The organism is Umezawaea sp. (assembly GCF_057122925.1).
On record NZ_DBNGPQ010000100.1, the window covers coordinates 1 to 57,671 of the forward strand.

Genomic DNA, 57,671 nt, shown 5'->3' on the forward strand with positions numbered 1-57,671 from the left:
TGGGAGAAAAGTCCGGTGGTGCGCGGATACCCGTGCCGCGCGTCGCCAAACCACATCGGGCAGGATTCGTGCCATGTCCTTGCGCCTGCACGCCCCGGTGGTCCTGCCCTGCGATCCGACCTGCAGCGTCCTGCGGGACGCGGTGGTCGACCTCTCCGACGAAGGCCGCATCACGCACACCGGTCCGGCCGCCACCGCACCCGCCTTCGACGGCGAGGTCCGGAAGCTGACCGGCATCCTCATGCCCGGCCTGGTCAACACCCACGCCCACAGCCCCATGACCGTGCTCCGCGGCCTCGGCGGCGACCTGCCGCTGCTGCGCTGGCTGCGCGAGGCCATGTGGCCCGCCGAAGCGAAGATGACGCCGCGGGACAGCGGCGCCGGGATGCTCCTCGGCGCGATCGAGATGCTGCGCAACGGCGTCACCACCAGCGCCGAGATGTACTTCCACGGCGAGAACCTGGTCGAGTCCGTGCTGGCCGCGGGTTCCAGGGCCGTGGTGGGCCTCGCCATCCTCGACCTGCCCGGCATGCCGTGGCGCCCGATGGCCGACGCGGTCGACAAGTGGATCGACGCCGACGGCCTCCGCTTCGGCCCCGGTGACCGCGTCGAACTCGGCTACGGCCCCCACTCCGCGTACATGCTGTCCCCGGAGGCGCTGGGCGAGATCGCCGCCGCCGCCCGGTCCCGCGGCGCGCTCACGCAGATCCACGTCGCCGAGGCGCCGAACGAGGACGAGGCCCAGCGCGCCTCGCACGGCTCCGTGCCGCGGCTGCTGGAGCAGGCCGGTGTCCTGCGGGGCCGCGTCCTGTCCGCGCACTCCGTCCACCTCTCGCCGGAGGACATCGCCATCTACGCGGCCAACGGCGTCGGCGTGGCCCACTGCCCCGGCTCGAACACCAAGCTCGCCTCCGGCATCGCGCCCCTGCGGGCGTACCTGGACGCGGGTGTCGCCGTCGGCCTCGGCACCGACGGTCCGGCCAGCAACGACGACCTCGACCTGTTCGAGGAAGCCCGCCTGGCGGCGCTGCTGGCCAGGGTCTCGGCGATGGACGCGTCCGTGGTCCGCGCGGCCGACGCCCTGCTCCTCGCCACCCGCGGCGGCGCGGCGGCGCTCGGCCGCGACGACATCGGCGTGCTCGAAGCGGGCCGCTGGGCCGACGTCGTGCACATCGACGTCGACGACCCGGCGTTCGCCACCGGCGTGGACGCCCCGGACGACCAACTGCTGGCCAACCTCGTGTGGGCGTCCGGTTCGCGGCGGGTGCTGGACGTGTGGGTCGCGGGCGAGCAGGTCGTCGCGGGCGGCGAGAACACGCGGGTGGACCGCTCGGAGGCCCAGGCGGCGGTCGGCGCGGTGTCGGCACGGCTGCGGGCGTAGTCCTTCGTCAACTCCTGTGCGACACCCGCGCCCCGGCCGGACAGGTACCGGTCGCAGGGCGGACGAAGGGGTGCCACGAGCGGTGATGAAGATCCAGAGCGGCGTTCCCGCGCTGCCGCGGGCAGCACGGCGCACTCTGGTAGGTCGGAGGCCCTTCGACGCGCGTCGAAGGGCCTCCGCTCGTCAGTGCGCGCGCGGCCGGACGACGATCTCGGTGAGGTGCGCGTCCGGGCCCGCGAGGACGGCGGCGGCGACCGCGCGGCCCACGGAGTCGGCCTCCAGGTAGAACCGCGGCTCGTACTCGCCGCCCTCCTGGGCGCGGACGTCGCGCTGCATGTCGGTGTCGACCCGGCCGGGGTGGACGGACGTGACGCGGATGCCGTGCTCGCGCTCCTCCTCCGCGCGCAGGGAGTCGCCGAAGGCGCGGAGGGCGTGCTTGCTGGCCGCGTAGGCGCCCCAGTTCGGGTGGGCGTGCAGGCCCGCGCCGGAGTTGATCAGGACCACCTGGCCGCTGGTGGCGCGCAGCGCGGGGAGCAGGAGCCTGGTCAGCTCGGCCACGGCGAAGAGGTTGAGGTCGAACGTGCGGCGCCACAGGTCCGGCGGGGAGTCGACGACGTGCCCCAGCTCGGTGACCCCCGCGCTGTGCACCAGCACGTCGAGGCGCCCGATGGACGGGACGGCCTCGGCCAGCGCGGCGTGGTCGGTGATGTCGACCTGCCACGGGCGGGCGTTGGGGAGCGAGGCCGCCAACGCCCCGAGGGCGTCGGCGTCACGTCCGCCCAGGAGGAGTTCGTGGGTGTCGGACAGGGAGCGGGCGATGGCCGCGCCGATGCCGCGTGAGGCGCCGGTGATCAAAGCGACAGGAGACATCCCTGAACCCTAGGGTCAGGTGGGTGGACACCGAACCGCGCTCCCGCGTCGTGCGGAAGGTCGCGCTGCGACTCGTTCCGTACCTGTGCCTGCTGTACTTCGTGAACTACCTGGACCGGGTGAACATCGGGTTCGCCGGACCGAACGGGATGCGTGAGGAGCTCCAGCTCACGGCGACCGCCTTCGGGTTCGCGTCGGGCATCTTCTTCGTCGGCTACCTGCTGCTGGAGGTGCCGAGCAACCTGGCACTGCACCGGTTCGGGGCGCGGCGGTGGATCGCGCGGATCATGGTCACCTGGGGCGTGCTGGCGACCGCGATGGCGTTCGTGCCGAACGGGTCCGTGCTGATCCTGCTGCGGTTCCTGCTCGGCGTGGCCGAGGCGGGGTTCTTCCCCGGCATCATCCTGTACCTGACGTACTGGTTCCCGGCGTCGGAGCGGGCGCGGGTGGTCGCCCTGTTCATGGCGGCCGTGCCGATCTCGTCGGCGTTGGGCGCGACCACGTCGGGTCTGCTGATCGAGGCGGGCGACGGGTGGCTCGGGCTGTCCGGCTGGCGGGTGATGTTCCTGGTCGAGGGCCTGCCCGCGCTGGTGCTGGCCGTGGTCACGTGGTTCTACCTGACGGACCGGCCGTCGGACGCGAAGTGGCTGACGGCCGACGAGCGGCGGTGGCTGGCCCGTGAACTGCTGGAGGAGCAGCAGCGCACGGAGGCCGAGCACCACTGGCCGTTGCGGAAGGCGCTGACGCACCCGCGGATCCTGGCGCTGGCGTTCGTGTACTTCGGCGTCGTCTACGGCCTGTACACGCTGGGGTTCTTCCTGCCGACGATCATCGCGGGCTTCGAGCAGCAGTTCGGCACGACGATGTCGGTGGTGGAACGCGGGCTGGTGAACGCGATCCCGTACGCGATCGGCGCCGTCGTGATGGTGCTGTGGGCGCGGCACGGCGACCGGACCGGTGAGCGGACGTGGCACGTGGCGCTGCCGGTGCTGGTCGGCGGGGTGGCGATCCCGATCGCGCTCCACCTGGGCAACCCGGTCGCGGCGATGGTCGCGGTGACCGTGTGCGCGGTGGGGGTGTGCGCGGCGCTGCCGACGTTCTGGGCGCTGCCGTCGAGCTTCCTGACCGGCGCGGCCGCGGCGGGCGGGATCGCGCTGATCAACTCGCTGGGCAACGTCAGCGGGTTCGTCGGCCCGTACGTGACGGGCTGGCTGCACGACCTGACCGGCACGCAGCGCGCCGGGCTGTGGGTGGTCGGGGTCTGCATGGTGACGGCCGCGCTGGTCGTCCTGCGGCTCGGTCGAGCCGCGGGACGACCGGCGGATCAGGCCGACTCGTAGAAGGTGCAGAGGGCGGTGTAGGGCACGGACACCTGGGCGTCGGGCTCGCACGTGCCTGCCGGGGCGACGCCGCCCTCGGTGTTCAGCCGCTGCACGTAGGTCGCGCCGCCGAGCAGGCCGTCGCCGCGCACGGCCTTGGCCTTGAGCAGCAGCTCCGGGATCGCGCCCGGCCGGTCTACCTCGGCGCCGTCGACCGCGGCGGCCTCGACCGCACTCCCGTCCACGGTGGACACCCGCACCGGGCCGCGCGAGTGCGGCACGACGGGCTCGGCGTCCTCGTCGGCGACCCTGACGTCCTGCTTCTCCGCAGCCGGGGAGGAGGACGGGGCGCGCTCGTCGCCGCACGCCGACGTCACGCCCGCCAGCGCGAGGGCTCCGAGGGTCGGACCGATGAGCTGGACACGCTTCACCGTGCACTCCTGGGGGATGGCCGTTGGGGGGGAACCGGCTGTCCGCGGTGCAGCCACCCGTGACACGGGCGGTCGTTCGGCGTGGTTCAACCGAGGTGTGTGGCCGCGGGCGCAGGGGTCCGCGGCCACCGTCTCGAACGGACTCAGCCGCAGATGCGGCCGTTGTCCTTCTTCCACGCCACCACGACGGACGGGCGCGGCTGGCTGGTGCCGCCGTCCGGCCAGTGCGACAGCGGGTTGTCGGCGCTGGCGCCGGTGATCTCACCGGGGTGCTGCACCGAGACGAGGATGAACCGGTCGTTGATCACCGGACCGCAGGTCTCCGCCCCCTTGGGCACCGTCAGGAACTGCTTGACCCGCCCGCGGTAGCGCCCCTCGACCGGCACGGCGAACAGGCCGTCGTTGGAGCCCAGCGCGTTGCCGTCGGTGGAGATCCACAGGTTGCCGCTGCTGTCGAACGCCACGTTGTCCGGGCACGAGATGGGGCTGACCTGCGTCTTGTCGTAGCCGCCGAAGTAGGTGTCGGCCGTCGCGGGGTCGCCGCAGACCAGCAGGAGCGTCCAGCGGAACGTGGTCGCGGTCGCGTCGCCGCGGTTCTCCTCCCACTCCAGGACGTGACCGTTGCGGTTGCCGACCCTCGGGTTGATCTCGGTGCCCGCCTCCTTGCCCGGCTTGCCGCGGTCGGTGTTGTTGGTCAGCGCCGCGTACACCTTGCCGGTGCGCGGGCTGGCCTCGATGTCCTCGGGGCGGTCCATCTTGGTGGCGCCGACCTTGTCCGCGGCGAGCCGCGTGAAGACGTACACCTCCTCGGCGGTGAAGCCGTCCACGAACGACCGGTCGCCGCTGACCAGCTTGAGCCACTCGCCGGTGCCGTCGAAGTGGCCGTCGGCGGGGAGCTTGCCGGTGCCGTCGATCTCGGCTGCCGGGCTGTTGCCGCTGAACCGCGCCACGTACAGCGTGCCGTCGGAGAGCAGCTTCTTGTTCTGCTCGCGGGCCCGGCGGCTGTCGCCCTTCACGATCCTGTTCTTCGACACGTACTTGTAGATGTAGTCGAAGCGCTCGTCGTCGCCCATGTACGCCACGACCCGGCCGTCCTTCGCGACCCGGATGGTGCAGCCCTCGTGCTTGAACCGGCCGAGCGCGGTGTGCTTGACCGGCGCGGAGTCCTTCTCGTGCGGGTCGATCTCGACGATCCAGCCGTGCCGGTTGAACTCGTTGGGCTCCTGCGCGAGGTCGAAGCGCTTGTCGAACCGCTCCCACTTGCGCTCGGTCGTCGCGCCGGGCAGGCCGTAGCGGCTGGCGCGGGCCTTGGCGACCGGGTCGGTGATCGCGGCGCCACCGGCGAAGTAGCCGTTGAAGTTCTCCTCGCCGGACAGGATCGTGCCCCACGGCGTCACGCCGCCCGCGCAGTTGCCGAACGTGCCGAGCACGCGCTTGCCGGTCGGGTCGGTCGACGTCCTCAGGTACTCGCTGCCCGCCGCCGGACCATCGACCGCGAACGGCGTGGTGGCGGTGATGCGGCGGTTGTACTTGCGGTCCAGCTTCGGCACGAGCTTGCCGCTGCGGTGGTCCTGCTCGACCACGACGACGGAGAAGCCGTGCCCGGCCCACCCGATCCTGACCTGCGCCTCGGTGGGGTTCTCGGGGTCGTAGCCCTTGTGCAGGAACGGTTCCGTCGTGTACTCGTGGTTGCTGCCCATGAGCCAGCGGTTCCAGCCGTCGAGCGGGACCAGGCCGCAGAAGTCGTTGTTGTAGCCGAACTGCATGGCCTGCGCCTCGGGCGTCTGGTTGTCGAAGTCGAACGCGGGCGCGCCCGGCACGACCGGGTCGCCCCAGCGGATCACGACGGCGGACTCGTAGCCCTCGGGCGTGACGATCCGGTCCTCGGTGTTCGGCGCGACGGCGGTGAAGTTCAGGCCGTCCTTGCGACGGCCGCCGCCCAGGTCGGCGTCGATCGTGACGTCCGGGGCTGCGGCAGCGGCGGTGCCGGTGCCGAGAGCGGTCGCACCGGCGCCCGCCACCGCGAGGACGGCACCCGCCTTGAGCACGCCGCGACGGCTGACGGCCTCGCGGACGACGTCGCCGAAGTAGGTGTTGTCCGAGGTGTTCGGGGCGTCGTGCGCGCAGGCGTTGGCGCAGCGGTAGAGGCAGGTCGTCTCCGACCGCCCCAGCGGGTGGTTGGGCAGCAGCAGGGGGAGCAGGCGACGAGCCCGATCGGCGGGTGCGGACACGCGGACCTCCGTGGTGGATCGGTGGGAACCGGCCGACCGTAGGAGGACAAGCGGATGTCCAGCGGACATCGAGGTGAACGCAGGACGAACACCCGCCGATCAGGGCACGTCAGGACCCGATCTCGTCCGGCTGGCGCCGCCCCTGCTTCCACACCGCGACCACGGACGGCCTCGGCTGGCTCGTGCCGCCGTCCGGCCAGTGCGACGCCGGGTTGTCCGCCGTCGCCCCGTCCACCTCACCGGGGTGCTGCACGCACACCGTCACCACCCGCTCGGTGATGACCGGCCCGCACGTCTCCGCACCGCGCGGCACCGTGAGGAACTGCTTGAGGTGACCGCGATGCGGCCCCGACACCGGGACGCCGAACAGGCCGTCGTTGTTGCCGTTGAGGGCGGCGCCCGAGTCGCTGGAGATCCACAGGTTGCCGTGCGGGTCGAACGCGACGTTGTCCGGGCTGGAGATCGGCGACACCTGGTCCTTCGGGAAGCCCGCGAAGTAGGTGTCCGGCGCGGCCGGGTCGCCGCACACCAGGAACAGGTTCCAGGAGAACGACAGCGCGAGCGCGTCGCCCCGTCGTTCGGTCAGCTCCAGCACCTGGCCGTGCTTGTTGAGCACGCGCGGGTTCGGCTCGGTCGCGCCCTCCTTGCTGTCGGGCTTGCCGCGGTCGACGTTGTTGCTCAGCGCGCAGTAGACGACACCGGTCTTCGGGTGCGCCTGGATGTCCTCTGGCCGGTCCATCTTCGTCGCGCCGACCTCGTCGCCCGCGAGCCTGGTGAACACGTAGACCTCCTCGGCGGTCATGCCGGGGACGAACGACCTGTTCCCCGAGGCCAGGGGGATCCACTCGCCGGAACCGTCGAAGTTCCCGTCGGACGGGAGCGTGCCGGTGCCGTCGATCTCGGCGGGCGGGCTGTCGCCGGTGAAGCGGCCGACGTAGAGCGTGCCGTCGTCGAGCAGCGTCATGTTGTGGCGCCGCGCGGCCCTGCTGTCGCCCTTGCGCATCCTGCCGTTGGAGATGAACTTGTAGATGTACTCGAACCGCTCGTCGTCACCGGAGTACGCGACGACCCGGCCGTCGTCGGCGACGCGGATGTTGGCGCACTCGTGCTTGAAGCGGCCGAGCGCGGTGTGCTTGACCGGTGTGGAGTCCGGGTCGTTCGGGTCGAGTTCGACGACCCAGCCGAACCTGTTGACCTCGTTGGGCTCCTGCGCCAGGTCGAACCGCTTGTCGAACCGCTCCCACTTGCGCGTGGTGGCCGTCCCGGTGACGCCGTAGCGGGTCAGCCTGGGGTCGTTGCGGCCGGCCGCGTTGCCGAAGTACTGGTTGAAGTTCTCCTCGCCGGACAGGATCGTGCCCCACGGGGTCACGCCGCCCGCGCAGTTGTTCAGCGTGCCGAGCACGCGCTTGCCCGTCGGGTCGACCGAGGTCTTGAGCAGGTCGCTGCCCGCGGCCGGCCCGCGCACCTCGAACGGCGTGGTCATGGTGAACCGGCGGTTGTACCGGCTGAACGACGGCGTGAGCTTGCCGGAGAACGGGGTCCGCTTCACCATCACGACGGACAGGCCGTGCGCCGCCCACGCGATGCGGACCTGCTCCTCGGTCGGGTCGTCCGCGCTGTAGCCGCGGAACATCATCGGCTCGGTCGTGTACTCGTGGTTGGTCACCAGCAGGTTGACCAGCCCGAGCGGGTCCTGCGGCAGCAGCGCGGCGAAGTCGCAGTTGAAGCCGAACCGCTTCTCCTGGAGGGCCGCGGTCTGGTTGTCGAAGTCGAACTCCGGCACGCCGGGGAACAGCGGGTCGCCCCACCGGATCACGACGTGCTGCTGGTAGCCCTCGGGCACCACCACCGCGTCGAGCTGGTTCGGCGCGACCGGCGTGAAGTCGAGGCCGCGCGGGGCCTTCCCGCCGCCGCGGGCGGCCTGGGCCTGGTCGGTGGTGGACGGGTCGGCGGGGTCGGCGGCGGCGACGGCCGGCAGGCCCGTCCCGACGCCGAACGCGACGACCGCGCCCGCCCTGATCGCGGTCCGCCTGGAGATGAGCTGCTGGACCACGTCGCCGAGGTAGCTGTTGCCGGACGTGTTCGGCACGTCGTGGAAGCACGCGTCGCCGCACCGGTATTCGCACGTCAACGCGGCGCGGTTGCTCGCGTGGTTGGACAGCAGGGGTAGGTGTCGCACTCGAACGCCTCCTACGATCAGTCCTGAGAACCCACTGACCGTAAGTCGTCGTTCACCTTTTGTTAACCGACTGCTTCGTCCCCGACGAGAACGGCTTCGGCGGGCAGCACGTGGACGTCCGGCCGCGGCCCACCGATCGACAGGAGTCCGGCGGCGACCGCGCACAGCACGGCGGCGGCGACGAACGGCGCGTGCGGCGAGCCGAACCACTCTGCGACGTGGCCGACGAGCGTCGCGGCGGCGGCACCGCCGAGCCAGCGCAGGAAGTTGTAGCCCGCGCTCGCGACCGGGCGCGGAGCAGGGCTGATGCTCATCGCGGTGCCGGTGAACAGGGTGTTGAGCAGGCCGGACACGACACCGCTGAGGATCACGGCGACGACCAGCACGGTCTTGTCGTCCACGCTCATCACGAGCATCAGCGCGGCGAAGCCGATCACCGCCAGCACCGTCGCGCGGCGCTCGCCGAACCGGGCCGCCAGGCGCGGGGCCAGCACGACACCCGCGACGGCGACGCAGAGGCCCCAGCCGAAGAACACGAGTCCGATCTGGACGGCGCCCCAGCGCAGCACGAACGGCGACCAGGCCAGGACCGTGAAGAACGCGGCGGTGTACAGCGCGGCACCGGCCGACGTGCGGAACAGGCCACCGTGCCGCAGCGCCCGCAGCGGGTCGAGCAGGCCGACCCCCGCGCGCTGCTCGGCGGCGTCGGACGGCAGCATCGTCGCGCACAGCACCAGGGCGACGGCCATCAGCGCGGCCGTGCCGAAGAACGGGCCGCGCCACGAGATGCCGCCCAGCAGCGCGCCGAGCAGCGGTCCGACCGACAGGCCGATGCCGAGCGCGGCCTCGTACAGCAGGATCGCGCCCTTCTGCCCGCCCGAGGCGGCGCCGACGATCACCGAGAGCGCGGTCGCGATGAAGAACGCGTTGCCGAGCCCCCAGACCGCCCGCAGGCCGACCAGCTGGCCGATCGACCCGGCCAGCGCGCACGCCAGCGTGGCCACGACGATCAGCACCAGGCCGGTCAGGACGGTGCGCTTGGCGCCGAAGCGGGCGGCCATCGTGCCGGTGAAGAGCATCGCCAGCACCTGCACGCCCAGGTACGACGAGAAGAGGAGGGTCACCTGGGAAGGCGTGGCGTGCAGGCCTTCTGCGATGGACAGCAGGATCGGGTCGACCAGGCCGATGCCCATGAAGGCGATCACCGCGGCGAACGCGGTGATCCACACCGTGCGGGGCTGGCCCTTGACCGCATCGAGGAGTTTCGGGTGTTCGCTCACGTTTAGCCATGCTAACTTATTTCGCTTCGCTAACCTAAGTACATTGGCTCACAGGTACGGTCTGGACCGTGGAAGCAGTGGTTTTCGACCTCGACGGCGTACTCGTGGACTCCGAACGCATGTGGGACGAGGTGCGACAGGCGTTCGCCGCCACCCACGGAGGGACGTGGCTGGCCGACTCGACACGGGCCATGCAGGGCATGAGCACCCCCGAGTGGGCCTCCTACCTGGTGGACGAGGTGGGCGTGCGGCTCTCACCGGAGGCCACCGCCGAGGGCGTCGTCGACGAGATGGCCGCCCGCTACGCCCAGGGCCCACCGGTCATCGAGGGCGCGGTCGACGCCGTGCGCGCCGTCGCGGCCCGCTGCCCCGTGGCCATCGCCAGCTCGTCCCCACCCGTCCTGATCAGGGCGTTCCTCGAAGCGACCGGCCTGTCCAGCCTGGTGCCCGTCGCACTGTCCAGCGAGCAGACCGGCGCGGGCAAACCGGCCCCCGACGTCTACCTGGCCGCCGCCCGCGAGCTGGGCGTGGACGCGACGACGTGCGCCGCCGTGGAGGACTCCACGAACGGCCTGCGCGCCGCCCTCGCCGCGGGCATGACCGTCTACGCCATCCCCAACCCGCACTTCCCACCGGACCCGGCGGTGCTGGCGACCGTGACGGTGGTCGACTCCATCACGGCCCTGCCGGACGCGCTCCGCTGACCGTTGTTCCACGTGGAACCAACACGCGGGTGACCTGACCAGCCCCAACGACCAGCAGACGCGAATTTCGAACGCGCGTTCGATAGGATGCCGCAGTGGTGGACCGACGTGAACACGCAGCCCTGCTGCTGGCGCTCCGCGCGAGCGGCAGGCCGTGGGCCGACGTCACCAGGGTCGTCGAAGAGGCCGGGTCGGCCTTGTCCGTGCTGGAGAACCTGCTGACACCGGATCAACCGGCCCTGGACCAGGCCGAGTGGGATCCGACCGCGGCGCTCGACGCGGCGGAGCAGGAGATCGAGGGCTGGCAGGCGGAAGGCATCCGGCTGACCACCGTGCTGGACGACGACTACCCGTTGCAGTTGCTGATGGTGCACCAGCGGCCGCCGCTGCTCACCTACCGGGGACAGTTGGATCCGATCGACCAGCACGCGGTGGCCGTGGTGGGCAGCCGCGCGGCGACCTCCCGCGGGCTCGCCATCACCAGGGAGGTCGCCACCCTCCTGACCAAACAGGACATCACCGTGCTCAGCGGCCTGGCGGCCGGTGTCGACACGGCTGCGCACCGTGCGGTGCTCGACGCGGGCGGGCGGACCGTGGCGGTCGTGGGCACGGGGTTGCGCCACTGCTACCCGGCCTCGAACGTCGAACTTCAGACCGGGGTGGAACGAACAGGGGCGGTGATCTCGCAGTTCCTGCCCGACGTCGGACCCGCGAAGCGCAACTTCCCGATGCGCAACGCGGTGATGAGCGGGTGCGGTGTCGCCACGGTGGTCGTCGAGGCCGGGGAGCACAGCGGAACCCGGATCCAGGCCCGGCTGGCCCTCGAGCACGGCAGGCACCTGTTCCTGATGCCGGAGGTCGCGACCGGGACGACGTGGGGTCGCGACATGGCCACGCGCCCGAACACCACGGTCCTGACCGGTCCGGACCACCTGGTGGAGGCGGTCGCCGAGCTCACGGCCGACGTGTCCGAACTGGTGCAGTTCTGACAGTGGTGAACACGGTCACGCGGCTGTCCGAGCCGTACGAGAACTTCCTGCTGCGACCACCGAGCGCCGGACCCGGCGTGTGCGCCACGTGCTGGCGCGACGTGGCGTCCGGGACGCACTGCGACCGCTGCCGCGAGCACGTGGCCGCGGCGCCCCACCTGCTCGCCGACGTGGTCGTGCCGATAGCGCTCGCCGTCAGCGGGAAGCAGTTCGCCGACGAACTGGGCCAGTACAAGAACTCCCGGCGCCACGACGTGCGGAGGAGGCTCGGCCTCGGATTGGCCGCGGTCGCCGAGCGGTTCACCGCGACGCACGAGACCTGTCTGGCGGGAGCGGGGCGGTTCGACATCGTCACCACGGTCCCCAGCGCGAGGGGACGTGCTCCCCACCCGCTGGCCACCATCGTCGGCAGGACCATGAGCACCACCAGGGAGCGGTACCGCGCCCTGCTCGAACCCGGTTCGAGGACCGCGGCCGGTCGAACGTTCGCGGTAGACCGGTTCACCTGCTCGGAGCCCCTGTCGGGACGGCGCGTCCTCCTCGTGGACGACACCTGGACCACGGGCGCCAGCGCCCAGTCGGCAGCCGCCGCGCTGAGGCTGGCGGGCGCGAGCACGGTGGCCACCCTCGTGCTCGGCAGGCGGTTCGACGTGGAGTTCCAGCCGGAGCTCTCCGCGCGCTACCTGGCGAGGGCGGGCGCGCGCCGGTTCGACTGGGAGACCTGCTGCCTGTGCCAGGAACCCTCGGGGTGGCCCAACGCCTAACCTCCCCACCATGACTGATCGAGTTGCGGTGGTGACCGGTGCGGCACAGGGCATGGGGCGGCGGATCGCCGAGGTGCTCGGGGCCGAGGGGTACGCGGTGGTCGGGTTCGACCTCCAGGAGACCGACGGCGGGGTGGCGGGCGACGTGGCGTCGGCCGCCGACGTGACGCGGCTGGTGGAGCACGTGCGGGACCGCCACGGCCGGGTCGACGTGCTGGTCAACAACGCGGGCATCGCGGGCATCACCCCCTTCGAGGACACGTCCCCGGAGGTGTGGCAGCGGATCATGGAGGTCAACCTCACCGGCCCGTTCCTGCTCAGCCAGGCGTTCGGCCGGATGATGCTCGCCCGGAACGAGGGGTCCATCGTCAACATCGCCTCGGTCGCGGGGCTGAGCGGCGTGGCCGACCGCGCCGCCTACAACACCAGCAAGCACGGTCTGATCGGCATGACCAGGACCCTCGCCGTGGAGTGGGGCGGCAGGGGGGTGCGGGTCAACGCGGTGTGCCCCGGCTGGGTCAAGACGGAGATGGACGTCGAGTCCCAGGCCGGTGGCCACTACGTCGACCAGGACATCACCGACCACGTCCCCGCGGGCCGGTTCGCGGTGCCGGACGACATCGCCCAGGCCGTCGCGTTCCTCGCCGACCCCACCCGCAGCGGTTTCATCAACGGCGTGGCACTGCCGGTCGACGGCGGCTGGACGGCCGACGGGTCGTGGCAGTCGCTGCGGCTGTCGAAGCGCTAGACGCCCTGCCAGGGCGTGCACACCTCGTACCGGCGCGCGCTCACGAGCGTCCACCCGGCGGCGCACGCGCGCACGGCCCGCGTGTCCGGGCCGATCCGGCCCGTCCCGCTGACCGCGGTCAGCTCGCCGGTGCCGGACGTGGTCTTCTCGGCCATCGTGATCGGCTCCGGCCACTGGTCCCGGCGCTGCTGCACGGACACCGTGAGCCACGCGGTCGCGGTCGGGGTGGCCGAGAGGAACCGGCCGCTGGCGTAGAAGTCCTTGTCGGTCAACGACAGCACCTCGACGCACAGCTCGTTCTTGTCCGACGTCGGCGGCTCCAGGCACGTCGGCGCGGCGGCGGCGGTGGCGGTCGGCGTGAACAGGCCGGTCAGGAACACGGCCACCAGCATTGGCTTCAGCATGAGAAGAACCCCCTGCGCCGCAGGTTAACGACCCGCGGCGCAGGGGGTGTACGGAAGACGTGCGACTAGCGCTCGGCGTCGCCGCGGATGAACGCCTCCACGGCGAGGTGCGCCTCGGAGTCCGAGTACTGCTCCGGCGGCGACTTCATGAAGTACGAGGACGCCGACAGGATCGGGCCGCCGATGCCCCGGTCCAGAGCGATCTTCGCGGCGCGCACGGCGTCGATGATGATGCCCGCCGAGTTCGGCGAGTCCCACACCTCCAGCTTGTACTCCAGGTTCAGCGGCACGTCGCCGAAGGCGCGCCCCTCGAGCCGGACGTAGGCCCACTTGCGGTCGTCGAGCCACGCCACGTAGTCCGACGGACCGATGTGGACGTTGCGCTTGCCGAGGTCGCGGTCCACCTGGGACGTGACGGCCTGCGTCTTGGAGACCTTCTTGGACTCCAGGCGCTCCAGTTCCTTCATGTTGAGGAAGTCCATGTTGCCGCCCACGTTGAGCTGCATGGTGCGGTCCAGCTGGACACCGCGGTCCTCGAAGAGCTTCGCCAGCACGCGGTGCGTGATGGTGGCGCCGACCTGGGACTTGATGTCGTCGCCGACGATCGGCACGCCCGCGGCGCGGAACTTCTCGGCCCACACCGGGTCGGAGGCGATGAACACGGGCAGCGCGTTGACGAACGCCACACCGGCGTCGATCGCGCACTGCGCGTAGAAGCGGTCCGCGTCCTCGGAACCCACGGGCAGGTACGCGACCAGCACGTCCGCCTCGGTGTCGCGCAGCACCTGGACGACGTCGACCGGCGCCTCGTCGGACTCCTCGATGGTCTCGCGGTAGAACCGGCCGAGACCGTCGTAGGTGTGGCCGCGCAGCACGGGTACACCGAGCGGCGGGACGTCGGCGATCTTGATCGTGTTGTTCTCGCTCGCGCCGATCGCCTCGGACAGGTCGCTGCCGACCTTCTTGGCGTCCACGTCGAACGCGGCCACGAACTCGATGTCGCGCACGTGGTAGTCGCCGAACTGGACGTGCATCAGCCCTGGCACCTTGGCGGACGGGTCGGCGTCCCGGTAGTACTGGACCCCCTGCACCAACGAAGCCGCGCAGTTGCCAACCCCGACGATGGCCACCCGAACAGTGCGGCGTTGTGCGCCCATGCCGAGTCCTCCTTTTGGTTCTGCTGTGGTTGTGCCCCTGATGGCGGCGGTCACTCTTCGGTCTTCCGCTGTTCGGCCTGCTCGTGGGCGATGAGCTCGTTGAGCCACCGCACCTCGCGCTCGGTCGTGTCCAGCCCCATGCGGTGCAGCTCGCGGGTGTAGCGGTCGATCCGGTCGCTCGCGCTGCCCAACGTGGTGCGCAAGCCCTCCCGGCGCTCCTCCACCCGCCTGCGCCTGCCCTCCAGGATCCGCATCCTGATCTCGGCGGGCGTGCGGGAGAAGAAGGCCAGGTGGACACCGAACGAGTCGTCGTCCCACGTCTGCGGTCCCGCGTCGACCAAGAGCTCGGCGAACCGCTCCTTGCCCTCAGCGGTGATCCGGTAGACCTTCTTGGCCCGTCGGCCCCAGGCCCGCACGTCTTCCTCCGGCGCCTCTTCGACGATGAGGTGGGCGCGTTGCAGACGCCCCAACGTCGGGTACAGCGTGCCGTAGGAGAACGCCCGGAAGGCCCCCAGCAGTTCGTGCAGGCGCTTCCGGAGTTCGTAGCCGTGCATGGGTGCCTCGTGCAGCAGGCCGAGGATGGCGAAGTCCAGCACGAGTCACCTCCCTACCTGAGCCCCGATGGGTGAACTCAGTATATCGGCCCGATACATCTGCGCCTCCTGTTGAGTGTGTGCTGTGGCACACCGTGATATCGGATTCACCGACGCTGCCCTGAACGGACCACCGGTGGCGGGCGGTCGCCACGTACTCTTGTCGCGTGGTGACCCAACGACAGGTCGTGGACTACGCGTTGCAGCGCCGTGCGCTGCTCGCCGACGTGCACTCGGGCCGGGTGGGTACCATGGAGGTCTGCGATGCGAGTCCATACCTACTCCGAGCTGCGAAGTTCCACGGTCAGCCGAGCGACGTCACGTGCCCGGTGTGCCGCAAGGAACCGCTGACTCTGGTGTCCTGGGTCTACGGCGAAGAGCTCAAGCACGCCGCCGGTTCCGCGAGGACCGCGGACGAGCTCGGACGGATGTCGAACCTCTACGAGGAATTCACCGTGTACGTCGTGGAAGTCTGCCGCACATGTAGTTGGAACCACCTGGTGCAGTCATACGTCCTGGGGACGCGTGGTCTGAAAACTCAGAAGCCACGCCGGAGGACCGCGGCGGAGTGAACCCGCTCCGTCCGCTGATCGCCGTAACCGAACACCTGCGGTGTGTGACCACCGAACCGCGCACGCGCGTGCGCCGGTCTGGGAGGGCCTTTTCGTGAACGACCAGCATGACGACAGGCAACGTGGCGGCGAGCCGCAGTGGCCGACCGGGGACGACCCGGACGGCGGCGCGGCGGGCAGGCGTCACGGTGCCCAGGATCAGCCGGATGATCGAACCGGCGCTCGGAACCCGTCGCACGGCGAGAACCGGCCCCCCCGACCGGGCACACCGCCCGGCGGTTTCCCGCGCCCCCCGCAGGGCGCCGTTCCCCCCCGTCCCGGCGGGCGCCCCGGCACGCCGCCCGGTGACTTCCCCCGCCCGCAGCAGGGCCCACCGCCCGGTGCCATGAACCAGGGCCCGCCGCCGCGCGGTCCCCAGGGCGGCCCCGGCGGCCGTCCTCCGCTGCCTCCCCCCGGCGGTCCCCGCAGGCCCCCCGTGCCACCCGGCGCGGGCGGGCCCGGTGGTCGTCCCCCCATGCCCCCCGGCGGTCCGGGCGGTCCCCGCCCCGGTGGCCCCGGTGGTCGTCCCGGCGGCCCCGGCCAGCCCCCGCCGCCCACCAACAAGCCCGACGAGCTGACGGACCTGCTCCAGCCCGTCCAGCCCTCGGTGAAGCGCGAACCCGACCTGCTCACGCACCGGGAACCCGACGAGCCCGCGATCTTCTACGGCGACGAGTCCCTCGAGGAGGACTACGACGACGAGGAGGAGCTGACGGACGAGGAGGAGCGCCGCTTGCGCAAGAAGCGGATCTGGCGGCGCGTCCGCCGCATCTCCTACGTGGCGGCCGGCCTGATGGTCCTGACCCCGGTCGTCGCCTTCGCCATCGCCTACCAGGTCGTCGACGTCCCCGACCCCGCCGTGGTCGCCGAGGGCCAGCAGAAGGCCGTCACGATCTACTACGCGGACGACTCCGAGATGACGAAGATCGCGCCCCAGGGCGCGAACCGCGAACTGCTGGCGGTGGACGACCCCGCGCTGACCGAGGACGTGAAGCACGCCATCTTCGCGGCCGAGGACGCCACCTTCGAGACGAACCCCGGCTTCGACACCAAGGCCATCGCCCGCGCCGTGTGGATCCAGGTCACCGGCGGTGAGAGCGGTGGTTCCGGTCTGACCCAGCAGTACGTCAAGAAGGCGACCGAGAACGAGGCGCCCACGCTCTCCAGGAAGTTCACCGAGGTCGTCAAGGCCTACAAGATGAGCAACCAGAAGGGCAAGAGCGAGATCCTCGCGGCGTACCTGAACACGATCTACCAGGGACGTTCGGCGTTCGGCATCAAGGCCGCCGCGAAGATGTACTACAACAAGGAGGTCCAGGACCTCACCGCGTCCGAGGCCGCCCTGATCGCGGGCATGATCCAGAACCCCAGCCGGTCCGAGGAGGAGGCATACCCGGTCAGCCGCTGGAAGTTCGTGATGGGTCAGATGCTCGAGAAGAACTGGATCACCCAGGAGTACTACGACTCCCAGACCTTCCCGAAGCCCGTGCCGCTGGCCGACGTCCAGCAGAACGCGCTGGAGGGTCCCCCCGCCCACATCCAGGCCCAGGTCGAGGCCGAGATGGCGAGCGCGGGCATCGACATGACGATGGAGAAGGCCCTCAAACTCGGCATCAAGGTCTACACGACCATCGACCCCAAGATGCAGCAGTCCGCCGACACCGCGGTCAAGGAGGTCATGGAGGGCCAGCCGGACAACCTGCGCTACTCGCTGACCGCCATCGACCCCGGCACCGGCGCGGTGCGGGCCTACTGGGCGGGCAACGACGGCTTCGGCATCGACTACAACAAGGGCACGCTCCAGGAGCCGGGCTCCTCGTTCAAGCCGTTCGACCTGGTCGCAGCGCTCCAGCAGGGTGAGGGCGTCGGCGAGGTCTACGACGGCAGTTCACCGCGGAAGTTCCCCGGTCGTGAGAACAACCCGGTCAAGAACGCCGCCGGTGTCGCCTGCAACGTCCCCAAGCAGTGCAGCGTCCGCGAGGCGATGGTCAAGTCGGTGAACACCGTGTTCTACGACATGGCCGTCAACAAGGTGGGCACCGGGAAGGTCGCCGAGGCCGCGTTCCAGGCCGGCATCCCCGAGGAGGTCTCGATCGCGGGCGGCGAACCGCAGAAGCTCCTGGCGGGCGAGAACGGCGACGGCCCCGACGGCAACATCTCCATCGGCGGTGGCAAGACCCTCGTGCGCCCGTTCGACATGACGTCGGCGTACGCGACCTTCGCGGCCAGGGGCACCTACCACGAGCCGTACTTCATCACGAAGATCGAGGGCCCGGACGGGAAGCTGCTGCACCAGCACGCCGACAAGTCCCGGTCCGCGTTCGACCCCGACCCCGCGAAGAGCGAGCAGATCGCGGACAACGTCACCGACGTGCTGAAGGACATCCCGAAGGCCTCCCCGCGCACCACCTGCGCGGGCGGCCGGGAGTGCGCGGGCAAGACCGGCACGCACGAGCTCGACGGCGTCGACAACTCGAAGGCCTGGATGGTCGGTTACGTGCCGACCCTCGCGGCGGGCGTCTACATGGGCACCGAGGCGGGCAACGTCGCCCTCCGCAACTCCCAGGACGACCCGATCTTCGGTTCGGGCCTGCCCGGCCAGATCTGGAAGAGGTTCATGGACCTGGCGCTGGACGGCGTGCCGAACGTCCAGTTCCCGAAGGCCAAGATGATCGGCCAGTCGGAGCCCCCGAGGCCGTCGCCCCCGCCCGCCCCGTCCACCACGACGACCACCCCGACCACCACCGAGCCGCCGCCGACGTCCGAGACGTCGGAGACCTCGACGACCTCCCAGACGCCGTCGTCCGGCAGGCCGCCGGGCTGCCTGCCCGGCTTCTGCCCGCCCAGCGGCACCAGCACGTCGACGCAGACGAACGGCGCCGGACCCGGCGGGGGTGGCAGGGACCCCGACGATCCCTGATCCAGCGCGATGACGATGGGCCCGACGCACCGCGTCGGGCCCATCGTCGTCTGCGGACCCGCCGCGGGCAGTCGGCGCGAGTTGACCCCGACGTGATCAGGCAACCCGTAGCATCCGGCGGGTGTCCAGCCCATCGGATGTCCAGAACTCCAACGCAGACGACACGGACTCGCTCGGTCCGGACGAGCGGGTCCTGCCCACGTGGACGGAGCCGCTGGCGAAACAGGCCAGCAAGCCGTTCGGCGGCCCGGTCGGCCGCCACGCCTCGATCGGGCGGCACTGGTTCTGGACGCCGCTGCGGGTCGTGCTCCTGCTCACCGTCGTGACGCTGTCGCTGGCGTGGTTGCAGAAGTCGCCGTGCATCCAGCAGTACGTCGACGAGAAGGGGCAGGTGCAGCTCGACTGGCGGGGGAGCCGCCAGTTCGTGGCGCTCTGCTACTCCGACGTCGTGCCGCTGTACACGGCCGAGCGGATGGACCAGCCCGGCACGTTCCCGTACCGGACGTCGTGGATCGACGACGAGGGCAAGCCGACGGCGCACGTCCGGTACATGGAGTACCCCGTGCTGACGGGCCTGTTCCAGTGGGTGAACGCGCGGATGGCGCAGGGGTGGATCACCCTGGCGCAGTCGGGCTGGCTGCCCGCGCCGATGACGGTGATCGTCTACTTCAACCTGACCGCGTTCTGGCTCGCGCTGGCGTGGCTGGCGACGGCGTGGGCGGTCGCCAGGCTGGCCAGGCGGCGGGTGTGGGACGCGGCGGTCGTGGCGCTCTCACCGCTGGTGGTGGTGCACGCGTTCACGAACTTCGACACGATCGCGGCGGCGTTCGCGACGACCGGGATGCTGGCCTGGGCGCGGAAGAAACCGGTGCTCGCGGGCGTGCTGCTCGGGCTGGGCGGCGCGGCGAAGCTGTACCCGCTGTTCCTGCTGGGGCCGCTGCTGATCCTGTGCTGGCGGTCGGACCGGGTGCGCGAGGGCATGACGACGGTGGCGACGACGCTGGCGACGTGGGCCGCGGTGAACCTGCCGATCGCGCTGCTCTACCGGCCGGGGTGGCAGGAGTTCTTCCGGCTGAACGCCGAGCGCGGCGTCGACCCGGACTCGCTGTACAACGTGGTGGCGCAGTGGACGGGCTGGCAGGGCTTCGACCCCGGACTGGTGCAGGGCCAGGTGCCGGAGGTGTTGAACACGGTGAGCGCCGTGCTGTTCGTGCTCTGCTGCGCGGCCGTCGGGTTCATCGGGCTGTCCGCGCCGACGAGACCCCGGCTGGCGCAGCTCGCGTTCCTGGTGGTGGCGGCGTTCCTGCTGACCAACAAGGTGTGGAGCCCGCAGTACTCGCTGTGGCTGGTGCCGCTGGCGGTGCTGGCGATCCCGCGCTGGAAGCTGCTGTTCGCGTGGATGGCGGTCGACGCGCTGGTGTGGGTGCCGCGGATGTACTTCTACCTCGGCACCGACCACAAGGGACTGCCGATCGACTGGTTCCTCGGCACGGTGCTGCTGCGCGACGCCTTCGTGGTCCTGCTGTGCGTGCTGATCGTGCGGGAGGTCTACCGGCCGTCGCTCGACCTGGTCCGCCGGGCCGGTGAGGACGACCCGGCGGGCGGGTTCCTGGACGGGGCTCCGGACCGGAGGGTGCTGAAATTGCCGAAGGCGCGGGAACCCGCGCACCAGGCGAGGGTCTGACCACGCCGCTCGGCCCCGGCGGGTGCGCCGGGGCCGAGCGGGTCAGTCCCGCCGTCCGTCGTGGACGGCCGCGTGCTGGTCGAACGCGGCCTCGTCGTCCTCGGTGTCCGTGACCGTGTCGCGGGCCCGCAGGAAGACGTAGAACAGGACCACGAGCAGCGCGGCCCGACCCCAGACGCCGATCACCACGGCCTGCGCGGAGAAGCCGTCGTAGATGCCCGCGGGCTGGCCGAACTCGATCGCGTAGTACCAGCGGAAGATGCCGATCCCCATCGCCAGGTCGGCGGCGAAGTACGCGAACGCCCAGCCGAGCGGGATGCGCATCAGCACGAACATCGGCACCAGCCACAGCGTGTACTGCGGCGAGTGCACCTTGTGCAGCAGCAGGAACCCGCACAGCATCGCGGCGGACACCGGGATCCACGGGTACACGCCGTCGCGCAGGTACCGGCGCCAGCCGATCCAGCAGGCCGCGACGAACGACACCCCCATGCACACCGGCGACAGGACGCTCACCAGCGACTGCATGGCGTCGTCCGACATGAACGGCCGCATGCCCCAGTACCAGATGGAGTTGGTCGTGATGTCGACCCGGCGCTGGCCCTGGAACTCGAACGACGCCAACCAGCCCTTGTAGCCGAAGAGCGCGAACGGCAGGTTGACCAGCACCACGGTGATGATCGACGCCAGCGCGACCCGGACGGCGCCCGCCCAGTCGTACCGCTTGCCCGCGGGCATCTCCCGGCCGCCGCGACCGCCGGTGAGGACGTAGAGCATCAGCGGCAGCACGAACAGCGCCGGGTAGATCTTGAACGCGAACCCGACGCCGAGCAGCACGGACGCGGCGACGGCCCGGTCGATCAGCGGCCGGTCGGCGCCGAGCCCGCCCCAGCCCCGGTGCACCACGTAGACCGCGGCGACGGCGCACAGCACCACCGGCAGGTCCCAGTTGTGGAACGCGTAGAGCACCATGGGCGGTCCGATCGCCCACAGCAGGGCCCGCCACCGCGACAGCTTGCCCAGCAGCCACGCCGTGGCCAGGCCGAACGGCGCCATCAGCAGCGCCGAGAACAGCAGGAACCCGGCGTCGGTGTCGGTGAAGATCGCGCCCGCCCAGATGAGCAGGCCGGTCAGCACCGGGTACTCGACGGTGCCGCCGATCAGCACGCCCTTGGCGTTGATGTCGCCGTGCACGTACGGGAAGACGTGCCGGTCGACGTCGCGGCCGATCCACAGGTGCTGGATGTCGGAGTAGCAGACCTCCTGCTTGTTGCGCTGCTCGTAGTCGGGCTGGCTGCGGCCCCACTGGTCGAACGACGGTCCCGTGCAGCGGTCCTTGTTCGCGAAGCCGATCATCAGCGTGAGCCCGCAGAGCAGCACGAGCACCGCCATCGCGGAGCGCCCGAAGTGGTTGGACCGAGGCCCGTCGACGTGCTCGGGCACAGCGGCCACCACTTCCTGAGCCATGCTCACCGGCCGACGTGCTCGCGCAGGAACGCGATGTCGGCGGCTTGGCCCTCGTCGGGTGTCTCCACCACGGCGGGGGCGTCGGCGGCCGCCAGGACGGCGACCAGCTGTTCGGGCGGGATGGTGCCGGACGCGATGTTCGCGTGCCGGTCACGGGACGACGCGAACTCGTCGCGCGAGCTGTTGAGGTGCACGAGGTCGATCCGGCCGGTGATGGCCTTGACCCGTTCGACGATGCCGACCAGGTCCTCACCGGCGGCGAACGCGTGGCAGGTGTCGAGGCAGAACCCGGCGCCGAAGTCGCCGACCTCGTCCCACAGCCGCTTGAGCGAGTCGAACCGGCGGGCCATGGCGTTGTCGCCACCGGCCGTGTTCTCGATCAGGATCGGCACGTCGAAGCCACCGGACTCGGCCTGGCGCTCGAAGAGCTTGCGCCAGTTCGCGAACCCCTCGGCGGGGTCCTCGCCCTTGGTGACGTGGCCGCCGTGCACGATCAGCCCCTCGGCGCCGACGGCCTTGGCGGCCGTGGCGTGCTGGGCCACCCCCTTGCGGGAGGGGATCCTGATCCGGTTGTTGAGGGACGCCACGTTGAGCACGTACGGCGAATGGACGAACACTGCGATGTCCGAGGCGAGCAGCTCGGCGGCCTGCGGGTGCGGTTTGGGGGCTTTCCAGCCCTGCGGGTCGGCCAGGAAGAACTGGACGACTTCCGCGCCACGGTCCGCCGCGGCGCCGAGCGGGTCGTCGTCGCGGACATGAGCCCCGATGCGCATGACCATGCAGGGTAGTCGGCTTCGGTAATGCGCTGCCGCCCCACCGTCGATACGGGGTTCGGGGGGACTACCGCCGAACAGCCCGTGGACTGCGTCACCACCAGGACCTACGCTCGTTACTTGAAAGTAGGAAACGATGGGGAGGCAGGACATGCGGACCCGACCCACCCGGCTGTTCGGAGCGGCGCTCGTGGCACTCGTGATCGGTGCCCTCGGCGCCGCCGCAGGTCAGGGCACGGCTTCGGCGGCTGAACCGGTGGTCGTGGGCAGCTGCCGGACGACCGTCGAGGGGGCTCCCGGCACGCCGGTGGCGCTGAGCCCCGGCGCCGTGGTCGACCCCGTCGTCAACCTGGTCCGCGCGATCCCGCTGCTCGGCCCGCCCCTCGCGGAGCCGCTGCGCGGGGCGTTCACGGCGCTCCCGCCGATCCCGATCGGCGCGATCCCCACCGGGACCGGTGCCATCACCGGCGGCGAGATCGCCACCAAGGTCGTCGCCGAGCTGGCGAAGATCCCCCTGCTCGGCCCCGTGATCGGCACGCTGGGCGCCTCGGTGCAGCAGACCCTGTCCGCCACCTGCGGGGTGACGGTGAAGGCGGTCAACGCCGTCGTGGCCCCCGTGCAGGACGGCACGGACGCCATCGCCGACGCCTCGGAGCAGGCGGCCGGCCAGCTCCCCGGCGCACCCCAGCCGCAGGTCCCCCCGCCAGGCGGCCAGCCGGGCACCGGTCAGCCCGGCACCGGCACGCCCCCCGGCACCGGGACGGGCACCACGCCCGGCCAGCCCGGTCCCGGCAGCATCTTCAGCCCGGTCGGCGGCGTCGGCCCCGGTGACGTGCCGCTGTACGGCCCGAACGGGCTCGGCGCGAACTTCGGCCGCGTCCCGATGTTCGGCTACGGCTCGCTGCCGTTCGCGACGCCCGGCCTCTTCTCGCCCTCGCCCGGCGTCCGCTACGGCGGCCAGGTGCCCGGCTACACCCCCGGCTACGGGCTGCCGTCCACGGACAGCGGCACCGTGCAGACCGCGGGCCGCGCCCAGGCGCTGCCCGGCACCGGGAAGATGGGCGGCGTCGCCGTTCCCGTGCTGCTCGCGGTGCTCGCGCTCTCGTGCGTGACCGGCGCGCTGGTGCGGACGTGGGTGCTGCGCCGTTCAGCGGCTTGACCCCTGGACCGGACCGCTGCTAGCCGCTGGTAGGCTTCGCAGGTTGCTGACGCGACGACCCTCCTGCCACGGACAGTCCGTGGCCGCGAGTCCACAGGAGGTGAGTGGTCCTCATGCGTCATTACGAAGTGATGGTCATCCTTGACCCCAGTCTCGACGAGCGCACTGTCGCACCGTCGCTGGACAACTTTCTCAACGTCATCCGCACCACTGGCGGGAACGTGGAGAAGGTGGAGGTCTGGGGCAAGCGCCGGTTGAGCTTCGAGATCAACAAGAGCAGCGAGGGCATCTACGCCGTCCTCGACCTGACCTCGACTCCCGACGCGGTGAAGGAACTGGACCGCCAGCTGGGCCTGCAGGAGACCGTGCTGCGGACCAAGGTCATGCGGCGCCACCCCGCCAAGTCCACCAAGGCTTCGGTGAAGGCGGCCAAGAACGCCGCCAAGGCCAAGGTCTGAGGCAGGGGCTCCCGACATGGCTGGCGAGACGACGATCACGGTGGTCGGAAACCTGACCGCCGATCCCGAACTGCGCTTCACCCAGTCCGGCGCCGCGGTGGCGAGCTTCACCGTGGCGTCCACTCCCCGCACGTTCGACAAGGCGTCGGGCGAGTGGAAGGACGGCGACGCGCTGTTCCTGCGGTGCAACGTGTGGCGCCAGGTCGCGGAGAACGTGGCCGAGTCGCTCACCCGTGGTTCGCGTGTGCTCGTGTCCGGACGGCTGCGCCAGCGTTCCTTCGAGACGAAGGAAGGCGAGAAGCGCACCGTCGTGGAGCTTGAGGTCGACGAGATCGGCCCCTCGCTGCGCTACGCGACCGCGAAGGTCAACAAGGTCAGCCGTGGCGGGGGTGAGGGCGGCGGCTTCGGCGGCGGCTCCTCCGCTCCCCGTGGTGGCGGCGCTCCCGCTGACGACCCCTGGGGCTCCGCCCCGGCGGCGAGCAACAGCGGTGGCGGCGGCTTCGCCGACGAGCCCCCCTTCTAGACCGCGCACCGGTCACCCAGACAACCCACACCGCGTTTACCCAGGAGCACACACATGGCCAAGCCGCCTGTGCGCAAGCCCAAGAAGAAGGTCTGCGCCTTCTGCAAGGACAAGAGCGCCACTCAGATCGACTACAAAGACACCACCATGCTGCGGAAGTTCATCTCCGACCGCGGCAAGATCCGCGCGCGCCGCGTGACGGGCAACTGCTCGCAGCACCAGCGCGACGTCGCCATCGCCGTGAAGAACTCGCGCGAGATGGCGCTGCTGCCCTACACCTCGACCGCCCGCTAACTCAGAGAGAGACGGAGCCCAGAACATGAAGCTCATCCTCACTGCTGACGTGAGCGGCCTTGGTGGCCCCGGCGACATCGTCGAGGTCAAGGACGGTTACGGACGCAACTACCTGCTGCCCCGCGGTCTGGCCATCGTGGCCACCAAGGGCGCGGCCAAGCAGGTCGAGGTCATCCGCCGTGCCCAGGAGACGCGCCGCGTGCGCGACCTGGACCACGCCAAGGAGATCAAGGCCGCGCTGGAGAACCTCGGCGCCGTGGCGCTGAAGGCCAAGTCCGCGAAGGGCTCCGGCAAGCTGTTCGGCTCGGTCACCACGTCCGACGTGGTGTCCGCCGTCCGTTCCGCCGGTGGTCCGACGCTGGACAAGCGCGCCATCGAGCTGGCCGGTCACATCAAGACGACCGGCAAGCACGCGGTGACCGTCCGGCTGCACCCGGAGGTCACGGTCTCGCTCTCGGTGGACGTGTCCTCCGCCAGCTGAGCACCGCAGACGCACACCGACAGCGCCGTTCGCCCGGTTCGCCGGGCGGGCGGCGCTGTCGCTCGTTCGTCGTAGTCGCGGCGTAGCCGACGGCCTGTGGACAGACCGCTGTGACAGGCACCCCGCGACACGCCGAAAAGCGAGTTACACGCGACACGCCGCACCAGTGACCCACAACTTTTTCCACAAGTTGTACACAGCCTCTGAGCTGCGGCTTTTTCTGTCACACACCAAGTTGTACACAGGTTGTCCCCACCTTCTCGGCCCGGTGTGGCCAGTTGGCGCCGGTCATCCACAACTTGTCCACCGACTTGTCCACAGGCAGGTTTGCCTACTCCAGTCGGGTGGCTCTAGCGTCCGGGACACGTCCCCCGGTGCTCGCTGTGAGTTGCAGCCCGTGCTGCGAAGAATTGTCGGTGCCTCGGGGTACAACGGACGTCGGACAGCTCGATGCGTGGAGGTGAGGGCGCGGTGGCGCTGGTGGACGACCGAGGGATGGCCGAACCCAGCTTCGAACGGCAGCCCCCGCAGGACCTGGCCGCGGAGCAGTCGGTCCTCGGCGGCATGCTGCTGAGCAAGGACGCCATCGCCGACGTCATCGAGGCGCTCGCGCCGACGGACTTCTACCGTCCCGCGCACCAGGCCGTGTACGACTGCATCCTCGACCTGTACGGCCGCGGCGAGCCCGCCGACCCGATCACCGTGTCCGCCGAGCTGGAGCGCAGGGGCGAGCTGCTGCGCGTCGGCGGCGCCCCGTACCTGCACACGCTGATCGCGACCGTGCCGACGGCGGCCAACGCCGGGTACTACGCGGAGATCGTGGCCGAGAAGGCCGTGCTGCGCAGGCTCGTGGAGGCAGGCACGCGGATCGTGCAGCTCGGCTACAACGGTGCCGAGGGCGCCGACGTGGACGAGGTCGTCGACCGGGCCCAGGCCGCCATCTACGAGGTGACCGACCGGCGCACGACCGAGGACTACGTGGTCCTCGAAGACCTGCTCCAGCCGACCATGGACGAGATCGACGCCATCGCCTCGCGCGGCGGCAACTCCAGCGGCATCCCGACGGGGTTCGCCGACCTCGACGAGCTGACCAACGGCCTGCACCCCGGCCAGATGATCATCGTCGCGGCCCGGCCCGGTGTCGGCAAGGCGCTGGCGCTCGACACCCCGCTGCCCACGCCGACCGGCTGGACGACCATGGGCGAGGTGCGCGTCGGCGAGCGGCTGATGGGGGCCGACGGCAGGCCGACCAGGGTCGTCGCGGCGACCGAGGTGCTGGTCGACCGCCCGTGCTTCGACGTGGAGTTCAGCGACGGCACCGTGATCACGGCCGACGCGCGGCACCAGTGGCTGACCGAGTCGTGCAGCGCCACCGGCGGGTTCTGGGCGATCCGCACCACCGAGCAGCTCCACCGCAGCAGCGCGCGGCACTCCGTGCGGCTCGCGTCCGGCTGGAACCTGCCCCACGCACCGCTGCCCCTGCCGCCCCGCACGCTCGGCGCGTTCCTCGCGGGCGCGGGCGAGCTGGCGTTCGCGGCGTCGGACCTGACCGACGACGAGGTGCGCACCGCCAAGGAACTCGGTCTGGCGGACGAGCCCCACATCCCCGTCGAGTACCTGCGGGCCAGCCGGGCGCAGCGGCAGGAGCTGCTGGACGCGCTGCTGGTCGGTGGATCGCTGGGGACGCGGTTCGTGCGGCTGTCGCGCGACATCGCCGAACTCCTCCGCACGCTGGGCGGCGACCGCGTCGACGTCGTCGCCGTGCGCCCGGTGGCCTCCGTTCCCGTGCGGTGCGTGGAGGTCGACAACCACGACCACATGTACCTCGCCGGGCCGACCATGATCCCGACGCACAACTCCACCCTGGGCCTCGACTTCGCCAGGTCGTGCTCGATCAAGCACGGCCTCACCAGCGCCATCTTCTCGCTCGAGATGAGCCGCACCGAGATCGTCATGCGCATGCTCTCCGCCGAGGCCAAGATCCGCCTCGGCGACATGCGCGGTGGTCGGATGAGCGACGACGACTGGACCAGGCTGGCGCGGCGGATGAGCGAGATCAGCGAAGCCCCGATCTTCGTGGACGACTCGCCCAACCTGACCATGATGGAGATCCGCGCCAAGGCGCGGCGGCTGAAGCAGCGCCACGACCTGAAGCTGGTCGTGGTGGACTACCTCCAGCTGATGTCGTCGGGCAAGCGCACCGAGTCGCGGCAGCAGGAGGTGTCGGAGTTCTCCCGAAACCTCAAGCTCATCGCCAAGGAGCTGGAGGTGCCGGTGATCGCGATCAGCCAGCTGAACCGCGGTCCCGAGCAGAGGACCGACAAGAAGCCGATGCTGTCGGACCTCCGCGAGTCCGGCTCCCTGGAGCAGGACGCGGACATGGTCATCATGATCAACCGCCCGGACGCCTGGGAACGGGACGACCCCCGTGCCGGTGAGGCCGACCTGATCATCGCCAAGCACCGTGCTGGTCCTACGGCGACGATCGTCGTGGCGCACCAGCTGCACTACAGCCGGTTCACGGATCTGGCGCACACGTAGGGGTTGTGGGTTGCCGCTGCCGGGGTGGTCGGTGGCCGGCGGTCCTCAAGATGATCGGGTGGCTGCTGGACGTGAGGGCTCGGCGCGCTGCCGGTTCCCGAGGCCCGGCGCGCTGCCGGTTCCCGAGGTCGGGGTGCTGCCGGTTCCCGAGGGTCGGCGTGCTGCCAGTCCCAGAGGATCCGGTCGCCGCCAGTCCCGAGTCGGGTGGCCGATGTGACTCGGGGAACCCTCGATTTGTCCCTGTGATCGGGCTCAAGGGCAGGTGCTGTCACCCTGCCCGATCCACCGCGAATTCCCCTGGCACATCGACCTCGGTGCGGGGAAAAGCCCTTGGCCCGCCTCGTGTTGGGCCCTAGTAGATTCCGTTGTTGTGGCGGGTGTTGGTTATGCGGTTGTCGATGCTGAGACGACCGGGTTTTCTGCTTCTGGGGATCGGATCGTCGAGGTCGCCGTGGTGCAGCTCGATGAAGATGGGGTTGTCACTGGCGAGTGGTGTTCGCTGGTCAATCCTGGGCGGGATCTCGGGCCCCAGCACGTTCACCGGATCAGTGCGGCTGAGGTGTGGCACGCGCCCTCGTTCGCCGCTGTCGGTGGGGTGTTGGCCGAGCAGTTGCGCGGGCGCGTGCTGGTGGCGCACAACCTGAGTTTCGACTCGCGGTTCCTGGCCGCCGAGTTCGGGCGGTTGGGTGTGGAGTGGCCTGTTCCGGGGCTTTGCACGATGCGGTTGGCGGCGGAGTACCTGCCCCACCGTTCTGGGCGGTCGTTGCGGGCTTGCTGTGACGCTGCCGGGGTGTCGCTGGTGGACGCGCACTCGGCGTTGTTCGACGCGCACGCGGCGGCGGGGTTGTTCTCGGGGTACCTGCGGTCGGCTGGTCGGCCCCTGCCTTGGCAGGAGCTGCTCGACTCGGCCCCGGACCTGCCGTGGCCGTCGTTCGGGTCCACTTCGGTGCGTCCGGTTCGGCGGGGTGAGGTGGTGGCTGCCCCGGTCGTCCGGGCACCGGTCTCGCTGGTTCGCGGGGACACCGTGGTCTTCACGGGGCAGATGTCGGACCCGCGGGACGTGTGGGTGGACCGGGCGTCGGCCGCTGGGCTCCGGGTCATCCAGGGGTACGTCACGAAGGCGACCCGCGTGCTGGTCGCCGCCGATCCGTTCACGCTGTCCAGCAAGGCGCGCCGGGCGCGGGCCTACGAGGTGCCGATCGTGTCCGAACACGACTTCGGGTCGATGATCGCCCGGTTGGTCTAGCCGGTCGCGGGGTCGAAAGATCACCGAACCGGGTGTCATCAGGCCTATTGAAATGGCCGCTACCTGCGTGGAAGCTCTTCACGAACAGGCCGTGGCAGCCAGCGGGAGGTACGAGCCTCATGCGTACCGTGCAGACAGCCCTCACCCGAACGGTGTGGGACGAACTGATCGCCGAGTTACCTGTCGGCGTCGTGCTGATGGACGCGCACGGGGACGTGCTGGCGGGCAACCGGTTGGCGGCCGACCTGCTGGGGTTGCGGTCCGAGGAGCTGCTGTCCGGGCGTCGGCCGCTGGGGTGGTCCGTGCGGGACGATTCCGGCGCCCGGCTGCCGAACCGGGGTGAGATCGCGGCGCAGGTGTTGAGGACCGGGGCCGTGCTGACGTTGCCGGTGGTGGTCGTCCGGGCCGGGTGGCCGCACGTGCAGGTGTGGGTCGAGTGCCACCCGCTCGCGGTGCGGGGAGCTCCGCGGGTGGTGGTCTTCCTCCAACCGGTGCACACGGACGTGCCGCACTCGCGCGGTCTGCTGGACCCGTTGACCGGGCTGCCGGGGCGGGCGCTGCTGCACGACCGGCTGGACCAGGCGCTGGTGCGGGCCCGGACGCACGGGACGGTGGTGACGCTCGTGCTGGTCGACGTGCACCACCTGGCCGGGGTGAACGAGGAGCACGGCTTCGCCCGCGGCGACGAACTGCTGACCGTGATCGGCGGCAGGCTGCGGGAGGGCCTGCGCGAGGACTACACGGTCGCCCGGTACGGCGGTGACGAGTTCGCCGTCGTCGCCGAGCACAGCTGCGGATCGGGGGAGGCCGTCGCGGAACGCGTGCGCGAACTGGCCGGACGGGCCGTGCGCCTGGCCCACACCCGCATCCGACCCGGTGTCCGGGTCTGCTGGGTGACCAGCGACGGCGCCGCCCCGGTGTACTCCGTCATCACCCACGTGGAAGACCTGCTGCGCGGGTAGGGACACGGGCCGGGCCCCCGACGCTGGTGCGTCGGGGGCCCGGATCCCTCAGGTGGGGCGGAGGTTCAGCCGATCACTTGATGCGCTCGAACTGGATCGTGTCCTCCAGCGAACCGAACATCGTCCTGGTGTCCAGACCGGCCAGGGCCGGGGCGGGGTGGGAACGCCCGGCGCGGGACGGGAGGGCCGGGACGTCCACGTAGCTGCTCGTCGGGTTGAGCTTGATGTCGCTCAGCGGGACGCCGTCGGCCATCGCGCGCGGCTGCGAGACCGGCAGCACCGGCAGGACGGCGGGTGCGGACGGCGCCGACACCGGCAGCGTGGGCAGCGAGGTCAGGTTGCGACCGGTGCCCAGCGGAACCAGGCTCTTGACGACCGGCGCGGCGCCGAAGCCCGCGTCACCACCGGCGGGCAGCGAACCGCTGAAGGAACGCTCCTCGGTCAGGTTGACGTGCTGGTGCGGGACGGGGAGCGGAGCGCTCGCCACGGTGTCGGACAAGGTGTTCACCGCTCGCTCGGCCTGGCCCGCGGTGTCGGAGCCCGACGTGTCGGAGACCTTGTCGAAGTAGCTGCCCTTCGGCAGGGTCATCTTCGACAGGCCCGCGGCGTCGGTGCCGCGGTCGACCGCGTACTGGGGGTGGACGGGCAGGCGCTCGTCGGTCATCGCGACACCGCCGCCGTTGACCTCGGGGCCGACGGGCAGGGACACGTCCGCGGTGTTCACGGTGTGCACGCCGTCGGCGACCTGCTGGGCGGACTGGCGGACCGGGACGGGCGCGCCGCCCAGCGACGGGGTGTTGTCGAACGGACGCGCCTCGGGGAGCTGCGGCTCGGGGATGCGGGGCACCTCGAACGCGGTCAGGTTGGGCACCTCGGTCGACGTGAGCAGGCTGTCGATGCTCTTCGGGATCTGCACGCCGCGCGCCAGGTTCGCCGCCTCGGTCTCCTCGGCGGAGAGCTGGACGGCGTCGACGGGCGAGGTGCGGAGGGCGTCGCCGACCACGTCGGCGGGCACCAGAACCCCACCGCGCATCGCGGTGTGGGGGATCACGAAGGTGGGGAGCTCGGGCACCTCCGCGTCCTGGAGGTTCCGAGGAGCCAGCGTGTCGCGCTGGATCGGCAACCTGTTCAGACCGCTCAGGCCGGGCAGCTCGGTCGACGTGAGCAGGCTGTCGATGCTCTTCGGGATCTGGACGCCGCGCGCCAGGTTCGCCGCCTCGGTCTCCTCGGCGGTGAGCTGGGGAGCCTTGGTGTAGACGTTGCTGAGCGCGCTGCCCAGGACCTCGTCGGAGACGTCGTAGGACCGCACGGTCGACTCCGCCGACAGCGGGACTTCCTGCGTGGTGACGCCACCGCTGACGGCGGGGGTCTCGGCCGCCGCCCCGTCGAGCGGCGTGCCGTCCGACCGGGTGCCGCCGAGGTCGCCGGTGTCGCCGTTCGCCGTCGCGGTCACGGCCTCGCCGATGACCTCGACCGGTCCGGCGAGAGGGGTGGTCTCGGCCAGGTCCGGCACGGCGGCCCGCTCGTCGGCGATCGAGCCGTACTCGCCGATCGGCTCGCCGAAGACCTCGACGGTCCACGCCTCCGGGACCGTCAGCACGTCGTCCTGGTCGTCGTGGGACGTGGAGTCCAGCGCGGAGTCGACGTTGGAGAAGCCGTTGTCGGCCCCGATGGTCGCGTTGTCGAAGCCCTGGTGGACGGGGTCCGAGGCCGGCACGTCGACGAGGCTGCCCGAGATGGAACCCAGGTGGCCGGTCGTTTCGGACAGTCCTCCGTCGACCAGTGCGGTGTCGTTGATCGGGTTGCCCACGTGCCCCGCCGCGTCGTCGATGGTCTGAGCCGCGACGGCGTCGGCGCCGAGCGGCACCTCGTCGCTCCTGGTGTCCGCGACGGCGATCACGTCGTCGCCGTGCTCGGCCAGCGCCGGTGCGACCACCGACGTGGCGATCTGCTCACCGGGGACGGGCAGTCCCACGGGTACGCCCGCCAGGTGGCCCAGCAGGGTCGATTCCTCCGCCGGTGCCTGCTGCGCGAGGGCGATGGGGGCACCGCTGGTCTCGGTCCACGTCTGCTCACCGGTCCACGTCTGGTCGCCGGTGTACGGGCTCGCGTACGGGGTGGCCGGGGTGCTGCGGGTGGTGTGGTTCGCGTCGGCGCGCTCAGCGGAGTTCCGGATCAGCGGGTTGGTGCTGGTGGTCCGGGCCGAGGGTGCATCGCGGTTGAACTCGGCGGCTTCGTTCTGGCCCTCGGCGGCGCCGAACGCGGTGTGCGCGATGTCGATCGGCACCTGGATGCCGCCGTCGATGGTCGACGGAGGAGCGTCGGGGTTGACGTTCTCCTGGGCAGAAGCGATGCCCGTTCCGAGCATCAGCAAACCACCAGTCACAAGCGCGGACTGGATTCCGCGCTTTGCCCAGGTCTGCATTGAGACTCCTTTTTCCTTTGTTTCCCTTGCGGGGGATGTGGCGGATGGCCGGACGCGAGGCGTCGGGGACGGACCACCCGGATCGAGGACGGCTGGGCGCGCGGTGTCTCGACCAACAAAGGAGCGCAGAACAAGAGCGCGCCGGTCGAGTACCCAGGGCAGCGTTGGAAGCTGCCTAGGACCGCGCGCTCAGATCAGTCAGGGGTGCTGCCGGGCTGCTTTCCCGGGAGCACGGAGATCCGCTCGGTGGTGGGCTTGAGCGCCCGAGCCACAGCGGAGTTGTAGGCGTTGACGAACGCGGCCTGTGCTGCCGAGTTCTGGCTGCCAGCCGAACCGGAACCGTCGCCACCGCACGAGCAGTGAACCGGCACGTTGACCGGCGGAACGAACGGGACGAACGGCACCGGAGACCGGTCTCCGGGGAAATCGGGGCGCGACTCGTCGCCCTGCGCCGGGCGCGGGGGGACGGGCTGCTGCGCCCACTGGTCGCCGAAGCGCGAGAAGGGCGTGACCGGGGCTTCCACGACGGGCGCGTCGACCGGAACCGGTTCGACGCTGGTGCCGATCGGGGCGGCCTGCACGGGCACGGCGTTCACGGCCTGGCCGACCGGGAGCAGCGCGTCGGGGTCGATGACCTCGCCCAGACGCGGCTCCAACCAGGAACCCACCTCGTCGACGCTGCCGCGGAGCTTGCCCGCGACCTCCTCGATCTGCGGGGTGGTGGCAGCGCGCACCTTCTCCTGCTCTGCGCGCAACACCTGATCGATCCCAGCCACGGTCCGGGTGACCGGAGCGACGACCGGAGCTGCCGCGGTGGTCGCCTGGGCGGGCAGCACCTCGTTGACCGAGTGCTGCACCACCCCTGCGGAAACCGCCACCACGCCGGACTCCGGCGCCTCGGCGGCGGCCGTTGCCGTGGAGAGGACCCAGGCGGTGGCAGTGCCTGCCACCGCGCCGCCGAGGACCAGGAGAACGCGGCCGAGGGCACGCCGAACACGGCGCGCCCCCATCCCCGCTCGCTGGTCCGCAGCAGACAACCTGGGTACCTCCACCTTGACTGGGACGTCGACCGCAGTGGACAAGCCGACGTCGTGAGCCTGCCAGGAAGGACCGGAGGACCGCACGCCCCAGCGTGATGATTCGTCACATCGTGTGACGATCACCGCGTCGGATCGCCGGTGACCTCGGACGTTCGCCGCGGGTCAGATCCGCTTGAGCACCCTGGCCGCGCCCGCGGCGGCCGTCGACGCGAGGATCCAGCCGACCGCGATCAGCACGCTGGAGATCCACTGGGACGCGCCCGTGAACTGCCACTTCCCGTCCTGGCCGAGGTCGACGATGGGGATCAGCAGGTCCATCGACAGCAGCCAGGCGTTCCACACCGGGTCCTCGTCGGAGTTGAGCCTGACCATCTCGTGCCACTGGAACCAGAGCGAGCCGCCGAGCCAGAAGACCAGCAGCCACGCGATGGCCAGCCACGGCCGGAAGCCGTAGCCGACGGTCCACCGCTGGAGGAAGCCCCAGACCCGTCCGGCCCACCCCAGCTCGGAGTAGCGCCGGTGCTGCTTCTCCAGCTGGACGTGCTGCGCCAGCTCCTCCTCGCCGCCGTCCCGGTAGACCGCGGCCAGCTGCTCGTACGGGCCGGGCGCGAAGTCCGGCTGCACCTCCCGCAGCCACCGCAGCCGGGTGCGCACGTCCACGTCCGGCGACGCGGAGATCGAGTCGAAGCTGAAGTCCTCCACGTCGACGCCGCCGGTCGCCGCCCACAGCCCCGGCCCGTCCGACACCGACGTCGCCCTGACCCTGGTCAGCACCACCCGGCCCACCGGGACCTGCTCGTCGGACAGCCGCAGCACCAGCTGGTGCACCTGGAGGCCGTACGCGTTGAGCGCGATGTCGCTGCCCGGCCCGCCGAGGTCGGCCCCCGCGAACGTCGCCATCTTGCTGACCTCGGCCAGCCGGATCCGCACACCGCCGACCGCCTGGAAGCCGAAGCTGCACAGGAGGTCCTTGCCGATGGTGGAGACGCGGGCGTCCAGCGACGGCTTCACCGTGCCGTCGGCGCGGCGGCGCGGGTGGGTGAGCTTCGCGCCGGAGCAGTCGAGCGTGGAGCCGATGTGCGCGTTCTGCAACCGCACGGAGCCCTTGGCCCGCAGGTCGCGCAGGAACAGGGTGCCGCCGACGCGGAGCCGGTCGGCGAACAGGACGTCGATGCCCGGCCCGTTGAGCTGCACGCCGGACAGGCTCATGCTGCCGCGCACGTGCGCGTCGACCAGCCGCACCTGGCCGTAGGCGCGCAGCGCCGACTCGTGCGCGCCGTCGCCCGCGAACCCGCCGTTGACCGCGCCGCGGGCCTCGACGTCGCCGCGCACCTGGATGCCGTCGGCGTGCAGCGCGACCGGGATGCGGTGCACGACGACACCGGTCAGGTGCTCCAGCTCCTCCAGCACGTCCGGCTGGCCGATCACCGCGCCGGACATGCGGAGGTAGCCGCCGATGTCGGCGTTCGGCAGCCGGACCGCGCCGGACGAGGTGAACCCGTCGTCCAGCTCGACGTTGCCCTCGACCCTGATCCGGTCCGCGACGAGGGCCGCGGTCTCGTCGGCCGTGCCGCGCGGGATCACCAGCACCGGCCGGTCGTCGGTCACGGTCGACCGCAGCCGCGCGCCGGAGAAGATCGCGTCACCGCCGACGCGGGCGCCGTCGAGCAGCACCCGGCCCTCCGCGGTGAACCGGCCGCCCTCGGCGTCGCAGAACAGGTTGCCCGCGATCACGATGCCGGTGGCCTCCAGCGCGTCCTGCGCGGGGTTCACCAGCCGGGCGCCGCCGAGGTGCACGCTGCCGCCGACGTTCGCGCCGCGCAGCCGCACCTCGCCGTGCGCGCGCAGGGCGATGGCCTGGATCGAGCCGGACACGCGGATGCGCGCGGCGAGCAGCGCGTGATCTCCGCGACTGCGCAGCACCGCGCCCGCGAGGCGCAGCGTGCCCTCGACGGTCGCGTCGGTCAGGTCGACCACGCCGTCGCTGGTGAACCCGGCCTCCAGCACGAGGTCGCTGGCGACGTGCAGGTTGCGCCCCCACAGACCGGGCACGCGGCAGCCGCGCATCCGCAGGCCGACGAGGTGGGCCATGCGCAGGTCCGGTGGCTGCTCGAACGCGCATTCCCGCAGGTCGATCACTGTGTGGAGCCGCGATCCCTCCAGCGCGAACGGGCCGACGACGTTCGCCCCGGTGAGCCGCAGCGCGGGCACACCGGACCTCGGGAGGCGGTGCACGCCGTTGAGCAGGTCGGTCAGCACGGTCCCGCGGACGGTGCGCTCGGCCCGGTCCTTGCGGCCCGCTCCGAGGTCGATCGGTGCCCCCGCCGCGTACGCCGAGCAGATCCGGCGCTCCACCTCGGTCAACTCGTGGTCCATCGCCCTCCCCCGTGAAGCTCGATCTGATCACCTCGACCACGGTGCTGACCAGGGGTGCGCGGGATACGGTGACCAGCGTGACTGCACCGGAATCGGAGATCAGCAACCGCGTCCCGAGGCTGCTGCGCGTCAGCGCCGCGTTGAGCTGGCGGTTCGTCGCCGTGGTCGCGGCCCTCTACGTGGTCGCGAACGTGGTGTCGTTCCTGGCGACCATCGTGATCCCGGTGGCCATCGCCCTGCTGCTGGCGGCCCTGCTGTCACCCGTGGTGTCGAGCCTGGTCCAGGTGCGCGTGCCGCGCGGCCTGGCGGCGGGTCTCGTGCTGATCGGCGGCATCGCCGTGGTCGGCGGCGTGCTGACGTTCGTCATCACCGAGTTCTCCAAGGGCCTTCCGGACCTCCAGACCCAGGTCTCCGCCAGCCTCGACACGATCCGCGGCTGGCTGCGGGACGGGCCGCTGCACCTGAGCGACGTGCAGCTCCAGCAGTACCTGGACAACGCGCTCAACACGATCAAGGAGAACCAGTCCGAGATCACCTCGGGCGCCCTCACCACCGCGGCCACCGTGGGCGAACTGCTGACCGGCCTGCTGCTGGCGCTGTTCACCCTCATCTTCTTCCTGCACGACGGCGACGGCATCTGGCGCTTCTGCGTGCGCGCGGTCCCGGAGGACGTCCGCGCACGGGCCGACGTGGCGGGCAGGCGCGGCTTCGCCTCGCTGGTCAGCTACGTCCGCGCCACCGCGGCGGTGGCGGTCGTCGACGCGGTCGGCGTGGGCATCGGCCTGTGGATCGTCGGCGTACCGCTGGTGGTCCCGCTCTCGGCACTGGTCTTCCTCGGCGCCTTCATCCCGATCATCGGCGCCGTGATCACCGGCGCGGTGGCCGTGCTGATCGCCCTGGTGGCCAACGGTCCGGTGGCGGCACTGGTCGTCTTCGCCGTGCTGATCGGCGTGATGCAGCTGGAGAGCCACGTCCTGCAACCGCTGCTGCTGGGCCGCGCGGTGAAGCTGCACCCGCTGGCGGTCGTCCTGGCGATCACCGCGGGCTTGGTCGTGGGAGGCATCGCGGGCGCACTGCTGGCGGTCCCCCTGCTGGCGGTGCTGAACTCCGGCATCCGCTCGCTGCTGTCGGACTCGGACGCAACGGTCGACCCGGCGGAGGTGGACGTCCACGCCCCGCAGGACAGCGGCCCCGAGGACGGCTCGGGCGACCGGGTGGACGACTTGGAGGAGGAGATCAAGAAGCTGGGGGACTAGGTCGAGTGCTTTACCACTCGATCGACTTCACACATTGAGTATCGGCAATGCTTGACCAGATGATCTAGGCGCGGCTACCTTGGTGCAACGCGGCGGACGATGTTGTCGCGACACCGGGTGACCGCTCGACAGCGGAACCACCCCATAAGCAATGCCCCGGGCGGCATGCCGAAGCAGAGGCGAACCCGGGGCTTACCCAGGCACCGTAGCACGTCCTCGTGCTCTGTGGTGCCCGCACCTGGGGGGCAGATGACGACGGACGTACCGGACTGGTTCCACCGAGCACTCTCGGGGGCTCGCTTGGCTCCCTACCTGAAGGTGACCGGTGGAGACGTCGACGCGGCGATCCTCCTCTACTGGTGGAACGTGGACGTCTCATCGGCCTTCTACCCCCCGTTGCACCTGCTCGAGGTGTCGTTGAGGAACTCCGTGCACACGCGGCTGGGCAATGTGTTCGGCCAACCGGACTGGTGGGAGGTCGCTCCCATCGGCGACTACGGGCTCAGAGCGGTGACCAGCGCCAAGCAGAAGGTGCTCAGCCGGACGAGTCCGCCGATGATCGCTGACGACGTGGTGACGGAACTGTCGTTCGGGTTCTGGGTGTCGCTGCTGAGCCGCGCGCACGACCGGGGGCTGTGGGTACCGGGGTTGCACCGGGCGTTCCCCCACTTCAGGGGCAGGCGTCGAGACCTGCACCAGGCGATGATGACCACGGTGCTCTTCCGCAACCGGATCATGCACCACGAGCCGATCCACCACCGCCACCTCGAGGCCGATCACGCCTCCCTCCTCACGCAGCTGGGCTACCTGTCACCGTTGCTGATCGACTGCGTTGCGCCGCACGACCGCGTGCCCGAGGTCCTGGCGGTCCGACCGCGTTTCGGGGAGGACCGTCGGTGATCGAACGCGGCGACGCGCTGTCCCTCACCCAGATCGCGGCACTGGCCGAGGTCGGGATCAGCGCCGCGAGCAACTGGCGCAAGCGACACCGGAGCTTCCCCGATCCGCGGCACGTCGAAGGGCAGGAGTTGTACGCGGTCGACGACGTGGTGGCCTGGCTCCGGGGGAGGAGGATCTCCCAGAACAGCCTCAAGTCGACCGAAGCGCCCGGAACGACGTACGGCGACCGCTTCCTGCGCAACAGGGGCGCCGTCGACGCCGTCGAGGCCCGGACGGTTGAGCCGGACACCACGGGCGCACGACCTCGGCAGGCGGATCGAGAACACCGGCTCTGGGCGATCGTGGAACGGATGCGCGGGCTCCTCGACCCCACGTCGATCGTCGACCACGTGCTCGGCCTGCTCTACCTCAAGATCGGTGACCAGCGGTTGTGGCACTCACTCGTCCACGCACCGAACCGGAGCGTCGAACACCGATTGCTCATGAGCGCCACCTTCCCGACCCTGGACGGATCGCGCTTGCCGATCTTCGACCTGGGGGGGCGCAGCGCTACGCCCGATCCTTCGACCACCGAGCTGATCCACACGATCGACTCCTCGGTGGTGGGTGGCGAGGCTGAACGCCTGGACATCGCCTCACGTCTTTGCGACGAGTTCCTGGAGCGGGTCGACATCGCGTTCTTCCAGTACAGCGGTCACCGGACGCCCCCGTCGCTGGCGCGGTGCATGGTGGAGATCCTCGACCCGCGATCGGCCGCCAGGGTCTACGACCCGATCTGCGGTTCGGGGGAACTGCTGGCGGCGGCCGGGCACAACCTCTCCCGACGGGGCGACGCCGAGCCGATCGTCTTCGGGCAGGCCCTGGACGTGCGGACCCGGCGGACCGCTGTGCTGACCCTCGCGTTGCACGGCATCCGCGGAGACGTGCGCACGCACGACACGTCGATCCTCGACGACGCCTTCCCCGACGAACTCTTCGACGTCGTCCTGACGAACCCCCCGTTCAACCGCATGCCCGCCGAATCCGGGTTGGACCGCCTGCCGTTCGGCGAACCATCCGCCCAGCACTCCTACCACGCGTGGTTGCAGCACGCCGTGACCAAACTCGACGAGGGCGGTCGGGCTGCGGTCCTGATGCCCAACGCGACCACGTTCACGACGAACAAGATGGATCTGCGGGTCAGGAGGTCGATGATCGAGGCAGGCGTCGTGGACTGCGTGGTCGCCCTGCCCAACAACCTCTTCAAGTCGACCGCGATCTCCACCTGCCTGTGGGTTCTGAGCAAGCCGGGAGAGCGTGCGCACGTCGGCGAGACCCTGTTCATCGACGCGACGAACGCGGGTGTCGTCAAGAACCGCACCGACCGCACCCTCAGCGACCAGGACATCAGCCGGATCGCGACCGAGTACCACTCCTGGATCTCCGCGACGACGAGCACATCCGACCACCCGGAGCGGACGGGGTTCTCCAGGTCCGTTCGGCACACCGAGATCCAGTCGAACGGCTGGGACCTCCAGCCGACCGCGTACGTGCGGAGTCCCGGCCAGGACACGGAACCGCCCGGTTCCCCGGAGGCCTTCAGCGAAGCGGTCGGCGCGCAGTTGCGGGAGCTGCACGAACGCTCGGACGCGGCGCGCACCGACCTGACCGCGCGGCTCGGTTCGACGTCCGCACTCATCCCCTCCCCCTCCGCGTGGTCGAACGTCCCGCTCGGAGAGGTGGCGGACGTCCTGGCCGGGCCCGCGACGATGTCCAGGGAGGGGAGCGGCTCCTCGTGGACGCCGATCGTGCTCCCGCGCAACATCTGGTTCGGGCGGGTCGACCAGGGGAAGAGGGACTCGGTCTCCGCCGCCACCGCCGCCAGGCAGGTCCGGTACCGCCTCGAACCGGGCGACGTGATCTGCGCCCGCACCGGAACCCTGGGCAGGTACGGGCTGGTCGACTCCACCGCGGCCGGGTGGCTGGTCGGTCCGGGGTGCATGCGCTTGCGACCGAACGACCTCGTGCACCCCGTCTACCTCCTGCACTACCTGGGGTCGCCCGGCGCCCTCGAATGGCTCATGGAGAACTCGAACCAGAGCGTCATCCGCTACATCAGCACCGACGACCTCAGGCAGCTCCCCGTGCAGCTGCCACCGATGTCGACGCAGGTCGAACTCGCCGCGACGTTCGAGGCGTTCGACGCCCAGGCATCGGCGCACCGACGACTGGCGGAGGAAACGGAGAAGGCGCGGAACCTGCTGCTCCCGGTGGTGCTGCCGAAACCCCCGAGGGGCTGAAGGCTCACGCCATCTCCACCAGGTTCCGCCCGTACCCCTTGGCGGCCAGCAGAGCCGCGTCAGCGGCCACCAGCAGATCCGGCAACTCGTACCCGAACCGCTCCGTGGTCGCCACCCCGATGCTCACCGTCAACCCGGACAGCACGTGGTGCCGTCCATCGGTGGCCACCGTGGGAACCGACAACCCGGCCACCGCGTGCCTCATCCGCTGCGCCACGGCCTCCGCCACCTCGGGCGAGGCCTCCGGCAGCAGCACCACGAACTCCTCCCCGCCGAACCGCCCCACCAGGTCCCCCCGCCGGGTGCTGGTGCTCAACAACAGCGCGACGGCGGCCAGGGCCGCGTCACCGGCGAGGTGCCCCACCCGGTCGTTCACCCGCTTGAAGTGGTCCAGGTCCATCAGCATCACCGCCATGGACCGGTTGTCGTTGCGGCCCTTCGCCAGTTCGGCGCGCGCCTGGCCGTCCCAGTGCACGGCGTTGGACAGCCCGGTCTTCGCGTCCCGCTGGGCCGACCGGCGCCACTGCGGGAGCTGGGCCGCCCGCTCCAGCAGCGCCATCGGCGGCCCGGCGATCAACGCGTGCACCGCCATCGTGCCCGCCACGCACCCCATCAACCCGCCGAGGCTGACGGCGACGATCCCGAGGATCACGTCGATGGGTTCGCCGACGACCTCCTCGCGCGGCGCGGACGGTCGACGCAGGTGCAGCCCCAGCGCGATCAGCCCGGACCGGAGCAGCAGCAGGACGACGGCGCCGACGAGCATCATCGGCAGGTCAGCGGCGGGGTCGCTCCAGCCGAAGACGAACCGGGTGGCGAACACCGCCAGCGCCGTCGCGCACAGCGTGAAGATCCAGCGGTACGACTCGGGGCGCTGGGCGAGCACCCCGTGCAGCGCGGGCCCGAACAGGAGCAGGACCAGCAGGTTCGGCGGCAGCGCGATGATGCCCGCGGTCAGGTAGCAGAGGTGCGCGGCCCACGGGTTGCGCTCGGTCTCGCCGAGCCGGTGGCTGTAGATGGAGCTGCCGATGATCACCGCACCGGCCGTGCCCGCGACGGCGGCGAACCGGCCGATGTCGCCGGGCGTGGGGGTCGGGGTGTCGACGATGACGAACGTGACCACGGCGAGGGCGGCGAAGTCGATCACGAGCCAGTAGACGAGCGCCGGCCAGCGCAGCGTCCACAAGGGCCAGTCGCGCACTGCATCCCTCCCCCGCCGTGGGAGTGCCGACGTGGTGCCCCCGCAGCGGGCCACCAGACTCGGCCGCAAGCCTTGCACATCGTTCTCACAGGCAGTAGACGTCCACCTGGGGGTTAGCCAGGCCACTCCCGCACGGCAGGATGGGGTCCGAAGGGAGCACACCGTGCACATCAAGTCGGACGACGAGGGGCCATCCGTGCTGGAGGACCCCGTCGCGCACCTGTGGCGGGGGACGGTCGCACTACGCGTAGTGACCTTCCTGTTCGCGCTGGGCAACGCGGTCGTGCACTCCAGCGGGTTCGCGCGGCCGTGGCTGGCGTGGCTGGTCATCGGGGTGATGGCGGCCTGGTCGGTGTTCACGATCCAGGCCTACAGCCGCGAGTCGGGGCGGAAGCCGTGGATCGTCGCCGCCGACCTGGTGGTGGCGTGCGGCCTGATGTCCACGTCGAGCCTGATCATGACCGACCTGCAGCTGCTGGCGAACGTCCCGCTGATCACCACGATCTGGGCGTGCGGTCCCGCGGTGGCGGCGGGCTCGCTCGCGGGCCGGTACGCGGGCGCGGCGGCGGGCGGGATCATCGGGCTCGCGACCTACCTCAACCGCGGGGCGATGAGCGTCGACCTGGTGCGGGACGTGGTGCTGCTCGCGGGCGCGGGCTTCGTGGTCGGCATGGCCTCGTCGACGGCCCGCCGCTCGGCGGTGCGGCTGGCGCAGGCGCTGCGGACCGAGGCCGCGACGGCGGAGCGCGAGCGGCTGGCCAGGTCGATCCACGACGGTGTCCTCCAGGTGCTGGCACGGGTGCGGAAGCGCGGTCTGGAACTGGGCGGCGAGGCCGCTGAGCTGGCCGAGCTGGCCGGTGAGCAGGAGGTGGCCCTGCGGTCGCTGGTCGCGGCGTCCCCCGTCGAGTCCACGGTGGACGGCGACGCCGACCTGCGGCCCGCGCTCCAGCTGCTGGCCACCCAGAGGGTGCAGGTGTCCACGCCCGCCACGCAGGTGATGCTGCCCGCGGTGGTCGCGCTGGAGCTGACCTCGGTGGTCCGGGAGATGCTGTCCAACGTGGACAAGCACGCGGGCGCCGACGCCAAGGCGTGGGTGCTGCTGGAGGACCTGGGCGACGAGGTCGTGCTGAGCGTCCGCGACGACGGGCCGGGCATCCCCGAGGGCCGCATCGACCTCGCCGAGGCCGAGGGCAGGATGGGGATCGCCAAGTCGATCCGGGGGAGGGTCGCGCTGCTCGGCGGCACCCTCGAACTGGAGACGGGGCCCGGCGAGGGCACGGAGTGGGAAGTGCGCGTGTTCCGAGTAGGGGGAGTTCGGTGACGGTTTCGGTGATGGTGGTCGACGACCACCCGCTGTGGCGCGACGGTGTGGCGAGGGACCTGGCGGAACGCGGCTTCGACGTGGTCGCGACGGCGTCGGACGCGGACGCGGCCATGCGGATCGCCCGCGCGGTGCGGCCGGACGTGGTGCTGATGGACCTCAACCTGGGTGAGCTGTCCGGCGTGGACGCGACCGCCATGATCACCGGTGAGCTGCCCGCGACCAGGGTGCTGGTGCTGTCGGCGAGCGGTGAGCACGACGACGTGCTCCAGGCCGTGAAGGCGGGCGCGTCGGGGTACCTGGTGAAGTCCGCGTCGGCGGAGGAGCTGGTGGACGCGGTCAACCGGACCGCGGTGGGCGACGCGGTGTTCACCGCCGGGCTGGCCGGTCTGGTGCTCGGCGAGTACCGCCGGATGGCCGCGAACCCCGACGAGGAGGACAAGCCGCAGTTGACCGAGCGGGAGACCGAGGTCCTGAGGCTCGTGGCGAAAGGCCTGACAGCCCGGCAGATCGCGACCAGACTGGTGATCTCCCACCGCACGGTGGAGAACCACGTGCAGTCGACGCTGCGGAAGCTCCAGCTGCACAACCGGGTCGAGCTGGCCCGCTACGCGATCGAGCACGGCCTCGACGCCGAACCGGAGGCGTAGACCATGACCGACCCCAAGGACTTCAGGGTCTCGGACGCCGAGAGGGAGCACGTGATCGGCCTGCTCCAGAAGGCCATCGGCCAGGGCCTGATCACGCTGGACGAGTTCTCCTCCCGCACCGACACCGCCCTGGTCGCGAAGACGCGCGGGGACCTGAACGCGGTGCTCGTGGACCTGCCCGGCATGACGCACAACGAGCAGGCGCCCAAGGCCGTCGCGCCGAGGGACCGCGTCGAGATCAAGAACACCATGTCGACGGTGTCCCGCAAGGGCCGGTGGGCCGTGCCGAGGGAACTGGTGGTGCGCAACCGGATGGGGTCGACGGAACTCGACTTCTCCGAGGCCGACATCCCGCACGCGGTGGTGACGATCGAGCTGGACGTGACGGCCGGGTCGGTGTCGATCCTGCTGCCCGAGGGCGCGACCGCGAACACCGAGGAGATCGAGATGGCCGCGGGCAGCGTGACCGACAAGACGGGTGGCGGCGCGGGTCGGCCGCACTTCGTCATGACCGGTGCGGTGCGCGCGGGCTCGGTGCACGTCAAGCAGGTCCGGATGGTGCGGGTCGGCCCGTACCTCGTGCGGATGCCGGGGTTCCGGGTGCGCAGGGCCTGATCCGCGGACCCGGTGACACGACCGGGTGCACCCGTGCCGTCGAGCGCGCAGTCCCTGTGAAGAAGCGCTAACAAGGGATTGCAGAAAGTCCTGATGGACTGCACAACTCGAGACAGGTGACACTGCGCGTCATGAAGGCACTGGTCAAGGTGGCCGCCGGGCCGGGACTCGAACTCGTCGACGTCCCCGACCCCGTCGCGGGCCCCGGTGACGTCGTGGTGCGGGTCCTCCGGACCGGCATCTGCGGCACCGATCTGCACATCGACTCGTGGGACGACTGGGCCGCGCGCACCGTGGAGGCGCCGCTGGTCCTCGGGCACGAGTTCGTGGGCGAGGTCGTGGAGATCGGCACGGCCGTGAACGGGGTCCGGGTCGGTGACCTGGTCTCCGGCGAGGGCCACCTGGTCTGCGGCACGTGCCGCAACTGCAAGGCGGGCAGGCGGCACCTCTGCGCGAACACCCGCGGCCTCGGCGTGCACGTCGACGGCGCGTTCGCCCAGTACGCGGTCCTGCCGCAGGAGAACGCCTGGGTGCACCGCAACAAGGTGGACCTGGACGTGGCCGCGATCTTCGACCCGTTCGGCAACGCCGTGCACACCGCGCTGTCGTTCCCGGTCATCGGGGAGGACGTGCTGATCACCGGCGCGGGCCCGATCGGCATCATGGCCGCCGCCGTCGCGAAGCACGCGGGCGCGCGCAACGTCGTGATCACCGACATCAGCGAGCACCGCCTCGACATCGCCCGCAAGGTCGGCGTGGACCTGGCGCTCAACGTCGCCACGGCCACGATCGCCGACGCGCAGGCCGAACTCGGCATGACCGAGGGCTTCGACGTCGGCATGGAGATGTCCGGCAAGCCCGTCGCGACGCGGGACATGATCGCGAACATGGCGCACGGCGGCCGCATCGCGATGCTGGGCCTGCCGTCCGAGGAGTTCTCGGTCGACTGGAGCAGCGTCGTGCTGAAGATGCTGCACGTCAAGGGCATCTACGGCCGCGAGATGTTCGAGACCTGGTACTCGATGTCCGTGCTGCTCCAGCGCGGCCTCGACCTGACCCCGGTGATCACCCACAAGTTCGGCTACCGCGACCACGCGCAGGCGTTCGCGACAGCACGTGAAGGCAAGTGCGGCAAGGTCGTGCTCGACTGGACGGAGGCCTGATGTACGGCGCGATGAAGGACGACCTGCTCGCGGGGATCGAGGAGATCAGGGCGGCCGGTCTGTACAAGGCCGAGCGGGTCATCGGCAGCCCGCAGAACGCCGAGGTGCGGGTCGGTGGCGGTGACGAGGTGCTGAACTTCTGCGCCAACAACTACCTGGGTCTCGCCGACCACCCCGTGCTGGTCGACGCCGCCAAGGACGCGCTGGACCGCTGGGGCTTCGGCATGGCGTCGGTGCGGTTCATCTGCGGCACCCAGGAACCGCACAAGCAGCTCGAAGCCAGGCTCGCCGAGTTCCTCGGCACCGAGGACACGATCCTCTACAGCTCCTGCTTCGACGCCAACGGCGGCCTGTTCGAGACGCTGCTGACCGACCAGGACGCGGTGATCTCCGACGAGCTGAACCACGCGTCGATCATCGACGGCGTCCGGCTGTGCAAGGCCAAGCGGTTCCGGTACGTGAACCGCGACATGGACGACCTGGAGCGGCAGCTCAAGGACGCCGCCGACGCCCGCTACCGGCTCATCGCGACCGACGGCGTGTTCTCCATGGACGGCTACCTCGCGCCGCTCGACGAGATCTGCGACCTCGCCGAGCGGTACGACGCGCTGGTCATGGTCGACGACTCGCACGCCGTCGGCTTCACCGGCCCGAACGGCGGCGGCACGCCCGAGCTGTTCGGCGTGCAGGACCGGGTGGACATCGTCACCGGCACGCTCGGCAAGGCGCTGGGCGGGGCCAGCGGCGGCTACGTCTCCGGCCGCCGGGAGATCGTGGAGATGCTCCGCCAGCGGTCCCGCCCGTACCTGTTCTCCAACTCGCTGGCCCCGTCGATCACCGCCGCGTCGATCGCCGCGCTGGACCTGATCAGCTCGTCCGGTGAGCTGCTGACCAGGCTGCGGGAGAACTCGGCGCTGTTCAGGGCGCGGATGACCGACGAGGGCTTCGACCTGCTGCCCGGCTCGCACCCGATCATCCCGGTCATGATCGGCGACGCCGCCGAGGCCGCGCGGATGGCCGACCTGCTGCTGGAGCAGGGGGTCTACGTGATCGGCTTCTCCTACCCGGTCGTGCCGCACGGCAAGGCCCGCATCCGGACCCAGATGTCCGCCGGGCACACGACGGCGGACGTGAACCGGGCCGTGGACGCGTTCGTGGCGGCTCGGGCCCGGATGTAGGTCAGGCACCCGCTCCGGGGAGCTTCTCCGAGACCGCGCGCGACCAGTTCGGCCACGGCCTGCGGGGGGCGGTTCGGAGCGGTCTCGCGGGCACCGCTGAACCTGGTCACCACCGGTGCCCCTTCGCCCTCGCACGGGTGGCGGCCGACGTGGGGCTGCCCTGGCGGTCGGGTGCACGCCGGGCCGCGGCAGGAGGAGCTGGCGCTGTTCGCGGGGGTCAGCGTCGACCACTGCACCGCGACCAGCACCCGTCCGACCAGGTCCTCGACCGCAGAAGCGGGGTCGGCCGCCGAAGGCGGAGAGGGTCAGCGCCGGCGTGCGGAACCTGATCGACAACTGGACCACCACACCCGCGTACGTGCGGGGCAGGACCATGACCGTGCTGGCGGCGAACCCGCTGGCCACCGCCCTGTCACCGCGGCGGCCATCGGCGCCGCGGTCGAACGGGGCCGTCGAGAGGGCGTCGAAGGTCGCGGTGCAGCGGAGGCCGGTGTGATCGCGGGCCGCCCCTGTGCGAGGAGCACCGGCCGCGCCGACGAGCGGGCCGGGGCACGATAGGCCCGTGATCGATCCTCGAAGGCTGCCGGTGCTGCGCGCGCTGGCCGACCACGGCACCGTGACCGCGGCGGGGAGGGCGCTGCACCTGACGCCGTCCGCGGTGTCGCAGCAGCTCGCCGCGCTGGAGGCCGAGACCGGGCAGGAGCTGTTGCGGCGGCGGGGGCGGCGGGTGTCGTTGACGGCCGCCGGTGAGCTGCTGGTCGGGCACGCGGACGCCGTCGCGGCGGAGTTGGAGCGGGCGCGGGCGTCGTTGGCCTCGTTCGCCGACGGGGCCGCCGGGCAGGTGAAGATCGCCGGGTTCGCGTCCGCGATCAGCCAGGTCGTGGCGCCCGCCATCGCGGCGCTGCGCAGGACCGCGCCCGAGCTGACGATCGTGGTCCGCGACGTCGAGGGGCACGCGAGCCTGCCGCTGCTGCTGGACGGCGAGGTGGACCTGGCGATCACCGAGGACTACCGGCCCGACGACGTGCGGATGAGCCGGTTCCCGCTGTACGCCGAGCCGTTCGACGTGGTGGTGCCCGCCGACCACCGGCTGGCCGAGCGGACCACGATCGACCCCCGCGACCTGGTCGAGGACGACTGGGTCGCGCCGCTGCCCGGCAACCCGTGCCGGGACGTCGTGACCGCGGCCGTGCCGCACGCGCGGATCGTGCACACGTCCGACGACTTCCGGGCGGTGGTGGCGCTGGTCGCGGCCGGTGCGGGGGTGGCGCTGGTGCCGCGCAACGCGCTCGTGGACGTGCCCGGCGCGATCGTCGTCCCGGTCAGGGGGACGCCGCCGTTGCGCCGGGTCTACGCCGCGACCCGCCGGGGCAGCGAGGGCCACCCGTTGATCAAGGCTGTGGTGGGCGCCCTAGTGGGGGGCCCTGGCCGCGACCTTGGCTGACGCCGGGTCGTGGGCGCCGAGCGCGCCGCGGGCGGCGAGCTGGCACACGTCCAGGCTGGTGGTGGCGAGCTTGGCGCCGACACCCGCCAGCGCGGTGTGGTTCATCGACAGACTGGTCACGCCCATGCCGGTGAGCACGCACGCGAGCAGCGGGTCGGCCGCCGCCTCGCCGCACACGCCGACCGGAGTGCCGGTCTCCACGCCGACCTCGCCGACGAGCTTGATCAGGCGGAGCAGCGCGGGCTGCCACGGGTCGTTGAGCGCGGCCACGGCGCCGACCTGGCGGTCCGCCGCGAACAGGTACTGGGCCAGGTCGTTCGTGCCGAGCGACACGAAGTCGACCACGGCGGCGATCTCGCGCGCGGTCATCGCCGCGGCGGGGATCTCGATCATCACGCCCGCCCGTGCGATGCCCGCGGCGCGGGCGCGCTCCACGAACCACGCGGCTTCGGCGGCGGTGGCGACCATGGGTGCCATGACCGACACCTCGGCGCCGCTGTCCTTCGCGGCGAGGGCGATGGCTTCGAGCTGGCGGTCGATGATCTCGGGCCGGTCGAACGCCACCCGCACGCCGCGCACGCCGAGCGCCGGGTTCGGCTCGGGCTCCGGTTCGAGGAACGCGAGGGGCTTGTCGGCGCCCGCGTCGAGCGTGCGGACGACCACGGGCTTGCCCGCGAACGGCGTGAGCACGGCCGCGTAGGCCTTGCGCTGCTCCTCGACCGTCGGTTCCTCGGTGGCGGACAGGAAGCAGAACTCGGTGCGGAACAGGCCGACGCCCTCGGCGCCCGCCGCCGCCGCGGCGGCGGCGTCGGCGGGGGAGCCGACGTTGCCGAGGACCTTGACCCGGTGGCCGTCGCGCAGGATGCCGACGCCGTTCCAGGTGGGCTTGCCGGTACCGCCCGCGGCGCGGACGGTGCCGTCGGACTCGCGCACGTCGCCGGTGTCGCCGTCCACGGCGAGCGCGGCCACGTCGAGCGCGAGGACGCCGCGGCAGGCGACGACGGCGGGGATGCCGAGCGAGCGGGCGAGGATCGCGGTGTGCGAGGTCGGGCCGCCCTCCTCGGTCACCAGCGCGAGCACCTTGGTCGGGTCGAGGCCCGCGGTGTCGGCGGGGGCGAGGTCGCGGGCGACGAGGACGCTCGGCCCCGCCAGGTCGGGGACGCCGGGCGCGGCCAGGCCGAGGAGTTCGGCGACCAGCCGGTCGCGGACGTCCTGCACGTCGCGGGCACGTTCGGCCATGTAGCCGCCCGCGGCCTGGAGCATGGTGATGAAGCCGCCCGCCGCCCGGTGCACCGCGCGGGCCGCGGGCAGCGACTCGTCGGTCACCAGCTTCTCGGCCTGCGCCAGCAGGGACGGGTCCGCCGCCATCGCGGCGGTCGTCTCCAGCACCGCCTTCGCGTCGCCCTCGACGGTCGCCGCGCGGGCCAGCAGCCGCTCCGCGACGACGTCCGCGGCGGGGCGGATGCGCGCCGCCTCGGCCTGGGCGTCGGCGGGCGCGGGGGTGGCGGGGGGCTCGCCCAGTGGTTCGGCGACTCGGACAACGGGGCCGGAGGCCCGACCGGAACTGACACCGACACCGCTCAGGCGCGCGCTCGACATGGTCTAGACCATACCCTTCGGGTGGGCAGCGATTCCGCCCAGTGTGACGTGAACACCAGGCACCCGACAGCCGGGCCCGCCCGCACCAGCCGCTACCTCAGAACGGCACCCCGCAGCGCAGCAGGACGTTCGCGTACGGCGTGGCCTCGCCGGTGCGGACGATCAACCGGGTCGAGGCCGTCCGGCGCTTGAACTCGGCGTGCGGCACCCGCCGCACGCCGGGCAGCCGCTGGAGGATCGCCGCCGCGCACATCGGGTTCGCGTCGTCCACCTCGTTCGCGATCACCGCCCGCTCCACGACGAGTTCGGCCAGCAGGCCGTCCAGCACCTCCAGGAACGACGGCACGCCGAAGGTGAACGCCAGGTCGACGACGGTCGGACCGGACGGGATCGGCAGGCCGCAGTCGGCGACCACCAGCTCGTCGGTGTGCCCGAGGCGGGCGAGCGCGCCGCTCAGCTCGGCGTTCAGGATGCCCGACCGCTTCACGGCAGCACGTCGGCTGCCTGCGGGTAGGACGGCTGGGCACCCGGCCTGGTCACCGAGGTGGCGGCCACGCGCGCCGCGTACCGGGCGGCGTCCACGAGCTGGTCGCCCGCCGCGAGCCGCGCGGCGAGCGCGCCCGCGAAGGCGTCGCCCGCACCCGTGGTGTCGACCGGGGTCACGGCGGGAGCGGGCACCTCGACCACGCCGTCGCGCGTGACCACGGCGGCGCCGCGCGCGCCGAGCGTGACCACGGCGGACCGCGGGCCCAGGTCGAGCAGGCCCCGCACCGTCGGCGCGAGCTGGGCGGCCTCGTGCTCGTTGACGATCAGCGGGTCGAGCAGCGCCAGCGTCGACGGCGACAGCGGGGCCACCGGGGACAGGTTGAGCACCGGGCGGACGCCGTGCTCGGCGGCCCACGCCACGCCGTGCTCGACGGTGGGGACCGGGACCTCCAGCGAGCACACCAGCACCGAGACGCCGTCGGACGGCACGGCGTCGACGTCGGCCGGTGCCACGTCGCCGTTCGCGCCGGGCGCCACGACGATCGAGTTCTCGCCGTCCGGCGTCACGGTGATGTAGGCGATCCCGGTCGGACGGGCCGACGTGCGCACGAACGTCGTGCGCACGCCCGACGAGGCCAGGGACGAGCGCAGCAGCTCGCCGTACTGGTCCGAACCGACCGCGCCGAGGAGGTCGACCGACGCGCCCACGCGGGCGGCGGCGACGGCGGTGTTCGCGCCCTTGCCGCCGGGCATGACGACGGTGTCGCCACCCAGCACCGTCTCACCGCCGCCGGGTCGCCTGGCGACCTCCACGACGAGGTCCGCGTTGGCCGATCCGAGTACCAGTACCGAGGTCACTTCTTGAACTCTGCCAGGTTCTTCTTGGTCACGACCTTCACCTCGACGTCGACCACCTGCTGGACGGCCTCGCCCCTGGCGGCCTTCACGGCCTGCTCGACGGCCTTGCGGCCGAGCACCTTGGGCTGCTGGGCGACGGTCGCGGCCATCGTGCCGTCCTCGACCGCCTTCAGGCCGTCCGGCGTGCCGTCGAAGCCGACGACCTGGACCTGCGTGCCCGCCTTGTCACCGAGCGCCTTGATCGCGCCGAGCGCCATCTCGTCGTTGTCGGCGAAGACGCCCTTGATGCCGGGGTTGGCCTGGAGCAGGTTGGTCATCACGTCCAGGCCCTTGGCCCGGTCGAAGTCGGCGGGCTGGCTCGCGACGACCTTGATGCCGCCGGAGTTGAGGCCCTGCTCGAAGCCCCGGCCGCGGTCGCGGGCGGCGGACGCGCCGGGGATGCCCTGGAGGTGCACGACCTCGCCGCTGGTGGCGCGGCCGAGCTCGACGGCCGCGAGGCTGCCGCCCTGGACGTTGTCGGAGGCGACCTCGGAGGCCACCTTGCCGTCGTCGACGGAGCGGTCGACCGCGATCAGCGGGATGTTCGCGTTCTCGGCGGCCTTCGCGGCGGGCGTCGCCTGCTTCGAGTCGACCGGGTTGATGATGATCGCCTTCAGGCCCTGGGTGGCGAACGTCTGCACCTGGTTGACCTGGTTCGTCGAGTCGTTCTGCGCGTCGACCACGGTCAGCTTCACGCCCAGTTCGGCGGCGGCCTCCTCGGCGCCCTGCTTCAGCTCCACGAAGTACGGGTTGTTCAGCGTCGACACGGCGAGACCGACGGTGAGGTCACCGCCGGAACCCGTCTCGCCACCCGAGCCGCACGCCGCCGTGAGGGCGAGGGCCGTGGCGGAGAGGGCTGCGACCGCTGCCCTGCGGGGGAAGTTCATGGTGTTCCTTTCCTAACGGGTGCTGCTGCGGCGGCGGAGGGTGTCCAGCAGGACGGCGAGCGCGATGACCACGCCGATGACGACCTGCTGCCAGAACGGGGAGACCTGCAACTGGTTGAGCCCGTTGCGGAGGACGGCGAGCACGAGCGCGCCGATCAACGTGCCGGACGCCCGGCCGACGCCGCCGGACAGCGAGGCGCCGCCGATGACGACGGCCGCGATGGCGTCGAGTTCGTAGCCGACCGCGGCCTGCGGTCCCGCGGAGGCGAGGCGGCCCGCGAGGAGCATCCCGGCCACGGCCGCGAACAGGCCGGACAGCGCGTAGACGACGAGCTTCTGCTTGCGGACGTCGATGCCGGACAGGCGGGCGGCTTCCTCGTTGCCGCCGATGACGTACATCGCGCGGCCCTGGTAGGTGCGGGTCAGCACGAACGCGGTGAGGCCGAAGAACACCAGCATCACCAGCAGCGGCACCGGCAGGAACGGGGTGAGGTTGGAGCCCAGCTCGCTGACGACGTCCGGCGTGGCCAGCGGCGTGCCCTGCGAGACCACCAGCGTCAGGCCGCGGGCCACGCTGAGCATCGCGAGGGTCGCGATGAACGCGGGCAGGCGGCCGTAGCTGACCAGCGCGCCGTTGACGAGACCGGCGACCACGCCGGTGGCCAGGCCGAGCAGCAGCGCGAGCGGACCGGGCAGCCCGGCCTCGGTCGAGCTCCACGCGCCGACCATCGCGGACAGGGCCGCGACGCTGCCCACGGACAGGTCGATGCCGCCGGAGACGATGACGAACGTCGAGCCGAACGCGAGCACCGCGACCACGGCCGCCTGCACGCCGACGTTGAGCAGGTTCTGGGTGCTGAGGAACGACGGCGCGAGGACCGACAGCGCCACGACCAGCACCAGCAGCCCGCCCAGCGCCCCGTTGTCGGAGAGGACCTTGCGGGCGTCGATCGAGGTTGTCATGCGGAGATCTCCTGAACGGCCAACGCCATCACCTGGTCCTGGGTGGTTCCGACGGCGGGGAGTTCGCCCGCCACGCGGCCGTGCGCCATCACGACGATCCGGTCGCTCATCCCGATCACCTCGGGGAGGTCGCTGGACACCAGCAGCACGGCCCGGCCCGCCGCGGTCATGCGGTTGACCAGCTCGTAGATCTCGACCTTCGCGCCCACGTCGACGCCCCTGGTCGGCTCGTCGAGGACGAGCACCTTCGGGTCGGCGAGCAGCCACTTGCCGATGACGACCTTCTGCTGGTTGCCGCCGGACAGCTCGCGGACCTCCTGGTCGAGGCCGGAGGTCTTGATCCGCAGCGCCGCCGCCATCTCGGCGGCCCGCCCGCGCTGGCCCTTGCGGTCGACGATCCCGACCCTGGTGGCGGACTTGAGCGTCACCAGGCCGAGGTTCTCGCCGACGCTGGACGTGAGCACGAGCCCCTGGCCCTTGCGGTCCTCGGGCACCAGGCCCAGTCCGGCACGCACGGCGGCCCGCACGTCGCCACCGGCCACGCGCTCGCCACCCACCTCGACGTGCCCGGAGTCGTACCGGTCCGCGCCGAACGCGGCCCGCACGACCTCGGTGCGACCCGCGCCGACGAGCCCGGCGACGCCGACGACCTCACCGGCGCGGACCTCGATCGAGACGTCTCGGAACACCCCGTCGCGAGTCAGGCCGTCGATCTTGAGCAGCACCTCGCCGGGGTCCTGCCGGTGGCGCGGGTACTGCTCGGAGATCGTCCGGCCGACCATCAGCTCGATCATCTGCTCGACGCTCGCCCCCCTGGGCAGCACGCCGACGCTGCGGCCGTCGCGCAGGACGGTGCTGCGGTCGGCGATCCGGCGGATCTCGTCGAGGTGGTGGGTGATGAACACGAGCCCGACGCCCTGGTCGCGCAGCTCGGCCATGATCTCCAGCAGCCGGTCCGTCTCGGTGTCGGTGAGCACGGCCGTCGGCTCGTCCAGCACGAGCACGCCCGCGTCCTGGTCGAGCGCGCGGGCGATCTCGACCATCTGCTGCTGGGCGATGCCGAGGTCCCCCAGCCGGGCGCGCGGGTCGACCGCCAGGCCCACCCGGTCGAGCAGGCCGACGGCGTCGCGGCGCATCCGGGCGTGGTCGACCACGCCGAAGCGGCGCGGCGGGCGGCCGAGGAACAGGTTCTCCGCGACCGACAGCTCCGGCACGAGCGTCAGCTCCTGGTAGATCACCGCGAGCCGCACGCCGTCGGCGAGCACGACCTCGCCGTGGTCGGGGCGGTGCACGCCCGCCAGCACCTTGACCAGCGTCGACTTGCCCGCGCCGTTCTCGCCGAGCAGCACGTGGACCTCGCCGGACCGGACCTCGAAGTCCACGCCGTCCAGCGCCAGCGCGCCGGTGAAGCGCTTGGTGATGCCGGTGGCCCTCAGCAGCTCAGCCACGACCCGCCTCCCCGCACGAGCCGCGCTCGACCAGGCGGGCGGTGAGCCGCACGTCCGGCGGCTGCTCGTCGGCGATCAGCGCGATCAGGCAGCGCGCGGCGGCGCGGCCCATCTCGACCGTCGGCTGGGCGATGACCGTGAGCGGCGGGTCGAGCAGCGGGAACCACGGCTGGTCGTCGTAGACGGCGATGCCGACGTCGCCGGGGACCGAGAGCCCGAGCGCGCGGACCTGCTCCAGCGCGCCGAGGCCCATCAGGTTGTCCATCGCGACCAGTGCGGTCGGCCGGTCCGGCAGCCCCATGAGCTTCGCCGCGGCCTGCGCGCCGCTCTCCCAGCGGAAGTCGCCGTGCACCACGTGCTCGGGGTGGACGGGGCGGCCCAGTTCGGCGAGCGCGGAGCCGAACTGGGCCAGCCGTTCCCGGCCGGTGCTGGTGTCCGACGGGCCCGCGATGACGCCGACCCGCTCGTGACCAGCACCGACGAGGGACGCGGCCAGGTCGGCGAGCGCGCCCGCGCCGTCCACCCGGATGACCGGGCAGTCCGCGCCGGGCACCGACCGGTCGAGCAGGACCAGCGGCAGCCCGGTCGCGACGACCTCGTCCATCCACTCCGCGTCGTCGGTGGCCGGGCAGACCAGCAGCCCGTCGACGCGGCGGTCCAGGAGTGTGCGCACGTAGGTGGTCTGCTGCTCGGCGCTCTCGTCGGCGTTGGCCAGCACGACGCAGTAGCCGTGGGCGCGCGCCTCCTGCTCGACCGCGCGGGCGATCTCCGCGAAGAACGGGTTGACCAGGTCGCTGATCACCAGCCCGAACGTCTTGGTCGCGGTGGTCCGCAGGGAGCGGGCGAGCGCGTTGGGCCGGTAGCCGAGCTCCTCGATGGCGGCCAGCACGCGGGCGCGGGTCTCCTGGGTCGGGGCGGCGTGACCGTTGAGCACGCGCGACACCGTCGCCGTGGACACCCCGGCGTGGCTCGCGACATCCTTCATCGTCGTCACGCTGCGCGCCTCCTCGTGCACTGGAATCGATTACACGGTCTAGTTAATCGGTTACACAGGGGTGTTCGTCAAGTTCATCGATTCAGCTCGGTGACCACATCGTCATCAGCGATGAGTAGGGATACGGATCAAAAACGGACATCCAGGCCTCAAGCTGAGCGCATGACTGGACCAGACCCGCTGTTGCGCCTCGCCGACGAGCTGGGCGAACTCGGCCGCAAGCTGGGTGACGTCGGCATGGAGCTGCGCAGGCACCAGGTCAGGCAGGCGGCCTCCGCGCCCGCCGGGCAGGGGCTCGGCGCGGCGGTGGAGACCCAGGAGGCCGCGGCGCAGCTGGAGGCGGCCAAGGCCGCGCTCGCCGCCTCGACCCAGAGCCCCGGCGCCCTGTACGTGCCGGGCCAGGCCGCGACGGAGACCGCCACGGGCCGGGACCAGTCCGGCCGACCACAGGCCGCGAGCGCACCCGGCCAGGCGCCCGGTGCGCCGGGTCAGAGCGCGCCCGCCCAGACCTCCACCGCCACGCCGGACCAGGGCGCGCCCGGCCAGGCACCCACCACCACGCCCGGCCACAGCGGACCTGGCCAAGCCCCCACCACGCCGGGGCAGGGCGTGCCCGTCCAGGGCCCGACCACGCCGGGCCAGGGCGCACCCGCCCAGGCACCCACCACGCCGGGCCAGGGCGTGCCCGCCCAGGCCGCTCCCGGCCGCGCGCCGATCCCGCCCGTGCAGCCGGTCCGGGAGGCCGCGTTCGCGCAGGCCGGTCCCGCGCAGCCGCTGCCGGGCCAGATGCCCTGGCAGCCCGCCGGACCCCCGCAGCAGCAGTGGTCCAGCAGGCCGATGCCCCCGCCCGTGCCGCGTCGGACGCTGATGGACCGGCTGGGCGAGGACGGTGCGGGCAGCAAGCTGCTCGCCTGGGTCGGTGGCGTGGTCACGCTGCTCGGCGTGGTGCTGCTGCTGGTCCTGGCCGTGCAGCGCGACTACCTCGGCCCGCTGCCCCGCGTGGTCGGCGGCGCCGTGCTGGCGCTCGGCCTGGTCGGGATCGGGCTGCGGCTGCACCGCACGGAGACCGCGCGCACGGGTGCGTTCGCGCTGGCCGCGACGGGTGTCGCCGCGCTGTACCTGGACGTGGTCGCCGCGACCAAGCTGTACTCGTTCCTGCCCCAGTGGGCCGGGCTCGTCGTCGGTCTGGTGGTCGCCCTCGGCGGCCTGCTGCTGGCCATGCGCTGGGACTCGCCGACGTTCGCCATCGGCGTCGTGCTGGCCTGCGCGGTGTTCGCGCCGATCCTCACCGAGGGCTTCACGCCGCTGCTGGTCGGCTTCCTGCTCGTGCTCAAGACGGCCGCGAGCCCGGTGCAGTGGCGCCGGAACTGGCCGTGGCTCGCCATCGCGGCCGGTGCGCCCGCGGTGATCGGCTCCGTGCTCGCGATCGGCTTCGCGGTGCCCGCCCAGGAGCAGGCCCCGACGGCGGCGATCATCCTGCTGACCGCGGTGGTCGGCGTGCTCAGCTCGCTCATCTCGGTCCGGCGCCGTCCGGAGGACGTGGTGTCGGTGATCATGGTCGCCGCGTCGCCGGTGCCCGCGCTGCTCGCGACCGTGCTGCTGGACCGGGTGTGGGCGACCGCGATGGCGGGTGCGATCACCGTGCTGATGATCGCCCTGTGGTCGGTCGGCCGGAGGTCGCTGCCCGCCGGGTACGTCACGGCCGCAGGGGTCGTCGCCGTGTTCGGCCTGCTCCAGACCACGACCATCGCCCTGGACGGCAGCGCGCGAGCCGCCACCGTGCTGTTCGAGGCGCTGCTGCTGATCGTGCTGGCCGACCGGACCGCCTCGCGCGGCCCGCTGCTGGGCGGTGCGGTGTTCGGCGGTCTCGGCCTGCTGCTGGCGGGCGGGGCGATCCCGCCGAGCCTGCTCGTCGAGGCGCCCCGGTTCGCGCTCCGCACGCCCGGCGCGCTGGTCGGCGGGATGCTGACCGCGCTGGTGCTGGCGCTGGTCGCGATCGGGCTGCCGTGGGTGGCCAGCCGCCGCGGGGTGCTCACCGAGCCGGGGAAGAACCCGCTCGCGCTGGTCGCCGCCGGGCTGGTCCTGCTCTACGCCACCGCGGGTTTCGTCCTCTGCGCCGCCCTGCTGGTGTCGCAGACGCCGAGCGGTTTCCTGTTCGGCCACACGGTCGTGACCGTCTCGTGGACGGTCGCCGCGCTGGTGCTGCTGGTCAGGGGCGTCGACGTCCTGCCGCTGCGGATCGCGGGCCTGGTGCTGGTCGCCGCGGCGGTGGCGAAGCTGGTGCTGTTCGACCTCTCGGCGCTCGACGGGATCGCCAGGGTGGCGGCGTTCATCGGCGCCGGGCTGGTTCTCCTGACGGCGGGCACCCGTTACGCCAAAC

49 protein-coding genes and 1 pseudogene (1 of these 50 running past the window's edge) are annotated in these 57,671 nt (G+C 71.5%); 29 read left to right on the top strand and 21 right to left on the bottom strand.

Features of this window, described 5'->3' with window-relative positions:
• The first annotated feature begins 73 nt into the window (after window positions 1-73).
• Entirely contained in the window at window positions 74-1,381 is a 1,308-nt protein-coding gene (locus AC156L_RS22960) for an amidohydrolase family protein (RefSeq protein WP_330876040.1), read from the top strand.
• A 183-nt stretch (window positions 1,382-1,564) separates the two neighbouring features.
• Here the strand turns inward: AC156L_RS22960 and AC156L_RS22965 are convergent, their stop codons facing one another.
• Window positions 1,565-2,251 carry an SDR family oxidoreductase gene (locus AC156L_RS22965; RefSeq protein WP_330876041.1) on the bottom strand — a complete coding sequence of 229 codons (687 nt, stop codon included), beginning with the start codon at window positions 2,249-2,251 and terminating at the stop codon, window positions 1,565-1,567.
• A gap of 23 nt (window positions 2,252-2,274) precedes the next feature.
• Here AC156L_RS22965 and AC156L_RS22970 point away from each other — a divergent pair, with 23 nt between their 5' ends.
• On the top strand, window positions 2,275-3,591 hold the full coding sequence (locus AC156L_RS22970; protein ID WP_330876042.1) for an MFS transporter: 1,317 nt from the start codon (window positions 2,275-2,277) through the stop codon (window positions 3,589-3,591).
• On the opposite strand, the gene AC156L_RS22975 is transcribed toward AC156L_RS22970, so the two are convergent.
• The 4 genes from AC156L_RS22975 to AC156L_RS22990 form a co-directional block, all read right to left on the bottom strand.
• Window positions 3,576-4,001 carry a DUF3455 domain-containing protein gene (locus AC156L_RS22975; RefSeq protein WP_330876043.1) on the bottom strand — a complete coding sequence of 142 codons (426 nt, stop codon included), beginning with the start codon at window positions 3,999-4,001 and terminating at the stop codon, window positions 3,576-3,578. The genes AC156L_RS22970 and AC156L_RS22975 overlap by 16 nt on opposite strands.
• A 143-nt stretch (window positions 4,002-4,144) precedes the next feature.
• Window positions 4,145-6,232 (bottom strand): PhoX family protein, encoded by a 2,088-nt coding sequence (locus AC156L_RS22980; RefSeq protein WP_330876044.1) that lies wholly within the window; start codon window positions 6,230-6,232, stop codon window positions 4,145-4,147.
• 109 nt (window positions 6,233-6,341) lie between these two features.
• Entirely contained in the window at window positions 6,342-8,411 is a 2,070-nt protein-coding gene (locus AC156L_RS22985) for a PhoX family protein (protein ID WP_330876045.1), read from the bottom strand.
• 62 nt (window positions 8,412-8,473) lie between these two features.
• The gene (locus AC156L_RS22990) at window positions 8,474-9,691 is read right to left on the bottom strand and encodes an MFS transporter (RefSeq protein ID WP_330876046.1); all 1,218 of its coding nucleotides are present in this window, start codon (window positions 9,689-9,691) and stop codon (window positions 8,474-8,476) included.
• Window positions 9,692-9,759: 68 nt separating this feature from the next.
• Between AC156L_RS22990 and AC156L_RS22995 the strand changes: the two genes are divergently transcribed.
• The 4 genes from AC156L_RS22995 (at window position 9,760) to AC156L_RS23010 (ending at window position 12,896) form a co-directional block, all read left to right on the top strand.
• Complete coding sequence (locus tag AC156L_RS22995; RefSeq protein ID WP_330876047.1) at window positions 9,760-10,395, top strand: HAD family hydrolase; 636 nt, start codon at window positions 9,760-9,762, stop codon at window positions 10,393-10,395.
• 98 nt (window positions 10,396-10,493) lie between these two features.
• Window positions 10,494-11,384: a DNA-processing protein DprA gene (locus tag AC156L_RS23000; protein WP_330876048.1), complete on the top strand. Its 891-nt coding sequence runs from the start codon at window positions 10,494-10,496 to the stop codon at window positions 11,382-11,384.
• A gap of 2 nt (window positions 11,385-11,386) precedes the next feature.
• The gene (locus AC156L_RS23005) at window positions 11,387-12,148 is read left to right on the top strand and encodes a hypothetical protein (RefSeq protein ID WP_330876049.1); all 762 of its coding nucleotides are present in this window, start codon (window positions 11,387-11,389) and stop codon (window positions 12,146-12,148) included.
• Between the two features lie 10 nt (window positions 12,149-12,158).
• Window positions 12,159-12,896: an SDR family NAD(P)-dependent oxidoreductase gene (locus tag AC156L_RS23010; protein ID WP_330876050.1), complete on the top strand. Its 738-nt coding sequence runs from the start codon at window positions 12,159-12,161 to the stop codon at window positions 12,894-12,896.
• Here AC156L_RS23010 and AC156L_RS23015 read toward each other — a convergent pair.
• The 3 genes from AC156L_RS23015 to AC156L_RS23025 all read right to left on the bottom strand — a co-directional run bounded on the left by AC156L_RS23015 (window position 12,893) and on the right by AC156L_RS23025 (window position 15,053).
• Window positions 12,893-13,300: a hypothetical protein gene (locus AC156L_RS23015; protein WP_330876051.1), complete on the bottom strand. Its 408-nt coding sequence runs from the start codon at window positions 13,298-13,300 to the stop codon at window positions 12,893-12,895. The two genes, AC156L_RS23010 and AC156L_RS23015, sit on opposite strands and share 4 nt — an antisense overlap.
• Before the next feature lie 65 nt (window positions 13,301-13,365).
• The gene (locus AC156L_RS23020; protein ID WP_330876052.1) at window positions 13,366-14,457 is read right to left on the bottom strand and encodes an inositol-3-phosphate synthase; all 1,092 of its coding nucleotides are present in this window, start codon (window positions 14,455-14,457) and stop codon (window positions 13,366-13,368) included.
• A gap of 50 nt (window positions 14,458-14,507) precedes the next feature.
• The gene (locus tag AC156L_RS23025) at window positions 14,508-15,053 is read right to left on the bottom strand and encodes a PadR family transcriptional regulator (protein ID WP_330876053.1); all 546 of its coding nucleotides are present in this window, start codon (window positions 15,051-15,053) and stop codon (window positions 14,508-14,510) included.
• A 164-nt stretch (window positions 15,054-15,217) separates the two neighbouring features.
• Here AC156L_RS23025 and AC156L_RS23030 point away from each other — a divergent pair, with 164 nt between their 5' ends.
• The 3 genes from AC156L_RS23030 (at window position 15,218) to AC156L_RS23040 (ending at window position 20,265) form a co-directional block, all read left to right on the top strand.
• Window positions 15,218-15,622, top strand: coding sequence for a DUF5318 domain-containing protein (locus AC156L_RS23030; RefSeq protein ID WP_330876054.1), 405 nt, complete (start codon window positions 15,218-15,220; stop codon window positions 15,620-15,622).
• A 514-nt stretch (window positions 15,623-16,136) separates the two neighbouring features.
• Entirely contained in the window at window positions 16,137-18,581 is a 2,445-nt protein-coding gene (locus AC156L_RS23035) for a transglycosylase domain-containing protein (RefSeq protein WP_330876055.1), read from the top strand.
• Between the two features lie 121 nt (window positions 18,582-18,702).
• Window positions 18,703-20,265, top strand: a complete 1,563-nt coding sequence (locus AC156L_RS23040) for a glycosyltransferase family 87 protein (protein ID WP_330876056.1) — start codon at window positions 18,703-18,705, stop codon at window positions 20,263-20,265.
• A gap of 42 nt (window positions 20,266-20,307) precedes the next feature.
• On the opposite strand, the gene AC156L_RS23045 is transcribed toward AC156L_RS23040, so the two are convergent.
• Window positions 20,308-21,732 carry a hypothetical protein gene (locus tag AC156L_RS23045; RefSeq protein WP_330876057.1) on the bottom strand — a complete coding sequence of 475 codons (1,425 nt, stop codon included), beginning with the start codon at window positions 21,730-21,732 and terminating at the stop codon, window positions 20,308-20,310.
• Window positions 21,733-21,734: 2 nt separating this feature from the next.
• A complete protein-coding gene (locus tag AC156L_RS23050) occupies window positions 21,735-22,505 on the bottom strand; it encodes a deoxyribonuclease IV (protein ID WP_330876058.1) in 771 nt (256 codons plus the stop codon).
• A 151-nt stretch (window positions 22,506-22,656) separates the two neighbouring features.
• Between AC156L_RS23050 and AC156L_RS23055 the strand changes: the two genes are divergently transcribed.
• The 9 genes and pseudogenes from AC156L_RS23055 to AC156L_RS23095 all read left to right on the top strand — a co-directional run bounded on the left by AC156L_RS23055 (window position 22,657) and on the right by AC156L_RS23095 (window position 30,169).
• Window positions 22,657-23,664 (top strand): hypothetical protein, encoded by a 1,008-nt coding sequence (locus AC156L_RS23055; protein WP_330876059.1) that lies wholly within the window; start codon window positions 22,657-22,659, stop codon window positions 23,662-23,664.
• Between the two features lie 113 nt (window positions 23,665-23,777).
• Complete coding sequence (rpsF, locus tag AC156L_RS23060) at window positions 23,778-24,122, top strand: 30S ribosomal protein S6 (protein WP_330876067.1); 345 nt, start codon at window positions 23,778-23,780, stop codon at window positions 24,120-24,122.
• Between the two features lie 16 nt (window positions 24,123-24,138).
• The gene (locus AC156L_RS23065) at window positions 24,139-24,645 is read left to right on the top strand and encodes a single-stranded DNA-binding protein (RefSeq protein WP_330876060.1); all 507 of its coding nucleotides are present in this window, start codon (window positions 24,139-24,141) and stop codon (window positions 24,643-24,645) included.
• Window positions 24,646-24,699: 54 nt separating this feature from the next.
• On the top strand, window positions 24,700-24,939 hold the full coding sequence (rpsR, locus tag AC156L_RS23070) for a 30S ribosomal protein S18 (protein WP_106184952.1): 240 nt from the start codon (window positions 24,700-24,702) through the stop codon (window positions 24,937-24,939).
• A gap of 25 nt (window positions 24,940-24,964) precedes the next feature.
• Entirely contained in the window at window positions 24,965-25,420 is a 456-nt protein-coding gene (gene rplI, locus AC156L_RS23075; RefSeq protein ID WP_330876061.1) for a 50S ribosomal protein L9, read from the top strand.
• A gap of 564 nt (window positions 25,421-25,984) precedes the next feature.
• Window positions 25,985-27,961: a replicative DNA helicase gene (gene dnaB, locus AC156L_RS23080; protein ID WP_414719883.1), complete on the top strand. Its 1,977-nt coding sequence runs from the start codon at window positions 25,985-25,987 to the stop codon at window positions 27,959-27,961.
• A 451-nt stretch (window positions 27,962-28,412) separates the two neighbouring features.
• Window positions 28,413-28,751: pseudogene (locus AC156L_RS23085) on the top strand (3'-5' exonuclease); the annotation flags it as partial.
• On the top strand, window positions 28,752-29,207 hold the full coding sequence (locus tag AC156L_RS23090) for a hypothetical protein (RefSeq protein WP_330876069.1): 456 nt from the start codon (window positions 28,752-28,754) through the stop codon (window positions 29,205-29,207).
• 119 nt (window positions 29,208-29,326) lie between these two features.
• Window positions 29,327-30,169, top strand: coding sequence for a sensor domain-containing diguanylate cyclase (locus AC156L_RS23095; RefSeq protein WP_330876062.1), 843 nt, complete (start codon window positions 29,327-29,329; stop codon window positions 30,167-30,169).
• 73 nt (window positions 30,170-30,242) lie between these two features.
• Here AC156L_RS23095 and AC156L_RS23100 read toward each other — a convergent pair whose 3' ends face one another.
• The 3 genes from AC156L_RS23100 to AC156L_RS23110 all read right to left on the bottom strand — a co-directional run bounded on the left by AC156L_RS23100 (window position 30,243) and on the right by AC156L_RS23110 (window position 36,010).
• Window positions 30,243-32,537 carry a hypothetical protein gene (locus tag AC156L_RS23100; RefSeq protein ID WP_330876063.1) on the bottom strand — a complete coding sequence of 765 codons (2,295 nt, stop codon included), beginning with the start codon at window positions 32,535-32,537 and terminating at the stop codon, window positions 30,243-30,245.
• 251 nt (window positions 32,538-32,788) lie between these two features.
• Window positions 32,789-33,676 carry a hypothetical protein gene (locus AC156L_RS23105; RefSeq protein WP_330876064.1) on the bottom strand — a complete coding sequence of 296 codons (888 nt, stop codon included), beginning with the start codon at window positions 33,674-33,676 and terminating at the stop codon, window positions 32,789-32,791.
• 120 nt (window positions 33,677-33,796) lie between these two features.
• Entirely contained in the window at window positions 33,797-36,010 is a 2,214-nt protein-coding gene (locus AC156L_RS23110; protein ID WP_330876065.1) for a hypothetical protein, read from the bottom strand.
• Between the two features lie 77 nt (window positions 36,011-36,087).
• On the opposite strand from AC156L_RS23110, the gene AC156L_RS23115 reads away from it, so the two are divergent.
• The 3 genes from AC156L_RS23115 (at window position 36,088) to AC156L_RS23125 (ending at window position 40,445) form a co-directional block, all read left to right on the top strand.
• A complete protein-coding gene (locus AC156L_RS23115) occupies window positions 36,088-37,266 on the top strand; it encodes an AI-2E family transporter (RefSeq protein WP_330876066.1) in 1,179 nt (392 codons plus the stop codon).
• A 318-nt stretch (window positions 37,267-37,584) separates the two neighbouring features.
• Window positions 37,585-38,166, top strand: a complete 582-nt coding sequence (locus AC156L_RS23120) for a hypothetical protein (protein ID WP_484407257.1) — start codon at window positions 37,585-37,587, stop codon at window positions 38,164-38,166.
• On the top strand, window positions 38,163-40,445 hold the full coding sequence (locus tag AC156L_RS23125; RefSeq protein WP_484407258.1) for a type I restriction-modification system subunit M/S: 2,283 nt from the start codon (window positions 38,163-38,165) through the stop codon (window positions 40,443-40,445). Before AC156L_RS23120 ends, AC156L_RS23125 begins: the two co-directional genes overlap by 4 nt.
• Before the next feature lie 4 nt (window positions 40,446-40,449).
• Here the strand turns inward: AC156L_RS23125 and AC156L_RS23130 are convergent, their stop codons facing one another.
• Window positions 40,450-41,646 (bottom strand): diguanylate cyclase, encoded by a 1,197-nt coding sequence (locus AC156L_RS23130; RefSeq protein ID WP_330874450.1) that lies wholly within the window; start codon window positions 41,644-41,646, stop codon window positions 40,450-40,452.
• A 163-nt stretch (window positions 41,647-41,809) separates the two neighbouring features.
• On the opposite strand from AC156L_RS23130, the gene macS reads away from it, so the two are divergent.
• The 7 genes from macS to AC156L_RS23165 all read left to right on the top strand — a co-directional run bounded on the left by macS (window position 41,810) and on the right by AC156L_RS23165 (window position 48,017).
• Window positions 41,810-42,967 carry a MacS family sensor histidine kinase gene (gene macS / locus AC156L_RS23135; RefSeq protein WP_330874451.1) on the top strand — a complete coding sequence of 386 codons (1,158 nt, stop codon included), beginning with the start codon at window positions 41,810-41,812 and terminating at the stop codon, window positions 42,965-42,967.
• Window positions 42,964-43,617, top strand: a complete 654-nt coding sequence (locus AC156L_RS23140) for a response regulator transcription factor (protein ID WP_330874452.1) — start codon at window positions 42,964-42,966, stop codon at window positions 43,615-43,617. The genes macS and AC156L_RS23140 overlap by 4 nt, the downstream gene beginning before the upstream one ends.
• Window positions 43,618-43,620: 3 nt before the next feature.
• On the top strand, window positions 43,621-44,232 hold the full coding sequence (locus AC156L_RS23145) for a DUF1707 SHOCT-like domain-containing protein (RefSeq protein WP_330874453.1): 612 nt from the start codon (window positions 43,621-43,623) through the stop codon (window positions 44,230-44,232).
• A gap of 131 nt (window positions 44,233-44,363) precedes the next feature.
• Window positions 44,364-45,395, top strand: coding sequence for an L-threonine 3-dehydrogenase (gene tdh / locus AC156L_RS23150; RefSeq protein ID WP_330874454.1), 1,032 nt, complete (start codon window positions 44,364-44,366; stop codon window positions 45,393-45,395).
• Window positions 45,395-46,573, top strand: coding sequence for a glycine C-acetyltransferase (locus AC156L_RS23155; RefSeq protein ID WP_330874455.1), 1,179 nt, complete (start codon window positions 45,395-45,397; stop codon window positions 46,571-46,573). The genes tdh and AC156L_RS23155 overlap by 1 nt, the downstream gene beginning before the upstream one ends.
• Window positions 46,574-46,889: 316 nt before the next feature.
• Complete coding sequence (locus AC156L_RS23160; RefSeq protein ID WP_330874456.1) at window positions 46,890-47,069, top strand: MmyB family transcriptional regulator; 180 nt, start codon at window positions 46,890-46,892, stop codon at window positions 47,067-47,069.
• Window positions 47,070-47,135: 66 nt separating this feature from the next.
• Entirely contained in the window at window positions 47,136-48,017 is an 882-nt protein-coding gene (locus AC156L_RS23165) for a LysR family transcriptional regulator (RefSeq protein WP_330874457.1), read from the top strand.
• On the opposite strand, the gene ptsP is transcribed toward AC156L_RS23165, so the two are convergent.
• The 7 genes from ptsP to AC156L_RS23200 all read right to left on the bottom strand — a co-directional run bounded on the left by ptsP (window position 47,985) and on the right by AC156L_RS23200 (window position 55,282).
• Complete coding sequence (gene ptsP / locus AC156L_RS23170; protein ID WP_330874458.1) at window positions 47,985-49,616, bottom strand: phosphoenolpyruvate--protein phosphotransferase; 1,632 nt, start codon at window positions 49,614-49,616, stop codon at window positions 47,985-47,987. The two genes, AC156L_RS23165 and ptsP, sit on opposite strands and share 33 nt — an antisense overlap.
• 97 nt (window positions 49,617-49,713) lie before the next feature.
• Window positions 49,714-50,103 carry a D-ribose pyranase gene (gene rbsD / locus AC156L_RS23175; RefSeq protein WP_330874459.1) on the bottom strand — a complete coding sequence of 130 codons (390 nt, stop codon included), beginning with the start codon at window positions 50,101-50,103 and terminating at the stop codon, window positions 49,714-49,716.
• Entirely contained in the window at window positions 50,100-50,960 is an 861-nt protein-coding gene (locus AC156L_RS23180) for a ribokinase (protein ID WP_484407260.1), read from the bottom strand. Before AC156L_RS23180 ends, rbsD begins: the two co-directional genes overlap by 4 nt.
• Complete coding sequence (locus AC156L_RS23185) at window positions 50,957-51,886, bottom strand: substrate-binding domain-containing protein (protein ID WP_330874461.1); 930 nt, start codon at window positions 51,884-51,886, stop codon at window positions 50,957-50,959. The genes AC156L_RS23180 and AC156L_RS23185 overlap by 4 nt, the downstream gene beginning before the upstream one ends.
• A 12-nt stretch (window positions 51,887-51,898) precedes the next feature.
• Window positions 51,899-52,849, bottom strand: coding sequence for an ABC transporter permease (locus AC156L_RS23190; RefSeq protein ID WP_330874462.1), 951 nt, complete (start codon window positions 52,847-52,849; stop codon window positions 51,899-51,901).
• On the bottom strand, window positions 52,846-54,297 hold the full coding sequence (locus tag AC156L_RS23195; RefSeq protein WP_330874463.1) for a sugar ABC transporter ATP-binding protein: 1,452 nt from the start codon (window positions 54,295-54,297) through the stop codon (window positions 52,846-52,848). The genes AC156L_RS23190 and AC156L_RS23195 overlap by 4 nt, the downstream gene beginning before the upstream one ends.
• A complete protein-coding gene (locus AC156L_RS23200) occupies window positions 54,290-55,282 on the bottom strand; it encodes a LacI family DNA-binding transcriptional regulator (protein ID WP_330874464.1) in 993 nt (330 codons plus the stop codon). Before AC156L_RS23200 ends, AC156L_RS23195 begins: the two co-directional genes overlap by 8 nt.
• A gap of 171 nt (window positions 55,283-55,453) precedes the next feature.
• On the opposite strand from AC156L_RS23200, the gene AC156L_RS23205 reads away from it, so the two are divergent.
• Window positions 55,454-57,671 carry the 5' portion of a DUF2339 domain-containing protein gene (locus AC156L_RS23205; protein WP_330874465.1) on the top strand. The gene runs 35 nt beyond the window's last position, so the window shows 2,218 of its 2,253 coding nt (coding positions 1-2,218); it begins with the start codon at window positions 55,454-55,456; the stop codon falls past the right edge of the window.

Bases quoted from the DNA above. Each gene is read 5' to 3' on its own strand.
- AC156L_RS22960 (WP_330876040.1), top strand. From the start codon at position 74: ATGTCCTTGCGCCTGCACGCCCCGGTGGTCCTGCCCTGCGATCCGACC.
- AC156L_RS22965 (WP_330876041.1), bottom strand. From the start codon at position 2,251: ATGTCTCCTGTCGCTTTGATCACCGGCGCCTCACGCGGCATCGGCGCG.
- AC156L_RS23010 (WP_330876050.1), top strand. From the start codon at position 12,159: ATGACTGATCGAGTTGCGGTGGTGACCGGTGCGGCACAGGGCATGGGG.
- AC156L_RS23015 (WP_330876051.1), bottom strand. From the start codon at position 13,300: ATGCTGAAGCCAATGCTGGTGGCCGTGTTCCTGACCGGCCTGTTCACG.
- AC156L_RS23020 (WP_330876052.1), bottom strand. From the start codon at position 14,457: ATGGGCGCACAACGCCGCACTGTTCGGGTGGCCATCGTCGGGGTTGGC.
- AC156L_RS23035 (WP_330876055.1), top strand. From the start codon at position 16,137: ATGCCCCCCGGCGGTCCGGGCGGTCCCCGCCCCGGTGGCCCCGGTGGT.
- AC156L_RS23045 (WP_330876057.1), bottom strand. From the start codon at position 21,732: ATGGCTCAGGAAGTGGTGGCCGCTGTGCCCGAGCACGTCGACGGGCCT.
- AC156L_RS23050 (WP_330876058.1), bottom strand. From the start codon at position 22,505: ATGCGCATCGGGGCTCATGTCCGCGACGACGACCCGCTCGGCGCCGCG.
- AC156L_RS23055 (WP_330876059.1), top strand. From the start codon at position 22,657: ATGCGGACCCGACCCACCCGGCTGTTCGGAGCGGCGCTCGTGGCACTC.
- rpsF (WP_330876067.1), top strand. From the start codon at position 23,778: ATGCGTCATTACGAAGTGATGGTCATCCTTGACCCCAGTCTCGACGAG.
- AC156L_RS23065 (WP_330876060.1), top strand. From the start codon at position 24,139: ATGGCTGGCGAGACGACGATCACGGTGGTCGGAAACCTGACCGCCGAT.
- rpsR (WP_106184952.1), top strand. From the start codon at position 24,700: ATGGCCAAGCCGCCTGTGCGCAAGCCCAAGAAGAAGGTCTGCGCCTTC.
- rplI (WP_330876061.1), top strand. From the start codon at position 24,965: ATGAAGCTCATCCTCACTGCTGACGTGAGCGGCCTTGGTGGCCCCGGC.
- dnaB (WP_414719883.1), top strand. From the start codon at position 25,985: ATGCTGCTGAGCAAGGACGCCATCGCCGACGTCATCGAGGCGCTCGCG.
- AC156L_RS23095 (WP_330876062.1), top strand. From the start codon at position 29,327: ATGCGTACCGTGCAGACAGCCCTCACCCGAACGGTGTGGGACGAACTG.
- AC156L_RS23100 (WP_330876063.1), bottom strand. From the start codon at position 32,537: ATGCTCGGAACGGGCATCGCTTCTGCCCAGGAGAACGTCAACCCCGAC.
- AC156L_RS23110 (WP_330876065.1), bottom strand. From the start codon at position 36,010: ATGGACCACGAGTTGACCGAGGTGGAGCGCCGGATCTGCTCGGCGTAC.
- AC156L_RS23145 (WP_330874453.1), top strand. From the start codon at position 43,621: ATGACCGACCCCAAGGACTTCAGGGTCTCGGACGCCGAGAGGGAGCAC.
- tdh (WP_330874454.1), top strand. From the start codon at position 44,364: ATGAAGGCACTGGTCAAGGTGGCCGCCGGGCCGGGACTCGAACTCGTC.
- AC156L_RS23155 (WP_330874455.1), top strand. From the start codon at position 45,395: ATGTACGGCGCGATGAAGGACGACCTGCTCGCGGGGATCGAGGAGATC.
- ptsP (WP_330874458.1), bottom strand. From the start codon at position 49,616: ATGTCGAGCGCGCGCCTGAGCGGTGTCGGTGTCAGTTCCGGTCGGGCC.
- AC156L_RS23185 (WP_330874461.1), bottom strand. From the start codon at position 51,886: ATGAACTTCCCCCGCAGGGCAGCGGTCGCAGCCCTCTCCGCCACGGCC.
- AC156L_RS23190 (WP_330874462.1), bottom strand. From the start codon at position 52,849: ATGACAACCTCGATCGACGCCCGCAAGGTCCTCTCCGACAACGGGGCG.
- AC156L_RS23200 (WP_330874464.1), bottom strand. From the start codon at position 55,282: ATGAAGGATGTCGCGAGCCACGCCGGGGTGTCCACGGCGACGGTGTCG.